The sequence below is a fragment of the Halapricum hydrolyticum genome, from assembly GCF_025517535.1.
Classification (GTDB): domain Archaea; phylum Halobacteriota; class Halobacteria; order Halobacteriales; family Haloarculaceae; genus Halapricum; species Halapricum hydrolyticum.
Map to the genome: position 1 here is coordinate 113,388 of NZ_JAOPKC010000002.1, position 57,671 is coordinate 171,058.

Sequence of the window (57,671 nt, forward strand, 5' to 3'; positions counted from 1 at the left end):
CAATCACAAATCTCCAGGACAGTGATACAAATGACGTGTCTGATCAATTTAGTATTGTTGACAGAGACCCTACTAATGCGAAACTCCGAAACGATGGTAGCGAGTCCATCACTTTGAGTGGTACCGCAAGCAATCTGCAGGTTGACACTGTCGACTCGCCAAGTACGGCCGAAACCGAAGACGCAATCGGTGTGTTGGAGATAACGGTGTCGAAAGCGCCGGGTGCGAGCAATATCGACCTGTCGGAAGCGACCATCCAGCAGACTGACGACACTGGCACTTTCGATCTCGTATACGAGGACGTCTTCACGGCCGGGGCACAGGACGGTGCCTTCGGTGTGGCGGCACTCAAAGACGAGGACGGCTCGCTGCCGGTGATCAATTCTGTCGACGACCGCCTGATCATCGAACTCGACATGGGGACTAACACGCTCGGAAGTCCGGCCAACGTCTACGGCGAGGAACTCTCGGAAGGCGCAAGCGCCCGGATTCAGATCAATACCCAGCAGGGTGCCTCGACCACCGAGCGCATCGTCGTCCCGCAGTCGCTGAGCGGCGAGGAAGCCGTCGCGCTGTAACGACTATCAACTAATCCAACAGCAATCAGAACAATGCTCAACACAAATAACAAGAAATCAGACCGCGACCGCGGGCAGGTCGGGATCGGGACGCTTATCGTGTTCATCGCGATGGTCCTGGTGGCGGCGATCGCCGCGGGCGTGCTCATCAACACGGCCGGGTTCCTGCAGAGTAGTGCTGAACAGACCGGCGAAGAGAGCCAACAACAGGTCACTGACCGCATGGAAGTGAGTGCTGTCGCTGGTGAGGTTATCGAACTCACCGCGGAAGAGAGGATCGTTGACGACAGCGCCAACCTCGCCAGTGGTCTGGGTACTTCCACTGAAGACTCAGTGTTTGACTCTACATTTGACCCCGGTGCAATTGATACGAGTGAATCGGCTACTGCAATAATTAAAGATAATGATGACGGTACAGAGTACACCGTCAAAAGTGAGGACGGAGATCTTAACGTCAAATCGGATGATATCACGCTTGCTTCCGGTGTCGATCCGGGAAGTACAAGCACATCGTACGATGTCGTTGAGGTCGAGTACGCAGTCGAGCTCGCCGAATCCGAGGACGCCATCGGTGCGCTAGAAATAACGGTGTCGAAAGCGCCGGGCGCGAGCAATATCGACCTCTCGCAAGCGACCATCCAGCAGACTGACGACACTGGTACCTTCGACCTCGTTTACCAGACCAAGTTTAGCGCCAATCAGCCCGGTCCGGATGGTGCCTTCCATGTAGCGGCGCTGAAAGACGAGGACGGATCGCTGCCGGTGATCAACTCTGTCGACGACCGAATGATCATCCAGCTTGATCTCGGTGATGGCACCGACGAACAACAGACGTTAGGGGTCAGCGAAGCCCAGCGGTTCAGTGAGCCGCTCGCAGAAGGTGCCAGCGCTCGGATCCAAATAAACACCCAGCAGGGTGCCTCGACGACTGAGCGCATCGTTGTCCCGCAGTCCCTAAGCGGCGAACAAGCCGTCTCGCTGTAACGACTATCAACTAATTCAATCCCACACCAATCAGAACAATGTTCAAGACAGATAATTCGAATCTAGACCGCGACCGCGGGCAGGTCGGGATCGGGACGCTCATCGTGTTCATCGCGATGGTGCTGGTGGCGGCGATCGCCGCTGGCGTCCTGATCAATACGGCCGGCTTCCTGCAGAGTAGCGCCGAACAGACTGGCGAAGAGAGTCAACAACAAGTCACTGACCGCATGGAAGTGAGTGCTGTCGCTGGTGAGGTTGTTGAAGTACCTGTTGACAGTGAGCCAACAACCACACAGACGGATAGTACTGGTTACACTCTTGCTCCGGGTGACACCCAAGACTTATCATTAGGTGGTAATGGCAATGAGATTGTTGAAATAAATAGTGTCACTACTAGCCCAAGCTCTTCTAGTACGGACCAATTCACAATAGTTGATAGAGAAGCACATACGATCAGGTACGATGGTGAAGAAGAAATCACACTTGACAGTATCGATGTTGCACAGTTGGATAATGCTGATCCTGAAACTGATGATGCCATCGGTGTGTTGGAGATAACGGTGTCGAAAGCGCCGGGTGCGAGCAATATCGACCTGTCGGAAGCGACCATCCAGCAGACTGACGACACTGGCACTTTCGATCTCGTATACGAGGACGTCTTCACGGCCGGGGCACAGGACGGTGCCTTCGGTGTGGCGGCACTCAAAGACGAGGACGGCTCGCTGCCGGTGATCAATTCTGTCGACGACCGCCTGATCATCGAGCTCGATATGGGGACCAACACGCTCGGGAGTCCGGCCAACGTCTACGGCGAGGAACTCACGGAAGGTTCCAGCGCCCGGATTCAGATTAACACTCAGCAGGGTGCCTCGACCACCGAGCGCATCGTCGTCCCGCAGTCGCTGAGCGGCGAACAAGCCGTCGCGCTGTAACGCTCAGTTTAGTTCTCTTATTTCGTTCTGTCCCGCAGAGCACGTGAATACTACGCTTTGATCTGATCGGTGAATTCACCGGATACGGACAAGTAGATTTTTCTTCCCCGTGTCTCACTACGACGTATGGACACGCGCAGGACACTTGTTTTGCTGTTGGCTCTCTCTGCAATCGGGCTGGTAGCACACGGCACTATCGCACAACCTGGCCAGGACTGCCAGCCGGTCGACGACCGACAGGTCTGTATTCAGGATGCCTCGGCACCTGACACGCTGATCATCAATGGGGACAATGAAGACCTCTCGATCACTATCGAGAATGTCGGATCGACGAACTCGACGGCGATCGTGATGCTGGATGTCGAACGCCCAGACAACTCGACCGCGCGGTACCAGCTCGAGGAGCCGACGCTCGCGCCCGGTGAGACTGCAACCGTCACGCAACCGCTGAACGCGACCACGGAGGGAACCCATCTGCTTCAGGTCGCTGTTGTCGACGACCAGTCCCTCCAGATATACGAGACAAAGACCCTCTCCGTTGAGGTCCGGACTGAACCTGCCCCGGGACTCGGTGGCCCGATCGACCGCGTCGAGATTGCACTCGCCGCGTTGATCGTCGCCCTCCTCGGTATCGCTGCACTCGCATACAGGACCGTTGACCGCTAGACGAGTTGACGGCACCGTAGTCAGCCGGTCGGCCCAGCCGACGGAATTATACTCAACCGTGATAGACACCTACGTATGGGACCCGGGGACGATCCCGACAACGAGGACGGTCGCGTGCTCGCCCCCGAAGAGCTGGACATCTCTGACGACGAGCACGTCGCCGAGATCGAGGACGGCCGATACGTCGTCTCCCCGAACGATCCGATCGAGGACGCGCCGAACGTCGCTTCGAGCCAGCCCGCACGGGAACGAGTCGACGCCGATGCGCAGACGGGGGACGCCGACGAGAACACGTCCCGTACAGAGCAACCGACCGCCGGACCGGATCGTCCGCCGGCGACTGACAGCCAGCCGACCGACGTCTCCGAGTTGACCGAACGCGACGTCTCTCGCTGGCTGGAGACGAGCTTCCAGGAGGCCGACTCCCGATACGGTTTCCACGTGACTGCGACGTTCGACGGACGGGTGTTCCAGCGCCGGATGATGTCCAACGACGTGGTGACGATCTTCGAAAGTCTCATCCTGTGGTACGCCCAGCACATCGACAGTGAGACGCCCGTTGAGGAGATCCTTGGGATCTTGCTGACCGAGTCGAACGTGCCGATAACCTATCCGACCGAGAGTCTCTCGACGGCGATCAAACGAGAGGGACTCGACCCGGACGATACGATCGCCGATCTGCTGGAAGCGCTCGGTGACGACGGATTCAAGCTCTAGTGCGGCCACGGAAACGGTATCAATGGCGATAATCTCTCGAAAGCATTTATTTAGGTGATTCCAGTACGTTCAGAGTGACTGATCATGCCAGAAGTACTGATCGCTGACGACTCCGAGTTCATGCGTAACCTCCTGCGAGAAATCCTCGAGGAAGACCACCAGATCGTCGGTGAAGTCGAGAACGGTGTCGAAGCCGTCGAGACATACAAAGAAGAGCGGCCGGATCTGGTCATGATGGACATCGTGATGCCGATCCGGGACGGCATCGAGGCGACTGACGAGATCAAAAGCCAGGATCCGGATGCGAACGTCATCATGTGTACGAGCGTCGGCCAGGAGGAGAAAATGAAAGAGGCAGTCAAGGCGGGGGCGGACGGGTACATCACCAAACCCTTCCAGAAGCCGAGCGTCATGGAAGCAATCGAAGACGTTGTTCCGTCATAGATGAAAGTCGACATCCAGTCGCTAGAGACGTTCAACCAGCTGGCTCGCGAGGGTGCCGAGCAGGCGACGACCTCGATGACTCAGATGACCGGCATCGAAGCCGACGTCGAGGTGACGAAGCTGTCGCTGGTCGATCGCCAGGACGTTGGCGAGGAACTCGGTGACCGTGAGTTCGTCGGCGTTCAGTTCGACTACGAAGGCGAACTCGCGGGCGAGACGGTGCTCGTGTTCAGCCGGGACTGTCGCACGTCGTTGATCGAAGCGCTCGTGGGAGGTGCCGACAGCAAAGCGATGGCCCGCAGCGGTGTTAAAGAGATCGGTAACATCATGATGAGCGGGTTCATCGACGGCTGGGCCGACTACCTGGGTGCTTCTATCGATCACTCGCCGCCTTCTTACATCGAAGGCAACGGCGCGGCGGTGCTCCCGGACGCGCCCGCTGGCGGCGACACGAACCACGTGTTCGTGTTCAAAAGCCGGATCGAGTGGGTCGACGAGTCGATCGAATTCTACATCTATATGCTTCCGGAATACGAACCGCTGACGACTGTGATGGCCGATCACGCCGACACCGGAGACGATGCGATCCCGGTCGACAAACTCGAAGTCTTCAACGAGATGACCCGGAGTGGGACCGAGAAGGCCGCCGAAAACGTCACGATGATGACGGGGATCGAGACGGTCGCTGAGGTCTCACAGATCAGTTTCGCACCGATTACCGACGTCCCGAAGCAAATTAGCAACGAGACCTACGTCGGGACTGTCATCGAGTTCACGGGAGTTCCGAGCGGCTATCTGATGGTGCTGTTCGATGAGGTGTCGGCCAAAAACGTTGCCGAGGCGATGATGCCGGTCGACATGGGGGACGACGAGCTGACCGACCAACATAAATCCGCGATCGAAGAACTGGGGAACATCATGACGAGCGGGTTCGTCGACGGGTGGGCGAACGTACTACAGACCTCGGTCGATCATACGCCACCGCGACTGGTCCACGACATGGGACAGGCGATCATCGATCCGCTCGCGGCACAGGTCGGTCGCCATCAGGAACACGCCTTCATCATTGACTCGACGATGCGCACTGACGATATCGAATTTGAGGCGGAGATCCATGCGCTACCGAACGAGCAGGAACTGCGACAGGCACTGGACGACTTGCTGGTCGAGCGTGCCGGGAAGACCGACGCAGATCCCGAACAGATATTCCAAGAATGAAAGTCTACGATGGACAGGGGGAGACGGAATCGGAAATCAAGTCCGAGCAGATCAAAGTCGGGATCGCGGAGTACGACGTGACGAAAAACGGCGCCGTGTTGACGACGAGCGGCCTCGGGTCCTGCATCGGCGTCGCGCTCTACGACGACACAGCTCCCGTCTCCGGACTTGTGCACGTGATGTTGCCGTCGGCCGATGACATGGAAGACGGAAATTCGGCGAAGTTCGCGGACACGGGCGTCGAAACGCTCATCGAGGAACTCGAAGCCACCGGCGGAGACAGAGAGAACATGGTCGCAAAAATCGCTGGCGGCAGCGATATGCTCGATTTCTCCGAGAGCGGATCCGGCATCGGGCAACGCAACGTCGAACAGGTCAAAGAAACACTCGAAGCATATGACATCCCGATCGTCGGTGAGGATGTCGGGGGGAACCACGGTCGTTCGATCAAACTCAAAAGTTCGACCGGCGATCTGGTCGTCAAAAGCGCAAACAAAGAGAGTACAGTTTTGTAATTACTGATATCTGTGGGATATAATTTCTGCGGACCAGTCGTCAGTCCCGACCTTCAAATCCTCTCCAGATTTTGATATTTAATCCGAAGCGTAGCTGATACGGCCCCACAAGCGACCAGCTAGAACGGGTCTGCAGTCCTGATCGACGCTTTCACTCCGATGTCAGACGATCGTTTCTATATAAAACTGTGTGAATACACTCGTCAATTATCAAATACGATACTCTAAACGGTACATTGAAGAGCCTAAGAGCGAATTTTCATAGTAATGAGTGATTTCGCCACCGTCGCCGCACTGTCGAGTCTGGTCGGGACGACGATGGCCTCAACCAGCGGCGTGTCTGGAATCGGTCAGGTGGCAATACCGGCCGATCCGGCGGTGTTGACGCTGTTTTCTGCAGGTGTCGTTGGGATGAGTATCAAGAACGTCTTCGATTCGATTCTCTCGGACGAGGAGGAAGATGACGGGAACGAGCAGATGAGCGACGGAGCCGGCCTGATGGACGAGGACGGCGGCGACGACCTGGGTGGGCTCGGCGGCTTCGAGGAGGGTGACGACGAGTTCGGCGAGTTCGGTGACGACGAGTTCGGCGACATGGACAGCGGCCCCGATACGGACGAGCTCGAACACCGGCTCGACGAACTCGAAACGGAGGTCGGGAGTCTCTCCTCGACTGTCAACACGGTTCGCAACGAGAACGAGCAGATAAGCGAGACCGTCGACGAGGTCGAGGAGAACGTCCGGAAGCTGCTCGACATCTACGAGATGGTCACGCGAGGCGTCAACCCGTTCGCCGACGACATCGAAGGCGGCGGCCTGGGCGGTGCGGGCGACGGCGACTCGTTTGGACTCTTCGATAACGGGCAACAGGACGACGGTGGTGACGACGAACTCGACGAGGATATCGCCAACGCGGACGCGGAGGGCTTCTTCGACGACGACCTCGTCGAGGACGACGAGGAAGGATTCGGCGAGTCTGTCGAGGACGTGATGGGTGAAGACGAACTCGAAGACAGCGGCGATCCCTTCGAGGAGGAGTTCGACGACGACGCGCTCGGAGAAGACGAGTTCGACGATGACTTCGACGACGGCGGGTTCGAGGACGACTTCGACGATGGCGGGTTCGAAGAAGATACGGCTGACGATGACGGCGGCAGTGGTGGCGGCAAATCGTTCCAGGAACTCAAAGACGAGTACGAGTCGGGCGAAGCAGACTGGGCAGACGAAGAGACGGGTACCGACGACGGAAGCGCCGACGAGACGCTCGAGGAGGACCTCGGCGGCGCTACAGCTGCCGGGGACGATGCGTTCGAAGACACCGGTGACGGCGCGCTCGATGACACCGAAGACATCGGAGTCGAAGACGGCGACGTGGCTGGCGATGGCCTCGAAGACGAGCTGGCCGACGACGAGCTGTTCGATACGGTGATCGAAGACGACGAGGGAACGGCGGCCGAAGCCGACACGGACGAAGCGACCGTTGAGGCCGACGACGCGGACACCGCCGAAGCGACTCCCTTCGAAGCGGGCGAACCGTCCGCGGACGACCACGACACAGCCGGCTCGACCGGAGGGGAGCCCACCGCCACCGACGAACCGGCAGAGACGGACGCACAGGCGAATAACGCTGCGACGACCGAGACGGAAGCCACTGCAAGCGGCGGAGAGCAGACGGAAGCCACTGCAAGCGGTGGAAAGCCGTACCTGGCGACGATGCCGGAGGGCTACGGTTCGGAACTCATCGTCATCGAGTGGCTCGAATATCTCGTCGGCCAAGTCGGGATCCGTTCGACTGCGGAGGCGATCGATTACTACGAGCGGATCGATTGGGTGAGCGAGTCAGTCGCCGACAGTCTGCAGGACTACCTCCGTGGCTTCGACGACGACGGTTCCGGCGGCGACCTGACTATCGACCACCACACGCGATCGCTGAAGTACATCGGCCAGCTCAACGGCACCCCACAGGTCGAGCGCATGGGGGTCTCCGGAGGTGGTTCCGATGGGCTTCAGCGTTAGCGGTTCGGCAGCGATCGTGTTCGTCGGGTTGTTCATCGCGTTCGGGACATTCTACACCGCCAGTACCAACACGGTGGAAGAAATGACCGACGCAAATGATGACTGGCAGGACCGCCAGCTCGCCCAGCAGAACACGGAGATCGAGATCGTTGCAGCCGTCTACGACAACGAGACCGAACGTCTCGTCGTTGAAGTCAACAACACGGGGGCGACGGTGCTATCTGTCAACGATACGGACCTGCTCGTCGACAACGAGTACCGGACAGCCTCTCGGGACGTCGACGGCGACGCTGGGACTGACATCTGGGCACCGGGCCAGCGACTCACGTACAGCGTGAGCGCAGCGAGTCAGCCAGACCGGGTCAAGGTGGCGACCGAGACTGGCGTGGCAGCGACGGAGGTGGTGACTCGTGGCTAGCGTTTCCGCGTCCCACCTGATCCTGTTCATTGCCAGTGTGCTCGTCGCTGCGAGCGTCGCAGGGACGATCACGAACACTGTCGGCCGCCTCAGCGATGGCGTCTCCGACCAGGGAGACGCGCTGAGCCAGGACGTCCGTACTGACGTCGAGATCATCAGTGACAGCGGCGCACAGATCTACAACCGCTCCGACAACCAGAACGTGACGCTGCTGATGAAAAATACCGGGTCGAGGGTACTGCCAGCGAACGGCGATCAGATGGTGATCCTTCTCGATGGCGTCTTGCAGTCGCCACTCGAAGTGACTGTCATCGAGGGACAGGACCCCGACAGCTGGCGGCCTGGAGATGTCGTCCGCGTCGAGTTTGGTGCCCCGGATCTCGACGCGGGCGACCATCGGATCAAAGTAACTGTCAACGGTGACGAGGAGGTGTTCAGGTTTAACGTATGAGCATTGCAACGACAGACCTGTTCTCGCTCGGGCTTGACGAACGGGACCGGCTGAACAAGGAACTCGGCGGTGGCATCCCTCCCGGGAGCATCGTCCTCATCGAGGGCGACTACGGGGCCGGCAAGTCGGCGATGAGCCAGCGGTTCACCTACGGCCTCTGCGAAGAGGAACATCAGGTAACGATGCTCTCAACGGAACTCACCGTCGGGAGCTTCCTGGACCAGATGCACAGCCTCGATTACGACATGGTCGAGCACATGCTCGAGGAGAATGTGCTGTTCTTGCACGCGGACATCGGCGATTCCAACACGTTCTCCGAGGACGACGAAGGTGACCGGAAAGACCTTCTCAAGCGGCTCATGGACGCCGAAGTCATGTGGGAGTCGGACGTGATCATCATCGACACGTTCGACGCGATCTTGCGAAACGATCCGAAGTTCGAAGCCCTCGTCCGGAAAAACGAGGAACGACAGGCGGCACTGGAGATCATTTCCTTCTTCCGCGACATCATCGCCGAGGGGAAGGTCATCGTTCTCACCGTCGACCCGTCGACGCTGGACGAGGACGCGATCGGTCCGTTTCGGTCGATCGCTGACGTGTTCCTCGAACTGGAGATGATCGAGGTCGGCAACGACGTGCGCCGACAGATTTCGGTCAAACGCTTCGCCGGCATGGGCGAACAGGTCGGCGATACCATCGGCTACTCGGTCCGTTCTGGGACCGGCATCGTGATCGAATCACGGAGCGTGGCATAATGGAGCTGAGAGCATGACAGAACAGGGGCGACCGAAACCGTCCGACGAACTCAGACAGTACGCGGCAAACCGGCCGCATCTCCGGGACCACCTCAAGAAATTCAAGCAGATCACTGGCGAGTTCCCGATGTTCGTCGAGGAGGCATCGGGCGACCTCGAAACCGATCGTCCCAACATACTCTATCCGGTCGGCGGCCCCATCTTTACGCATATCTACGGCGATATCGGGCAGGACATGAAGTACTACGCGATCGAGCCGGAGCTGTCCGACGAGGAGCAGGTCGTGTTCAACAAAGTTCGCAACCGCCTGCTTCAGCGCAGTGTCAACAAGCCCGCTCCGACCGACGAATCCGAGTACGACGACCGTATCGAGGAGCTCCTCCAGGAGACGACGAACGTCAAGACCCGCGAGAGCGGGTCGGGCGTTCTCTCGCGGCTCCGCAACCTCAGTTCGATCGGGAAAGTCGACGTCAAGCCCGAGACCTACGAGAACATCCGCTACCGGCTCAACCGGGATATCGTCGGCCTCGGACCGCTCGAGCCGGTCATGCGGGACCCGGCGAACGAGGACATCCACGTCATCGGGCCGACGGAGTGTTACGTCGACCACGGCGTCTTCGGCATGCTCGAGACGACCGTCGAGTGGAACAGCAACGAGGAGTTCGACCAGTGGCTGCGCAATATGGGCGAACGTATCGGCGATCCCGTCTCCGACAGCGATCCGATCGTCGACTCGACGCTGCCGGACGGATCGCGTCTGAACCTCATCTATTCCGACGACGTCTCGATCAAAGGCCCCAGTCTCACGATTCGACAGGGCGACGAAACGCCGCTCTCTATCTTCCAGATTACCAAGTGGGGGACGCTGAGCCCCCAACTGGCCGCGTATCTCTGGCTCGCCCTGGAGAACGAACAGACCGTCTTCGTCGTCGGCGAAACGGCGTCCGGGAAGACCACGACGCTGAACGCTGTCATGTCGTTTATCCCGCGTGACAGCAAGATCTACACCGCCGAGGACACCGCTGAAGTCCTCCCGCCACACGACACCTGGCAGCAACTTCTTACCCGCGAGGGCGACGAATCGAGCGGAACCGGAGTCGACATGTTCGATCTCGTCGCTGCTGCCCTGCGTTCCCGTCCTGACTACATCATCGTGGGCGAGGTCCGTGGCGAAGAGGGCCGCATGGCATTCCAGGCCGCCCAGACCGGTCACCCGGTCATGCTGACCTTCCACGCTTCCGACATCGTCTCGATGATCCAGCGGTTCACCGGCGATCCAATCAACGTCCCCGAGACGTTCATGGACAACGCCGACATCGCACTGTTCCAGAACCGCGTCAAGCAGGGCGACGACGTGCTCCGCCGCGTGACCAGCGTCCAGGAGATCGAGGGCTACTCCAAGGAGATGGAGGGTGTCATCACCCGGCAGGTCTTCTACTGGGACCCCGTCGAAGACGAGATCGTCTTCCAGGGGATGAACAACTCGTACGTCCTCGAAGAGCAGATCGCGACGCTGCTCGGGTACGAAGACACCCGGGACATCTACGACGACCTGCAGTTCCGGGCGGACCTGATCCAGCGCGCCATCCAGGAGAACATCCTCGGTTACCACGAGGTCAACGAGTTCATCGAGGACTTCCAGCGGGACGGACTGGAGGGCGTCCCATTCGACATCCACCGCCCTGACTGATGGCAGCGAAAGATTCCGCCACGATCGACCTGTCGCTGTCGAGCACCTTCGCGGGGCTGATGGACTCCTACAGGAAACTGGACATCCCGCTGCAGCGATATCTCCTGACGATCCTGTTGCCAGCGACCGTGTTTTTCCTCGTGACGATCGTTGCGACGCTCCTGCTCGACGCCCCGCTGTTTATTCGGGCTCCGATCCCGCTGCTCGGACTGCTGCTGTTCGGGACTGCGGTGTTCTTCCCCAAAGTCCAGCTCTCCCAGCGACGACGCCAGCTCAACAACCGGTTTCATCTGATGGTCACGCACATGACCGTCCTCTCGACGACTAAGATCGACCGGATGGAAGTCTTCCGGGCGCTCGCCGAGGAGGAAGAATACGGTGAACTCGCGACCGAGCTAGGACGGGTCGTCGAGCTGGTCGACACCTGGAACCAGAGCCTCGACGACGCCTGCCGACGACGAGCCAAGCAGGTCCCGAGCGAGACGCTTTCGGACTTTTTCGAGCGACTGGCGTACAACCTCGGTGCCGGGCAAGCGCTCGACGACTATCTCGTTAGCGAACAGGACATGATCATCGAGAACTACACGACGGTCTACGAGGGGACCCTCGGCAACCTCAACGTGATGAAAGATCTCTATCTGTCGATGATCCTCTCGATGACGTTCGCGCTCGTGTTCGCGGTCGTCTTGCCGGTGTTAACCGGAACCGACCCGACAGCGACGGTCGCTTCGGTCATTCTCATGTTCGTGTTCGTCCAGGCCGGGTTCTACCTCGCAATTCGATCGATCGCTCCGTACGATCCGATCTGGTTCCACCCCGAGAAGTATCCCTCTCCGGCCGACGAGCGTCTCAATCGGGCGTTCGCGATCGGTTTCGGTCTCACGGCCGTGCTCGTGTTCATCACGTTCGGTGGTCGGATCGGCGTGAGTCCGATCACACTGGACATGCTCGTCCCGTTCTGGTCGCCACCGCCGTTGACGCTGTATGCTGCCGTCCCCGTGACGCCACTTCTAATCCCCGGACTCGTCGCTCGGGCCGAAGAGCAGCGGATCCAGGGCCGTGACGAGGAGTTCCCCAGCTTTATCCGCGGGCTCGGGGCCACCGAGGGCGCAAAGCAGTCGACGACTTCGACGGTGCTGAAGTCGCTCCGCAAGAAGGACTTCGGTGCGCTGACGCCACAGATAGACAACCTGTACAAGCGATTGAACATGCGGATCGAGCCTGCCAGTGCCTGGCGTCACTTCACCGCCGAGTGTCGCTCGTATCTCATTCAAACGTTCTCCGAGATGTACCTCGTCGGCCGGGAGATGGGCGGCGATCCGAAGATGCTGGGAGAACTCATCGCCGAAAACATGAACCAGGTGTTGCAGTTACGCCAGCAGCGCCGCCAGGAGACGACCACGCTGATCGGGCTCCTGTACGGTATCACCGCAGCGTCGACGTTCGCGTTCTTCATCGGACTCCAGGTCGTCAACATCCTCACTGGACTCTCGCTCAATCTCGCCGATACACCGCAGTTCGACGTCGCCTCACTGATCAACACCAGCGTCTACAACATCCCGCTGATCGAGTTCCTGTTGATCGTCGTCATCGTATTCAACGCGATGCTGTCGGCACTGATGGTCCGCACGCTCGATGGCGGCCACAAGATGAACTCCTACATGCATTTCGTTTTTCTCACCTGGCTCGGGGCGCTTACGGCCATCCTGACGAAGTGGATGGTGACGCAGTTCCTGGCCATCTAGACCACTTTTTGCGGGCGGGGGCTTCCTCGCGCGCTTTTGTCGCGCTGCGGTGAGCCCCCACCCGCAATAACGCGGGGAAACACATCCTTCACGCTCCCTTCGGTCGGGTGAAGTGAAACGCCGGCCGTCGGCCGCCGTATGCTCGAAGCTCCGCATCGACACCGGACAGTGCCGAACTGCCACGCGCGTCCTCCGCATCGGGTCACTTTTCCACGCGGATCGCCTCCTGATAGGCATGAGCAAGCGATCCGAGTTCCTGGCCGGCGAGCGGCCAGACGACGTCGCCTTCTTCCTGCACGAGGACGCTGTCGAGAACCTCGACGCCCTGGACGACTACGCGGAAACTGTCGAGGACGGCGTCGTCCTCGTCCTTCCGGGAGAGAACGGCCGCAACGCCTTCCAGAAAGCCGCCGGGACCGACCCGATGGAACTGGCCCAGGCCGCCATGGGCACCGAGGGAACGATCGAACCGGACCTGACCGGTGGCACCTGTCCCGCTATCGAGGACGACCCCGAAGCGGATCACACCACACGCGTCGTGTTCGCGTTCGCCGAAGAACAGAACGACGAGGTCGGTGGGATCTACGCCGAGGGTGACGTCGTCCACGCCTATGCGGTCTGCAGTTGCGGGCAGCGATACAGCCAGAAGTGGGTCGTCGGCGAGCGGTGAGCCGCCTCACTCCGTTCGGCGTATGCTATGCCACCGGCGTCCGCTCGACAACCGTCCCGTCGACCGTCGGATACTGCTCGACGATCTCGCCGCGCTCGATATCTCCCTCGTCGACCATCTCCTCCAGTAGCCACCAGGCCACCTCAACGTGTTCGGACTTGACGGTGTAGTACTCCTCCGGGACGCCCAGCTCTTCGAACCGCTCGGGATCGATCGTCGTCTTCCCGTAGACGAGTGTGCCGTCGTCGGTGATCTCGTCGAATGGGCGGCGGACGTTGCGGGCCATCCGCTTGAGTCGACGACGGTGCTGGGCGGCGTCCTTGAACACCGAGGTACAGAAGTAAACCTTCTCGTGGCCGCCCATCTCGTCCAAGATCTCCCCGCGGCCGCTCTCGACGGCACTCATGTGCCCTTCGCGGAGCTCGTATCCTTCCTCTTGCATCCGACGGAAGTTCCCGTGTGACATCTCGAACTCGTTGATATTGCAGAACTCGGCGGCACCCTCGTCGAGAAAGTCCAGGAACTCCGTTTCGGGTCGGATCCCCGGGATCTCGAAGGCGGGTGTGATCCCCTCCTCACGAGCTATATAGAGGATTTCCTCCCACTCGGTCCCGTGGAGGTCGCCCCACTGTTCGAGTGGTGGATGGAAACGGATCTCGTCCAGTCCGGCTTCGGCCAGCCGGCGCATGTTCTCACGACCGCCGGTGATCCCCGTGTAGAGGTGGACGTGATGATCCTCGCCGAACTCGTCTTTGAGCAGCGAGATGTAGCGGGTCGTCCGGTCCATCACTTCCTGGGGTTCGCCGCCAGTGATCGACGATCCCATCGCGCTCATGCGCTTGGCCTCGCGGATGATGTCCTGATCTTCCTCGACCTTCCGCTCGTTGGCGTAGACGTCGGTGACGTTCTTGCGGTTCTCCCCAAGGGGACAGTAGAAACAATCGCGCTGATCACAGTAGCCGTAGACGAATATGACCATCTTCCCGCCTTTGGCACACTGCTCGCAACCCTTGGAGATCATCGTGTCGTAACCCCCTATAATTGGGGCATACTCAAAAGTCGTGCGAAAACACTCGGCGATCAGACGGCGAACCGCCGGTATGCAGCACCGACGAGACACACGGCCCCGAGGGCCATCGCTCCCAGTCGCGGGAGGTGCTGGGTCGCGAAATCCGCCTCGTAGGTGCGGTGTCTGACCTGCAGGAGATACCACTCGTTTTCGTAGCGAACGTTGTAGATACTGATACCGTCCGGGGAGGGGGTCAGCGATTCGGGAGCCTCATCGACTGAGAAGTTGACCGGCGTGCCGCTACTCGTGTTCTCGTTCGTCCGGCGCGCCTCCTCGAAGACCTCGCGTTCGGCCTCGGTGAGGTTCGCGTACACCAGGTTCGGCTGGTCTTCGTTGTCCATCCAGTCGCCTTCGACGTAGTACTCGACCCGGTCGTTCGGGACGTCCGGCGGCACGAGGACCGGGAGCGCTATCAGGACGACACCCACGACGAGGAGGATTCCAATCAGGGCTGTGTCTCCATTGAAGTCCATACCCCCGGTTCTCCCGGCCGAGGAAAGTATCGTCCGGTTGCGGAACGCCACTTAAACGGGTATTGTACATTCACGGGTCGCGCGACGGAGTCTGCTCCGGAAAAACGTTGCTGGAAAGCCGACGTGGGGACGTCAGACTCATACGGATTACTGTACGTCTGTTCCGCATCGACCGCCCGATATGGGGCGGTCAGAGCGGTACATCGGTACAATAATCCGTATCACTCGCTGTCGTCAGAGACTCCGAATCCGCCGGAATCACGTCCATGCAGGCTACGCTATCGTCGTCCTCGACGTCCAGTGACCACTTTTTCCGCTCGTTCCCGTTGGTCACTCGCGCAAAAACGTGGGGAAAAAGTCCCGAGAGTCGGCTTACTCGTCAGCGTCGGTTTCTTCTTTTCTCGTCCTTGCCGGAATCACGTCCATGCAGGCTACGCTATCGTCGTCCTCGACGTCCATGATCACGACACCCATCGTGTTCCGGCCGACCGTCGAGATATCGGCGACCGGACAGCGCATGATCTGGCCGGCTTCGCTCATGACGACGAGGTGGTCGTCCTCGGTGACGGCTTTCACGTCGACGACCGAGCCGTTGCGGTCGCCGGTCTTGATGTCGATCAGCCCCTTGCCGTAGCGGGACTGACGGCGATACTCGCTGAGCGGCGTGCGCTTGCCGTAGCCGCGTTTCGTGACGGTCAGCAGCGAACGGCCGTCATCGTCGTCTGTCGCCACGAGACCGGCGACGGCGTCTCCGTCCTGCAGGTCGATCCCGCGGACGCCGCGGGCGGACCGACCCATCTTCCGGACCTCGTTCTCGTCGAATCGGATCGTCATCCCGCCTTCTGTCGCGACGACCAGATCCTGCGTGCCGTCCGTCACCTCGACGTCGACGAGTTCGTCGCCGTCTTCCAGCTTCGCCGCCCTGATCCCCGTCGAGAGGATGTTCTCGAACTCCGAACACGCGGTGCGCTTGACGTACCCCTGGCGGGTCGCCATCGTGATACACTCGTCTGGGTCGATGTCGTCGGTCGGGACGACCGCTGTGATCTGCTCGCCGTCGCTCAGATCCAGCAGATTGACTGCGGATTTCCCGCGGGCAGTCCGGGACATCTCCGGAATCTCGTAGGTCTTCAGCCGGTAGACCTGGCCGTGGTTGGTAAAGCACAGCAGGTAGTCGTGGCTGTTGGCCCGGAAGATCGTCGTCACGCGATCGCCTTCTTTCGGATCGCCGCCGATGATCCCCTTGCCGCCCCGACGCTGGGGATCGAAGTTCTCGGCGGGCATCCGCTTGATGTAATCGTCGGCAGTCATGACGACGACCACGTCTTCCTCCGGAACGAGATCCTCGCGGGTGACCGTCCCGACGTCTTCGACGATCGCGGTTCGGCGGTCGTCGTCGTACTCGTCTTTGACCGCCCGCAGTTCGTCTTTGATCACCTCGTCCAGTTTCTCATCGCTGCCGAGGATCGCCTCCAGGCGCTCGATTTCGGCCTGCACCTCCTCGTATTCGGCTTCAATCTCTCCGGCTTCGGCGGAGGTCAGCGACCCGATCTGCATCCGGACGACGTGCTCGGCCTGCTCCTCGGAGAAGTCGTACCGCTCCACAAGCGCTTCCTTGGCGGCCGAACGATCCTCGGCCTCCTGGACGAGTTCGACGATGTCTTCGGCGTTGCGAACGGCCGTCAGCCGCCCTTCGAGAATGTGAGCGCGATCCTGCGCTTCCTGGAGGTCGAACTCCGAGCGGCGGCGAACGACCTCTCGACGGTGCTGGATGTAGTGTTGTAGGGTCTCTTTCAGCGTCAGGACCTTGGGTTGGCCGTCGACCAGCGCGAGGTTGATCACGCCGAAGGTCGATTCGAGATGGTGCTCCAGCAGCTGGTTTTTGACGACCTCGGCGTTCGCACCGCGCTTGCACTCGATGACGACGCGGACGCCGTCGCGATCGGACTCGTCGCGGAGATCGGCGACGCCTTCGATCTTCCCTTCGTTGACGTCGTCGGCGATCCGCTCGACGATCCGCGCCTTGTTCGCCTGGTAGGGGAGTTCGGTGACGACGATCCGATCCCGTCCAGTGTCGGTCTCCTCGACCTCGAACTCCGCACGGACGGTCAATCGCCCTCGTCCAGTGGCGTACGCCGAGTAGATGGCGTCCTTGCCGACGATGTTCGCCCCCGTCGGGAAGTCGGGACCTTTGACGTACTCCATCAGCTCCGCGACGTCGGCGTCGGGGTTGTCGATGAGGTGAACGGTCGTGTCGATCACCTCGCCGAGGTTGTGTGGCGGGATGTTGGTGCTCATTCCGACGGCGATCCCCGACGAGCCGTTGACCAGCAGGTTCGGGAACGCCGCAGGCAAGACCTCCGGCTCTTCGAGGCGGTCGTCGTAGTTCGCCTGGAAGCCGACAGTGTCTTTCTCCAGGTCGGCCAGCAACTCCTCGGCCATCGGGGCCATTCGCGCCTCAGTATAGCGCATCGCGGCCGCCGGATCGCCGTCCATCGATCCGAAGTTCCCCTGCCCGTCGACCAGAGGATAGCGCATCGAGAAGTCCTGTGCCATCCGCACGAGCGTGTCGTAGATCGCACTGTCGCCGTGTGGGTGGTAATCACCCATCGTCTCGCCGACGATCGAGGAAGACTTTCGGTGAGACGACCCCGAGGAGACCCCAAGCTCCGACATCGCATAGAGGATGCGCCGATGGACGGGCTTGAGGCCGTCTCGAACGTCCGGCAGCGCCCGGCCGGCGATGACGCTCATCGCGTAGTCGATGTAACTCTGCTCCATCTCGTCTTCGATCCGGACGCGCTCGAGCCGCGCGGCGCCAGCGCTCACGTCCGGTCCATCTGGGATATCTGAGCTCATATGTCGACCCACTCCGCTTCGGGCGAATGTTCCTTGATGAATTGCTTGCGCGGTTCGACGGCATCACCCATCAGCACCGAGAACATCTTGTCCGCGGTCGCGGCGTCCTCGATCGTGATCTGCTTGAGGAACCGATTCTCGGGGTTCATCGTCGTCTCCCAGAGCTGCTGGGGGTTCATCTCGCCCAGCCCCTTGAACCGCTGGACTTGCGAGGGGTTGCCGTCGCACTTCTGTTCGATGATCTCGTCGCGCTCCGCGTCTGTCATCGCGTCGTAGGTCTCGCCGCGATACCGGATCCTGTACAGCGGTGGTCGGGCGGCATAGACGTGCCCGCCTTCCAGAAGCGGTCGCATGTGCCGATAGAAGAGCGTCAACAGGAGCGTCCTGATGTGGGCTCCGTCGACGTCGGCGTCAGTGGCGAAGATGATCTTCCCGTAACGCAGCTCGTCGATGTCGAACTCGTCACCGATGCCGGTCCCCAGGGCGGTGATGATGTTCCGGATCTGCTCGTTTTCGAGGATCCGGTCGAGACGGTGCTTCTCGACGTTGAGGATCTTTCCGCGGATCGGCAACACGGCCTGGAACTCGGGATCACGCGCCTGCTTCGCGCTGCCACCGGCGCTGTCCCCCTCCGCGATGAACAGCTCGGCCTCGTCCGGATCTTTCGTCTGACAGTCGGCCAGCTTTCCGGGCAACGCCGTCGAATCGAGCGCGCTCTTGCGACGGGTCAACTCCTCTGCCTTTTTCGCTGCCTTGCGAGCCTTCGCTGCCTCGACGGCCTTCCCGACGATCGCCTCTGCAGTATCCGGGTTCTCCTCGAAGTAGGTGCCCAGATGCTCGTGGACGGCCGACTCGACGATCCCTCGAACTTCGCTGTTGCCCAGTTTCGTCTTCGTCTGTCCCTCGAATTGCGGGTCCGGGTGTTTGACTGAAATGACCGCGGTCAGTCCCTCGCGGATGTCTTCGCCCTTGAGCGTATCGTCGAGGTCTTTGAGCAGGTCGTTGCTGGTCGCGTAGTCGTTGACGACCCGCGTCAGTGCGGTCTTGAACCCGGTGAGGTGCGTCCCGCCCTCGCGGGTGTTGATGTTGTTCGCGAAGGCGTGGATCGATCCCTGGAGTTCGTCTGTCGCCTGCATCGCGACTTCGACGTGAATACTCGATTCGATGTCTTCGAAGTAGATGACGTCGGCGTGGAGCGGCTCCTTCGTCTCGTTGAGATACTCGACGAACTCCCGGATGCCGCCCTCGTAATAGAAACGCTCGCTCGTCCCGTCGCGCTCGTCCGTCAGCGTGATCTCGACCCCGGAGTTCAGGAAGGCGAGCTCTCGAAGCCGACTCGAGAGCGTCGAGAACTCGAACGCCGTGGTTTCGAAGATCTCCTCGTCGGGCCAGAAGCGGATTTCCGTCCCTGTCTCTTCGTCCGAGTCGGAATCGCGCACCCGTTCGAGTCCCTGCGGGACCCCTCGTTCGAAGCGTTCGCGGTAGACGCCGCCGTTTCGGGTGACATCGACGACGAGTTCGGACGACAATGCGTTCACGACCGAGACGCCGACACCGTGGAGTCCGCCGGAGACCTGATAGGATTTATTGTCGAACTTGCCGCCGGCGTGAAGGACCGTCATCACGACTTCCAGCGCCGGGCGGTCGTATTCCTGGTGGGTATCGACCGGAATCCCCCGTCCGTCGTCGCGGACCGATACTGACCCGTTTTCGTGGATCGTGACGTCGATCGACTCGCAGTGGCCCGCTAGGGCCTCGTCGATCGAATTGTCGACGACCTCGTAGACGAGGTGGTGCAATCCGCGCAACCCGGTCGAACCGATGTACATCGCCGGGCGCTTGCGGACTGCCTCCAGCCCTTCGAGGGCCTGGATCGAGTCCGCCCCGTACTCGCTGTCCTGACTCATAAAGTAACTCCACGTACGCCGGCCAGTCCCTTAAGTCCCACGTGCGCGCGCGAGACTATTCGAAATATTCGGAGTAATTTCGGCGTTCGAAAAAAGCGTCGAGAATAGAGGTGGCGCTATCCTTCCATACCGCCGAAGGAGAGGCCGGCCTCGATGTACCGCTGCATGAAGAAGTACACCAGCATGAGCGGCGTCGCGAACGACAGCGCGAACGCGGCGAACTTCGGCCAGTCGACGCTGTACTCCCCGATCAGGGCGTAGAGACCGACCGGGAGCGTGTAATCGGCCGCGTCGAGCAGCGTCTGGGCGACAATGTACTCGGTCCAGCCAGCCAGGAAGACGAACACGAACACGGTCGCCAGTCCGGCCTTCGAGAGCGGGATGATGACTTCATAGACGAGTCGCCACGACGGTGCTCCGTCGACGATAGCGGCCTCCTCGTAGGAGACTGGGATCCCGTCCATGTAGGTCTTCAGTAGCCAGGTGTTGAACGGCACGGCACCGCCGGCGTAGTAGACCGCTAGCCAGAACCGGGTGTTTGCGCCGGGATCGAGCCATCCCATCATATTGAAGATGGTATACAGCGCGATCAGCAGCGCAATGCCGAGACCGCCAGCGACCTGCGTCAGCAGGACGTAGACGTACAGCAGTCGCTTCCGGCCGACGAAGTCACGCCGGGACATCCCGTACGCGCCGGGGATGATAACGGACATCCCGATGAGGGCAGTCCAGAAGGCGACGTACATGCTGTTTTTGGCGTACGCGATGAACCGACCGGACTGTCGGGACTCCTCGACGCCGAAGGCCCCGGGATTGATGATGTACCGGTTGCCGATCGCGTCGGGGACCGGGATACTGAACAACTCTCCAACGAACGGCAGGCTGACATTGATCGCCTCGGGCGTGGTTATCGGCCCGATGACCCAAATGAAGTTCTTGATCGACACTGAGTCGGGAATGATCTCCACCCCGCCGGCCGTGTAAATGGACGACGCGGACGGATCGAGCGCCGTGATCAGGATCCAGTAGATCGGGAACATCAACAGCGCCGCGATCAGCATCGCCGCCGTCGTCGAAACGATCGTCCACGCGACGAACTTCGGCGGTATCTTCCCTTCTCGAAGCCCGTTGATCGTATACTGAATCTCTCGAACGGCTTTGTACGGGGCAACGACGATGCGTCGAATATCGCTGTAGATTCGCTGTGCGACTTGTCCTGCACTCATGATTCACCAGCCTCCTCTGCGAGGTTGCCGCGCTTGACGGCGACGTACATGAACGCCCCGATGAAGATCAGCGCGGTGATGCTGATCGCGCCACCGAGGGCGTAGTCGGACGGGTTCCGGAACGCCTCCCGGTAGGCGTAGACGAGGATCAGCGCGTTCTGTCCGGGATCGGTCCCCGGTCCGCCCTCGTTGAAGATCCACGGCACCAGGAACTGCTGGAACGACGCGGCCGAGGTCAGGATCGTCCCGAACATGACCGGTCGCTTGATCGACGGCAAGATCACGTGCCAGAATCGGTGGAACCAGTTTGCCCCGTCGACTTTTGCTGCGTCCAGGAGGTCCCCGTTGACGTTCTGCAACGCGCTGACAGTGATCAGCATCATGAACGGATACGCCAGCCACATCTCGGTGACGACGTAGCTCCCGAACGCGAGCCATCGCTCCTGCAGCCACGGGATCGCCTCGTTGATCAGGCCGGCCCGAAGCAAGATGTCGTTCAACATCCCGAACCGGGCGTCACTGAACACGAATCGCCAGACTGTAATCGAGAAGATCACCGGGATCCCCATCGGCATAATCAGGATCCCACGGAGGAAGCGCTTGCCACGGACTCGGTTCCCGGTCAGAACCATCGAGAGGCCGACACCGAGCAAGACCTTCCCCGCGACGCTGACGATCACGAACAACCAGGTCACCAGCATCGAGTTCCAGAAGGCGTACTCGAATATTCCTACCGGATTGCTCATGAACGCGTCCAGCAATCCCTGATTCAATGCTTCTGTGGTGAACAGCAGGTCTGCGTAGTTCTCCAGTCCCACGAAGTTCGCCTCGCCGATCGGGAGAATCCCGAGTAGCATCCCGTCGCCCCTGAACAGGTTCGACTGGTCAGCGTTGGTGAGCGAGAGAGCGGCGAGGTAGAACATCGGCAGCACCATGAACGCTGCCCAGAGCAGAAAACCCGGAAGCACCAGCGCGGCCGACTTGTTCTCACTCAACGTGTCGGCGACGGAACTGACGGTGGCGTTCTCCTTTAATCGCTGTTCGACATCGGAAGTACTCATTTGTATGTACAGTGTTTGCCGAAAGTTGGTAATTAAGCGTTGCGAGCGACGGCAGCGTTATTCGTTCCAGGCCTGGCGGATGTCTTGGGCGGCGCTCTCCAGCTCACTCTCCAGGTCGACGCTGTCGAGACCCTGGCTGAACGCCGTCGAGACGACGTCTTCGAACGGACCCCAGACTTCGGCCAGGTCCGGGTTCTTCGGCATCAGGACGGCCTCTTCGGTCTGGTTGGTGAACCCTCGGACCAGCGGCGGGAGCTGGTCACTGCCGGAGAGGTTGCTCTTCGTCGGCAGGTAGCCAGCGTTGTTCGCCAGGTTGAGCTGGCGTTCGTCGCTGGTGGCGTACCACTCGGCGAACTCGCGGGTGGCCTGTGCGGTGTCGCTGCCCTCCTCGGCCATGTTGCTCAGGAACAGCACCTGGATTCCCATGTAGGGGCGCGCGGTACCGTCGCCTTTGTCCGGAATCGTCGTCACGCCGACGTTGAAGTCGGCACCTTCGATGATACCCGTGATCTCCCAGGGGCCGGTAAGCATGAACGGCGCGACGCCGTCGGCGAAGATCGCCGTCTGTGCCTCGTAGGCACCGTCTGCGGGCATGTACGGTTTCAGTTCTTCGAACAGAACGCGAAGCCCCTCCGCGAATTCGGGGTCCTCGAGACCGAGTTCTTCCCCGTCGTACAGCACCGAGCCGAACATGTGGGCAGCCCACGTGACGTGATACGAGTCGATCGGCTGCCCGAATCCGTACTGTCCGTCGTAGTCGTCCATGATGGACTTCATGTCCTCGATGGTTTCGGGCGGCTCCGCGCCCAGATCGTCGAGGATGTCCTGGTTGTAGATCAGCGCAGGCGTTTCGGCGGCGAACGGGAGCCCGTAGACGCCGCCGTCCCAGTTGACTGCTTCCCACGCACGGTCGGTGAACATGCATTCGTCGACGCGGAGATCGTCGGAGACGTCCCGGAGCATCTCGTTGCCGACGAACTCGCCGATGATGTCGTGTGCCCACTGGAACGCGTCGGGACCCTGGTTCGCGTTGAGGTCGTTCCGGAGCTTGTCCACGTAGTTCGACGGGATCTCCGTGACTTCGACCTGCGGCCCACCACGTGCGTTGAACCGGTTTTTCGTCGTGTCGAGGAGGTCCGCCGCGGCCGGGGAGCGGTTGTGCCAGAGCTCGAACGTGCCCGAGGTCGCCTCGGGCTCGACGATCGAACAGTCGCACCCCTCTGGACAGTTCGTGTCTTGGATCGTGGTAACGGTGTTGTTGCCGTTACCGTTGCCGTTACCGTTGCCGTTACCGTTTCCGTCCGCTTGTTCGCCACACCCGGCGAGAAGGCCAGCGGTCGACGCGCCAGCCATGTACTTGAGTAGTGTTCGACGGTCGTAGGACATTGTGTGAACAAGTGAGGAATTACGTCTTCACCTATTTATGTATTACGAACATTCGTTCACAACACAATACGGGACCGGCATTTCGCACGTCTGTAAGCCGTATTTCCGCGTAGAACAGGGGAGAACGATTGTTCATAGAGAATGAGAGATTGGCGAACAAAAATGGATGCGAAACGTTTGTTGAAATATTTTATCCAGGATCGGGCTGAGAGGGCAAGAATTATATCATTGACTATACTGGGTTTACCCAATGGCAAGCGTCGAACTGCGCAACCTCCGAAAGGAGTACGATCGAGGCACCATCGTCGCGGTCGACGATCTGGACATCGAGATCGAAGACGGAGAGTTCATCACTGTCGTTGGCCCGTCGGGCTGTGGGAAGACGACGACGCTCCGGATGGTCGCCGGGCTGGAGCGGCCGACCAGCGGTTCAGTCATCATCGGCAGCGAGGACGTGACCGATCTGCACGCGAAAAACCGGGACATCGCGATGGTGTTCCAGAACTACGCGCTGTACCCGCACAAGACCGTCCAGGCGAACATGGAGTTCGGGCTCCGGATGAGTACCGATCTCAGCAAGGAAGAGCGCCGAGAGAAAGTCCAGTGGGCTGCGGAAATGATGGGGATCGAAAACCTCCTGGAAGACAAGCCGGACGAGCTTTCCGGGGGACAGAAACAGCGTGTCGCACTCGGACGCGCGATCGTGCGCGAGCCCGAAGTGTTCCTGTTCGACGAGCCGCTGAGCAACCTCGACGCCAAGCTCCGCAAGACCATGCGGACGGAGGTCCAGCGCCTGCAGGACGAACTCGGCATCACGTCGATCTACGTGACTCACGACCAGGAAGAGGCGATGACCATGGGCGACCGGATCCTGATTCTCCGCGACGGGATCAAACAGCAGGTCGGCGCGCCGAAGGAAGTGTACAACAACCCTAAAAACGAATTCGTCGGCGGGTTCATCGGTTCGCCGAGCATGAACTTCGTGGACGTGGTCGTCGAGCAAAGCGACGGCGGACTGGTCCTCGCCGGCATCGACGAAGACTTCCGGTACCACCTCACGCCCGATGTCGTCGACAAGTTCGGTGTCCTCGAAAGCGGTGGCGAGTACATCCTTGGAATTCGGCCGGAAGACGTCTTCCCGGCTGATGGGTCCGAACGGGATACGGTTTCGGCGGTCGTCGAAGTCGTCGAGCCGATCGGATCGGACAACTACGTCTATCTCGATCTCAGTGGCGAGCTCGACACGGGCCTCGATGGTAAAGACGAGATCGAGTTCATCGCCCGTACGGATTCGGCGTTCGAGCCGGAGACCGGCGAGCAGGTCGAGGTGACGTTCTCGGACGAGGACATCCACCTGTTCGATCCGGCGACCGGCGAGTCCGTGCTGTACGAACAGGGTCAGATGGCCGGCGTCGCGAAGGCCGAAAGCGGAGCCGACGAGGGTACGGTCGCGAACGACTGATCGGGCAGGCCCGGACCGATAACACGCGAGCAGACGCGTTTTCCGAGACACAGTTCGTCTCGAAGCCGGACGATCACCGATGTGAGCCAACAGCTGTTTTGGCCTCGACCGCTCTTTCCTCGGGTACAGCCTGTCGGCCAACTCTCAAAAACCGGCGTATAGCGGACGCGAACGACTACTGGTCGAGTTGATCGGCCGTCGCAAGCTGAGCGACAGTCGCGAGCCGGATCGCGTGTGGCCATCCCAGCGGCGTCGCACAGTCCGGCGTTCCATCGTCGAACAGCTGTTCCGGGAGATACCCGTTGTCCATCACGAGCGAGCCATCGGCGTCGATTTCCTCGAAGAGCCGCCGGGCTTCGGTGTAGAACGTCTCCGCTCGGGCGTCACCGCGATCGGCCAGCAGCGACGCCAACTGCGTGCACGCGTTCGCGCCCCAGGCCGTCGATACCGTCCAGATCTTTTCGTCGTCCTGTATGCGCCGCCGCCACTCGTCGCCTTCGAACCGATACAGCCCGGCGATCGCGTCGGTTTCGCGCCACAGCCCTTCGAGTGTGTGCTCGAAGTGGGCTGCCAGCTGGTTGATCCGCCGATCGCTGATGGATGCGACGGCGGCGTACTCGCGATGTGCCTCGGCGAGCGCGAGCGACCCCGTATCGAGTCGGGGATCGAGATCACCGTCGGGATCGATCCGGAGCGCGAATATCTCCTCGTCTTCGACCCACAGTTCGTCGAGGCCTTCGTAGACTGTCTTTGCACCCTCGAGAGCGCGTTCGCGAATCGATTCCTCGACGGGCGCACGCGCGATTGCCGCATATCCCTGGAGGAACGTCGCGGCCGTGTGGACGAACCGACCGGTCATGTTCTCCCAGGCGTTCTGACACTCGATCGGGAGCCCGTCGGCTTCGAGCGTCGAATCGAGCCCATCGAGCGCCAGTTCGAGTGTCGATTCGATAGCGTCCGGATCCGACGGGGTACCGAGCCGGAGATACGCCGAAAGGAACGACGCGACGCTGCCGGTCTGGTCCGCCTGATAGTCGATGTCGTCGCCGGATTCGAGCCGCGCGTGTGCCCAACCGGGCGCGATCGTACCGTCGTGGGCCCACACGCGATGGGGCCAGGATCCGTCATCGAGTTGCGTGTCCATGTAGAAGGCGGCACTGTCGGCGAACCACTCTTCGAGCCCGGTGTCGAGGCGCTCGTCAGTTTCGAGGAGGTATCGGGCGATCTCGGAGTCGTCCCGGAACCACGTGTAGCCGTAGCCGCCGGTATACGCGTAGAACGGATCGGGATCGGGGCCGGCGATGTGTGCGCCGGTCTCGGCAGCGAGCAGCGACAGCACGCGCAGATCGTCGACGGCGAGCTCGCGCCGGGGCGTGTCCTCCGGGACCGCGACTGGCACTTGCGCTTCGGCGGCGTCCCGGAGTGTGGCGACCGTGTCGTGTTCGCTTGCGGTGTCCGTGACCTCGGCAACCGCCTCTTTCCGACCAGTGTCGTCGAGATCCGCAAGGAGCGACGCGACGGTCGTCGTCGCGACGGACTCTGCGCCGGAACGGTCCACCTCGAAGGGGACCTCGATGACGACTGTCCCGTTCAGGAGCGCGTCTTCGTACTTCTGCACACCGGTCTTTTCACGCGGGAACGACACGGTTTCGGTATCGGTCAGCAGTTCGTCGAACTGTTCGGGCAACTGCCCGTAGATCTCGTCGACCTCCGTCGTTGCGGTGACGAGATTGGCCTGACGATGGTGGTGGACCTCGAGCGTGTCCTCGTGTTCGAGTTTGCCGAGCCGCGTTTCCTGGTGTTCGGGCGTCAGATCGAAAAACGCCTGGAGCGTCGGATCGGTCGGCAACTCCCCCTTGAGTTCGAACCGGGTGAGATGCACCGCGCCGAGGGTCAGATCGTGCTGGGTGACGGTATAGTCGCCAGCGTCGTGGACGGTACGAACAAGGGCGGTATCGCCGACGTAGCCCTGCTCGACTGTTTCGAGATCGCCGAGCCAGCTCGTTCCGTCGAGCAGTTCGATCCCGAACCGCGAGCGATTCACGCCCGACAGCCCGGAGACTGGATAGGTGTGATCGCGATGCCAGCCGTCTCGATCGACGTAGACGAGCCGCTCGTCGAGTCCAGAGAACGTGCCGGTCGTCGTTCGACGTTCGCCCGGAAACACGCGGGCGTCGTTGCGAGTGCGCTTGTAATCGTCGAGTGCACTACGGAGCGTCATAGATCGTGTTTCCCCCAGGACACATTAATCCTGACCATTGCGACCGGCGACGAGCGGTTCCCGGCTGCGAGCGCGTTCACTGGTTGTAGCCGTCGATGTCCTCGGCGGGGTCGGGAACGTTGCGGGGTTCAGTCGGGTAGGGGCTGCCCTCGATGGGTGCGGCCCACTCGGCGGCGTTTCGCAGGACGGTCTGGATCTCCTCCTGGTGGTAGACGGGATAGGTCTCGTGGCCGGGCCGGAAGTAGAAGATCCGGCCTTTGCCGCGGCGGTAGCAGCAGCCCGAGCGGAAGACCTCGCCGCCCTCAAACCAGGAGACGAACACCAGCCGGTCGGGCTCGGGGACGGTGAACGGTTCGCCGTACATTTCGGCCTCGGGCACGACGAAGCTCTCGGGCAGGCCGCTGGCGATGGGGTGGCCGGGGTCGATCACGTGCAGGCGCTCGCGTTCCTCGGCCTCGCGCCAGGTCAGGTCGGCGTCCATCCCCAGCAGTCGCCGGAAGGGTTTGGCGTGGTGGCCCGAGTGCAGGACGACCAGCCCCATCCCCTCGCGGACGTGCCGGGCGACGCGGTCGGCAACTTGGTCGTCGACCTCGTCGTGGGCGACGTGGCCCCACCAGTAGAGGACGTCAGTGTCTTCGAGAACTGCTTCGGTGAGGCCGTGTTCTGGTTCCTGCAGGGTGGCAGTGTGGGTGTCGTGGCCGGCCTCGGCGAGGATATCGGCGATGTAGGTGTGGATGCCGTCGGGGTAGAGTTCGGCGGCGCGATCGTCTTCCTTCTCGTGGATGTACTCGTTCCAGACTGTGATCGAGGGCATGGTTCGGCGTTCGATTTGGGGATAGCTAAACCCCCCGATCAAGCAACATTGATGTGTGGTCCTCGCCCACCACCGAACGTGGTACTACTACGTCCGGTCTCGGCGATGGATCTCGTCTTTCTCGCTAGCGTGGGGGCGCTGTCGTTGTCGTCACTGGCCCGGCGGCATGAACATTCCACCCTTGCGTGGACGAGCGGTGTCGTCGGCTGGACGGTCTTCTCGGCTTTTTGGGCAACCACAGCGGTCGAGTACCTCGGTGACAGTCGCTACTTTCTCGGGTCGGTTAGTCTCGTCACTGCGGGACTCTCCGGGTACGGGGTCCGACTCTCGGCCAGCCGTATCCAGCCACACGCCAGACTGACGATCGTCTTCGCGGTCATGGGGCTATTGTTCGTCCCCTACCAGTTTCTCGATCCCGTCTTCATGCTTGTCGTCCAGACGGTCACGATCCATACGGCGACCCTGCTTTCGGGACTGGGATTCGAACCGACGATCGTCGACGGATCGGCCGGTCCCGCGACCGCTATCGTCTTCGAGACCCATCCATGGATCGTCTACAACATCGTCTCGGCGTGTACGGGCTTCGGCGCGATCGCACTGTTTGCCGGCCTGCTCGCAGTCGCTGGCGGCTCGGTCCGAAGGCGGATCGTGGGTGCGCTCGGACTCGGAACATTGATCTACGCATTGAACCTCCTCCGGACGGTCATCGTCGGTGGATCAATCCCGAGCGAAATCTTCGCCGGAACGGGAGTGCTGGTCACGCCTCTGTTCGGCGTCGATCAGCCGGCACTGGTCTCGTTTTATTTCGCCGAGTACGTCCTCGCACAGACGCTGGTGGTTGTCGTCCTACTGCTCGTCTACCTTCGAGTGGTACGGCTGTTCCCTGGGATACAGACCTACGTCGACGCGCTTCTCTCCACGATCCGGGCGGATTCCGAGCGTCTTCTCAGTCGCGTCGCCGACGCGTGATCCAGCCTCCGACCAGCACGGCCACGACTAGCGCTGCCGCCCCAAAGCCGGGACTCTGGACTTCGACCTGATATGGGGTCGTTTGTGTAGCCGTGTCAGACTGACCTTCATCGTCCACCGCTTCGAGATAAATTGTCGACGATCCGCTCTCGCTGACGATGGCGAGTCTCGTCACTTGATCTGTTGTCTCTTCGACTAGTACCGGGCGGAACATGCCGTCGACGTACCAGCGATAGGTCAGCCCTCCACCGTCCGGATCGTACGACTCGCTGGCGTTGACGATCACCTGATCGCCGTCCCGGGTCGTGGTGAATGTCGCTACCGGCGGTCCGTAGACCGTCACGGTCTGGCTCGTCGCGTTCATCACGCCGTTGTCGTCGGTGACTAGCGTGGCCGTGTATTCACCGGCATCACTGTAGGTGTAGGTAATAGTCTCGCCCGTAGCGTCGTATGTGCCGTCACCGTCGAAGTCCCACTCGTAGCTACTGATGTTCCCGTCGATATCGGACGAGTCGCTGGCGTTGAACGTGACCGACTCGTCGGTCCCTGGGGCTTCGGGACTGTACTCGAAGACAGCAACCGGCTCGTGGTTCGGGGCGGTCGGAATGACGATCTGCTCGTCGTGAACGATCGCGTTCGACGGTTCGTGGACGACGAGCATGCGCGCTAAGCCGGTCGTAAGAGTGTGATTGCTCATTTCCCAGCGTTCGCCGGGCGAGAATCTATCGCCATTCCGGCCGCGCGTCTCGTTGAACGAGGTGAGGTCGTGTCGACGTTCGACATCGCCCTGTCGAAGAATGGCCGTCACGTCTCCGGCGTTGAGGTCGTCACCGCCCTCGTGGATTAGCACGAAATCGTCGGCGGTCGCGGTGGCGTTGAACTCCGTGAGTGGTTCCTCGCTGGCCTGATCCGAGACGTTTCCGATTACGACGGCGCTGACAAGAAGTGCGAGCAGGGTGAACACGGCGACGAGTAAGGTGACGCCGACGACTTCTGATTGGGCGCGATTAGTCTGCCATAGAGGCAGGTCTACGGCAGTCATTGCTGTTCAAAATAGAATACTTGCTCAGTGCCGTCGCTCAGTACGAATGTGACGATCACGTCGGCGGCGGTTTCAGAAGGCGTAAATTGCAAACTTCCACCGCCGTCAAGGGGCTGATCGAACGTCTCCATCACGATAGTCGGTCGGTCGCCGGCGTTAAGAATCGCGTATTGGCCGTCGTTTCCTTTGTTGCTATCCGCAACCAAATCGTAGGCGGTTCCATCAGCTTCGAAGGAACTTGGGTTTTCGTTCTTCCCTCGATTCGCTTCACCGTCCTGTTGACCGCCGCGGATCTCTACCTCGAGAGCGTTGTCGTTGTCGAAGAAATTCCCAGTGGTAATAGCACTCGTGTCAACTGAAAACTGTTCGATGGTTACTTGCTGAGATCCTGTATTTTCGATAGTGAAGTTAAGCGTTGTATCGCTTCGCTGGACTGTATCAGGTTGCAACTGTTGTTTTGCAGTCTCCGTCGCGTTTTCGACGACTAACCCGATTCGGTCACCGCTCCCACCGCTAGCGACGAACACCGCCACAGGGCCGTTGTTGTTGGGATCGAAAGTCGTCGTCGCCTGGCCAGTGTCGTTCGTCCGCGAGTCTCTTCCCGTGAGTGTCCCGACACTGGAGTCGTTCAGTGAGAAGTCCACCGAGGCGTTCTGTGCAGTCGGTGTCGTCTCCGCAGTGAGATCAACGGTGTCCGTCCGACTCGCGTCAACGACGTAAACACCGTTTGTCTCGGTAAAGCCATCTTGACTGGTATCCGGTGTCCAGTCAATACTGTAGGCGCTGTCACTACCGTCAGCGAGCCCACTCCCGTCGCTGTTGTCCACCCGAACTGGCACGGAGACGTTCACGGGCGTCGACCCATTGAACCCCGACTCGTTTACCACACTCGAAAGCGACGTATCCAGACTCAGCTGTACGTGATCGGTCCGCTGGCTCGCCCCCGAGACGTTCGGGGCCTCGTAGGTCACCGTCACCTGTCCGTCGCCGTCACTGTCAGTGCTGTTCGGCGAGACTGACGAGTCTCTTCGGTTGGTCCCGGCGATCACTTCCACGTCCCGCTTTGGATTATCGAACCGGTCCCGGACCTCGACGGTGACCTCCACTTTGCCACCCTCGGGCACGGTCGGCGTGTTCTTGGAAACACGAGTCAGGTATGCCGGCTCCGGCTTGACGACGCCGGTCCCAAGCCCCACCCGGGACAACTGCAGGTCGTAGGTCACGCCCTGCTCAAGGACGACGTGCACCAGTTCATAGTCCGCACCTGTGACGGACGACGTCCGCACGTCCACGACGTGGCGCTCCCCGTCGAGCAACTCTTCCCAGTTCTCTTCGTCCAGCCGCGTCGGCAGCGTGATCGTGACGTTCGAGTCGGCGGTCGCGTTGGTCACGGAGACCGTCTGACTTGACACACTCGCCCCACGCATGTCCAGCGAGACGCTGCCCGTTCGGCTCGCCTGATAGGTGCCGTTGAGTGTCACCAGCGAGATCGTCGTGCCGTCGACCAGCTGCTGACCGGTCGTCGTCAGGTTCGCATCCCGGAACTGATCGAACAGCACCGAGTGCTCGTACCACGTCGTCGGCGCGTTGTCGTACTCGTTGTATCCCGGCCGATAGACCAGCGCACCCGTGTTGTACGACCGGTTCGCCCCCGTCCAGAAGTCGCCTGTCTCACCGGTCGCGTTTGCGTTGGCGATCGTCGCGGTGATCGAGCCGTTGGTCGTCCCGACAGTCGAGAGGGTTCCGGACGGCGGGCCGGGATTCATTGCGACGATCCGCGACGGATACTGCGTGCCAAGCGTCACCGCCACCGACTGCCCACTACCTGTCGAGCCCGTCGAAACGATGGCATTGCGGGCGTCCTGAAGCTGGTCACCGACGGTCTGGCTGTGCTGGAACTCGATCTCGCGGTTCTGTTCGGGGACGACCGTCGACTGGTAAATCGCGAACGAAAGAACAATGGCGCCGAGCAGCAGCACGGCTCCGATCTGAATCGCCTGGCCACGGCAGTCGCCCCGGAACTGCATTGCCCGTATGTCACTACCCGAGACGCAAAAAGGTGACCACCCGCTTCTCAGAATTCGAAGTGGGAACGCTCGTACCGCCGACTATCGGATCGAAAAGCTGTTCGACACTCAGGAGTGGCGACTCTCTATGGCCGGAGTGTCACTCCTCGTCTTCTTCGACGACTTCCGGATCGCTCATCGCGGTCTGGAGACTGTCGAGACCGTTGACCCACTCGGCAACGAGCCCGAACTCCAGATCCTCGGCGACCTCTCGATCCAGCTCGGCGCCGTCGATGATCAGCGTCCCTGCCTGGGCGCAATAGCCCAGCGCCGCGTCGAGGTCCTCCTCGCTTTCGGCCTCGTTCGCGGCCTCGATGTAGTCGGTGACGGTCCCCTCTGCGGCCGGACCGCCCGCGACGTACTCTTCGGCTGCGTAGAACACGCAGACGAGCGACGTCTGGACGCCGTCAACCAGCATCAGCTTCTCCTCGTCGTCGATGTCGACTTCCGAGAGGACGACCTCGCGGATGTCCGCCAACTCCTCGAGCGCAACGTCTTCATCGAGCTCGTCGTCCTGGTAATCGGTGATAATCTTCGCGACGGCGATGGCAGTATCGTCCTGCAAATTCAACAGCAGGCGCGCCGAATCCTCGTCTTCGGGATCGATCTCTTCTTGGGCGATTCGGTCTAACCAGTTCTGCCACCGTTCTTCGGTGTAGTATTCCCCCGGTGGTGTGCTCATGTCAACTCTGTTCGTGCGTCGGGGGATATGGTTTTCGTTGCCAGCGCCGTCTGTGGTGGCCCCGCATACGGATACTGCCGACGGGATCGATCACCGATCGAGCGTGGCCTCGGTGTCGATCCCGTACACTCGCGCGGGCGTCTCGACGTGTGCTCGCCGCACGGCGTCCTCCCAGCCTTGGTCGAGCATCCACCGCACCCGCCGTGGGACGGTCTTCGGACCGAGCACCGCGCCCGGTCGGTCGGGATCATCGATGAAGTCCGTCTCCATGAGGAACGGCTCGTCTGACTCGACGGCCACTTCGAGTTCGTCCTTGTCGGCGATGACGCTCTTTATCGGACCGCGCAGCCGCCCGCCCGAGTAGTGTTTGACGACCTGCTCGGGAGGCAGCCCTTCGTCCTGTGCCCACTCGGTGATCTCCGTGAGGTCCTCGCTCCCTTCGGTGTGGAGCTGGACGGCACAGCCGACTTCGCTGGCCAGGTCGAACGCGTGGCACATTACGGCGTTCGAGGCCTCCCAGACGTCCTCCTCGACGTCGTAGTGGGGTCGCCCGGACTTGATCGCCAGTGCCGGCCCGTCAGCGACGTACCCGGCGGCGACGTCGAGCCCAGTCTGCATGATGTCGCGTGCCTCTGCCGGCGTGTATCCGTCGTCGATCAGCCGCGAGATCAGGCCCGGATGAACGCCCAGCACGGGCCAGGCACGGCCGGGCAACACCTCGCGCGCATCGGCGGCCGCGTCGATCGTCAACTCGAATACGTCCTCGAAGGTCGCCTCGTCAGTGGCGGCCTCGCGGAGGTGCCACGAGGGCTTGTTGAGAACGAGCAAGTGGGTCCCGCCGGCGGAAACGAAGTCCTCGACTGCGTCGATGTTCCGCCCCTCGGTCGGGTCGAGGTGCATGTGATTGTCCAGTACCGGCGTGTCGTCGACGTCCATACTCGAAGATGTGCACGGCAATCGCAAAAGGAGTTCGTCTCCGGAAGTACTCAGTGCACACGGCGTACCAGAGACGGCTTTCGGCAATATTATGCGTACTCGGGCGCCCGTACGAAACAATGGTTTCGTCTGGGCAAGCAGCCTTTCTGGCCATTGCGATCGCAACCCATGGAGCGGTCGGCTACACGCTGGGAAAAGCACTTTTCGATCGCCCGATCGCTGGTCTCCTCGCTGGCGTGGCCCCCGACGTCGATTTCTTGTTTCCGAACGCGCTCGGGTGGCCGTTCGTCCATCGCGGGGTCACCCACACGCTCCTCGTCGGCGGACTCGTCGTCGGGTTCGTGGCCTACCGAAATCGGCGAACTGCCACTGCAGTCGCGGTCGCGTACGGCTCGCACCTGCTGATCGACACGACCACGCCGAAGGGTGTCCCGCACCTCTACCCGCTCGTCGAGACGAACTACCACCTCGGTCTGGGGACGACCGGTCACTCCCCCGTACCGACTGCCGTCACCTGGGTGTGCTGTCTGATTGCACTCTGGCTGGTCCGTGATGAACGCCTCGACGTGACGCGATTCTGACCGGCACGCCCGTCACGGGCCTGGCAGGGGGCGATCGGGTCAATACAATATAAGGACTATCGGACACCATAATCGCATCTGCACAAAAGCCTTATACGTTACTCGTTCGTGCGACTAATTGCCGATGAAAACACAAGGACGTGGCATTTCACCCGCTTACGTCGACAAAGTGGTAAGGAAATCAAAAAATAACAGGAAAAACGCCCAGACGGCAGATTGAACGTATCGCTCGCAAACCGATCTCACGTGCCCGTATGAGCGTGCAGCCAGTGTTCGACACCCGCGGCGGGATCGAGTGTGCTCCGATCCCGCCGACCCGTATCGGGCCGGTGTCCCTGACCGCCGGTCCGTACCGTTGCCGTGGGCCCATCCGCCCGGGGGGCGGCGGCCGCCACGGCGGACTACCGTTCTCGAAAACAGCAGACGTGTATCTGGCCCTGGGGGCCGAGTTCAACCCTGGAGTCGCCGGAACGTGTCCGAGAGCGACTCGCCTTCTTTGCGTTCGCGCCCGAGTTGATCGTAGACAGTCCACATGTTCGTCCCGCCGTGGACGTCGCCTGAATCGACTCCGGAGTCGTCCAGCTGCGCTCGCTCGGTATCGATCTTGAGCACGCGCGCCAGCAGGTCGTCGATCGACTCGCCCGGTTCGGTTTCCTTCTCGAGTACTTCGTAGACATCGTCGCTGACTTCGATCGTGGCCATTGTTCTCATATGGCCCTTGGCTAGACACGTCTATCAATAACGATCGTTATTATCCGGGGTCTATAAATCACCGTCCAGAATTCGGCAACGGGACGGCGCCCTCCCTCTAGAGAACGTCCATTGCCTCGAGACGCTCGGGCAGGTACGTCTCCGTGACGAAATCCAGCCCGTGGGAGGCCAGCGCCTGCTGTTCGGACTTCTTCTCGATGTCCAGTTGCAGTTCGATCTGCTCTCGCCAGTAATCGGTCTGGAATCGCGGATCTTCCAGTTCGGATTCGAGCGCGTTGATGTCCGAATCGCTCAGCGGATCGGTCGGCAGGTCGTATTCGACGATGTCTTCCGGCTGGACGCCGACGAACTGCGCCTGGGGTGTGGCCAGATACTCCGAGAGGTGTGCGGATTTGATCGAGCCGTACGCGACCGAGCCGTAGATCCGGTACGACCAGGGATCCCCGTCAGTGAACACCGTCACCGGCAGGTCGAGTTCGTCGTGCAGGCGTTTGGTGATCCGCCGTGTCGCGCGGGCGGGCTGCCCCTTCAGATGAACGATCAGGGCGTTGTGCTCCTCGTCGAAGCCGTTTTCGACGAGCCGATCGCGCATCCCACCGGTCTCGACCGCCAGCACGAAGTCGGCGTCGTTTTCAAGGAATTCGATCTGATCGGGGTTGTTCGGGATCTGATAGCCGCCTTCACCGACGTCCTCCTGACAGTGGATCTCCCGCTCGCCCCGGCGAGTTTGCTCGCGGATCAGCAGCGGCCCCATCAGCGTCGCGCCCGATTCCTCCGGACGCATGTGGAAGTCCTCACGCGTGACCCCGGAGACGATCTCCAGGTCCTCGATCAGCTGGTTCGATTCGTCCTGGCTGTTGAACTGTGCCTCGGCGAGATCCCAGGACTCGCTGAGGTAGTACAGCTCACGCAGGGTCGACGAACGGTCCTCGCCGAGTTGCTGGGCGAGGAAGTCGATCGTGTAGACAGCCTTCAGTAGCTTCTGTGCCCCCGAGACGGTCTTCGCGCTCCGGGTCGATGTCCGGTCACCGTACACCCAGACGCCGCTGTCCTCGTCGTACTCGATGTTGGTCTTCGTCCGGGTCGGGACCTGCAACCGGGGTACGTCGCCGTCCTCGAACTGCTCGTAGAACTGTTCGGCCAGATCGAGAAGTCGCTGGCGCGCGTCGCCCTCGCCGTAGTTAGTGTGGTCGTCTGCGCTCATTGTTGGATCGTGAGTTTCTCGTCGTCGATTCCCTCGACGGCGATCTCGCTGTCGGCGTCGTCGTCGATGCTGTACTCCAGCCGTGCTGTCTCGCCGCTACTCACCGTCGGGGACCACTTGAGATAGTACTCGCCGTCCATCTCGACGACGTTCGCCCCGTTCGCGTTCTGTGGCTCGGCGCCGAGGATCTCCGTCAACGCGACGTCAGCGTTGCGATCGGAGTTGTTCTCGATGCTGATGGTCGCCGTGCCGTCCTCGACCACCCGCTCGACCAGCACGTTGTTCATGATGCGGGCCAGCGCCTCGTCGATGTCTGGCTCTTCGCGGCCCGTCACTGACGCGAGTTTCTCGGCCATCTCCGGCAGAATCGTCGCCAGCTTGTCCTGTTTCTCGCGGCGCTTGCGCATCGATCGACGCTTTTTGAGGTAGCTTTTGAGATCACGGGCCGCTTCCCGGACGGCGAGTTCGATCTCGCTTTCGATCTCGGGCACGTTCGCGACCGCGTCTTTGGACTCGCTGGTGAAGGGGACGTTCGTCGACGCGACGTGGATCATTACGACCGCAGGACCGTTCGGGATGCCGCTCCCGCCGGGTTGATCGAGCCCGTAGTTGCGCCAGTTGATCTCCTTGACGACGTCGGTCGTCGCACACGCCCCGCGCTGGTAGACGAGCGGCACGCGGTTGGCAAAGCGCATCACGTCGACGCTACTACTGTCCTCTAGTTCGCCGCCGTAGGCGATCCCCGCTTCGACGATGAACGGATCGCCACCGTGGACTGCGGCGTCACGGGTCGCCGCGGCGTAGAAGTCCGCGTCGAATTCCTTTTTCAGCCCGGACAGCACCAGCTCTTCGGTGATCGGAGCGAGACAGCCCGTCGGCGGCGACATGATGTCGGTCGCCCGCATCGCCTCGAGCAACTCGGAGGCGGCGTCGCGGTCGTCGGCGATGGCCGATACCGTCGGCGGATCGTCCGGTACCGTCACCATCACCGCCCAGACCTCCTCGATCACGTTCTCGCGGGCGGTTTCGCCAAACGTGGCGTCGTCGTACTCTTCGGTCGCGTCGGCGGCCCGGTCGACGTACTCAGTCAGGTCGTCGCGCGTCAGTCGATGCCGGCGATCCTCGCTGCCGACGAACTTCGCGGCGAGTCGCTCGGCCAGCCCCTGGATCGTGGCGTCGTCCTTGCGCGTGCTGGTCGCCGCGTCCACGAGTTTATAGAGGTCGGCGGTGATCGCGTCCGTCCGAGATTCTTTCTCGTCCCCGCCCAGTATCTGTGTCCAGGCGGCCTCGGTGGCCTTCTCTCGAACCGTCGAACCGAAGGTCGTCCCGAAATCGTTCGCGACGGTCTCGGCCTTGCTGTCGACGATCTCCCGGAGCTGGTGGTAGGCCACTCGATCCCGGTCGGCGATCGTCCCGGCGACCGCCTCCGCGAAGGTCTTCGTCGCGTCTTTACCCTTGTTGGCGACCGCCCCGCGGACGGCCGCCTGAACGTCCGCGTCTTCGTGAACCTGTGGTGGCCGCCAGGCCATCTCGCGGCCGAAGTGGCGATCGCGGAACCGATCGACGACGCTGTCTGCGGTCTTCTGGCCGACGCGGGTGAACTCCTCCTGCAAGAACCCGGAGACCGAATAGGAGTCGGTCGCCTCCAGCATCTTCAAAAGCGTCCCGAGTTCGACGCCGTGAGGATGGGGGCGGATCTCCTCGGTCTCGGCCGGGAGTTCGGCCCCGTCCGCGCGTTCGAACTTCAGCGGTTCCTCGAGACTCGGCTCGGCGAACTCGATGCGGGCGTGGGGGTTGACGACCGCTGTCTGCTCGACGTACTCGTGGAGGCTCTGTCGAGCGCGCATGTTCGCCTCCAGTTCCAGTTCGATCCGCGTGCCGTGCGGGCGATCCCACGACGCCGTCTCTTCGACGCTGATCTCGGGCTCGTTAGTGTCGGTGTCGATGATCAACTCGAAGTACTGTGCCTCGCTGGATCCTTTTGTCCGGGAAGTAATCTTTGCCGGCTTGCCGCTGGTGAGCTGTGCGTAGAGCACAGCTGCCGAGATTCCGATACCCTGCTGACCTCTATTTTGTTCACGCTTATGAAACCTTGAACCATAGAGAAGCTTCCCGAATACTTTCGGGATCTGATCTTTCGTGATCCCGGGGCCGTTATCTTCGATGACCAACCGGTAGTAGTCGCCGAGATCCTCGATCTCGACGTAGATGTCGGGGAAGATATCGGCTTCCTCACAGGCGTCGAGACTGTTGTCGACGCCCTCTTTGACGGCCGTGACGAGTGCCCGGGCACCCGAGTCGAACCCGAGCATGTGCTTGTTCTTCTCGAAGAACTCGGCGATCGAGATCTGTCGCTGGCTCTCGGCCAGCTCCTCGGCGATCCCTGAATCGCCCAGCGTCGACTGCATCGATGGCATTCGTTAGGCAAAAGCAGTTCTGCCCGCCTTAAAGACTTCTCGGTGCCGCAGTGAAAGTGAAGACGGAGGCGACTGTGGGCGTCGGGGGACACACCGTAGCGACAGCGCGGGAGCAGTCCCGGCTACCGGCATGTGGTGGATGTCACGGCCGTTCGAGGGTGACCTTGCGCGCCTCGTAATCTTCGAGGAACGAGTCGGGGCCACCGATCGAAACCTTCCTCTCGTCGGTTTCGATAATGATCGTGTGTTCGATCGGGATCGTGTTCGTCCGCGGTTCGACCATTCCCTGGCGGGTCTCGACGACAGTTCCCTGCAGCGTGGTGAACGGCTCGTCAGTGTCGACGGGCTGGGCGGTCGCCCGGGCGTAGACCGTCGCCTCGGCCTGGTTGTGCAGCGTCGCCTGCAGCGTCGCATGGCGGAAACTTCGGTACGTCTGAGGGAGTTCGACCGGATCGACCACGAAGTGTTGCTGGGCGAACGGCCAGTAGTTCGCGAGAAACGATCCGGCGATGATCGGCACGATCTGCCCCTGGACGATGGCGATCGCGCGATCGTCACTGTTGGCACGGGAGACCATTTCCGCTGGCGAGGCGATTCCGAGCTGTTCGTCGGCCGCCAGCAGGACCGGCATGCCGAGTTCCCAGACGCGAACGACGCTTCCGACGGGGCCGTCGACGTCATCGAGGACGTGCTCGGGATCGTCGACGTCGCTGATCAACAGCAACACCAGGACGCCGCGGTTGATCGCTGCCGAGAGTTCCTCGGCCACTTCGGGAAGATAGCCTTCGGGAACGGCGAGTACTAGCTCCCGTTCGGCACTCTCGATGTATTCCCGCAGACGCTTGATGACCGTTACACGCGATTTAATGACGTCGAACCGCTGCGGTCGTGAGGAAGTCTCGGAGTAGCGCTGTTTCAGTGCGGGCTCGATCTCCTCGAGCCGTCCGGCGAGCAGCCCGATCACGTCTTCGGGTGGCTTTGCCCGGATCTTCGTCGGAACGACGTGGTCGTCGACGTCGACGAAGCCTCGCTCTTCGAGCTTCTCACAGATGCTGTACACGTAGCGTTTGGAAACGCCAGTGTCGTCTGCAATCGTGCTCGCCTTCGCTTCACCGTGTTCGAGAATCGTGAGATACGTCTGGATCTCCTTTTCGGAGAGCCCGAATTGCTTGAGCTGGCTTTCGAGTGCCGCCGAATTCATGCTCTGGCACCCCCCGTGACCCTGACCGCGCTGTCGTCGATCCGATCTAACGTCGGTCTGTGTATCCTCATCTTGATTGTACTCAAACACTCAGCACACATATATTGTTTGTAATCTTTCTTCATACGTGTGCCCGTTGAAACTGGCCGTTGGTCCGTCGGGACGAATCTGCCACTTTCAAGTCTTCGGGCGAATAACTAAAACGATACGAATGGACTTCGATAGACAGAGCGGACTGTTCTTGCACATCGCTTCGCTACCGGGACCGGACGGCATCGGAACGCTCGGTGAGCCGGCGGAAACCTTCGTCGACTTTCTCGCCGACTCCGGGCAATCGCTATGGCAGTTCTGCCCGCTCGGCCCGACGATCCCGATCCACGACAACTCTCCGTATCAGTCGTATTCGGCGTTCGCCGGCAATCCTCTCTTTATCGACCTGGAGGACCTGGTCGAGCGTGGCTGGCTGGCCGAACTCGACCGTCCGGACTTCGACGATGGTCACGTGGAATACGGACCGGTCAGAGAGTACAAGGAAGCGCGCCTCGAGGACGCCTTCGAGACGTTCCAGGCCGAGGCGAGCGACGACGAACGGGCGGCTTTCGAACAGTTCAAAGACGACGCCGGCGAGTGGCTCGACGAATACGCGCTGTATCGGGCTCTCAGGACGCATTTCGACGGCGTCTCCTGGCTCGACTGGCCCGAAGACGCGAAGATGCGCGATCCGGACGCGCTCGAGGAGTATCGAGAGCAACTGTCCGAGACGATCGAGTTCCGGGAGTTCCTCCAGTGGCTGTTCGACCAGCAGTGGTCGGAACTGAAAGACTACGCCAACGAGCGCGGCGTCGGCCTCGTCGGCGACATGCCGATCTACGTCGACCTCGACAGTGCCGACGTCTGGGCCAACCCCGAGATCTTCAAGCTCGACGAGGAGCGCGAACCGCAGTACGTCTCCGGCGTCCCGCCGGACGAGTTCTCAGACGACGGCCAGATGTGGGGAACGCCCGTCTACGACTGGGAGACGCTGGCCGAGCGGGACTACGGCTGGTGGGTCAAACGTTTCGAACGCCTGCTCCAGCGGGTCGACATCTTCCGCATCGATCACTTCAAAGGGTTCGAGAGCTACTGGGAGATCCCTGCCGACGCCGACACCGCCCGCGAGGGCGAGTGGGTCGACGGCCCACACGAAGCGGTCTTCCACGCCGTCCGCGACGAACTTGGTGATCTACCGATCGTCGTCGAAGACCTCGGTGAGATCACCGACGAAATGGACCGCATCCGCGACGAACTTGACTATCCGGGGATGAACGTCGCGGCCTTCGCCGACTGGTGTGACGGCGACAGTCGCTATCACCCCGTCACCTACGACGAGAATTCCGTCTCCTACACCTCGACGCACGACACCGACACCCTCGTCGGCTGGTACGAAGACCTCGACGACCGCCAGCGGGACTGTCTCCATTACGCCGTCGACTACGAGGGCGGGGACGTCCACTGGGACATTCTCGATACCGTCTGGGGATCGGACTCGGTCATCACGCTCGCACAGGTCCAGGACCCGCTCGGATACGGCTCGGAAGCGCGGTTCAACGTGCCCGGCACGGAAGAAGGCAACTGGTCCTGGCGGGTCAGCGAGGACGCCCTGTCCGGCGACGTGGCACAGCGACTGTACGATATCACCGAGGCGACCGGACGGCTGACCGACTAGAGCCTCGACGCTTTCTCTAATACTGCCGGCTGTAACTTTTCGAAAGGATTCGACACACCGGGGTGTCGAACATCTTCACGAACTTACAGCCGGCAGTATAAGCGCCGCCTTCATTTCTTTCCCGACGAACGTTCGGACAGTGACCTCTCCAGAGCGACGTGGCATCGACATGACGACGGGCGCGATATCGCCGAAACTGCTCCATCTAGCCTGGCCGCTCGTGCTGGGGAACCTCCTCCAGACAGTGTACAACCTCGCCGATATGTTCTGGGTCGGCCGGGTGGGTCGCGAATCCGTCGCCGCGGTCGCACTGATGTTTCCGCTGTCGTGGATGTTCGTCTCGACGTCGATCGGGATCACCGCCGCGACGATTGCGCTGGTCTCACAGCACGTCGGGGCCGGCGACGAGCGCCGGGCCGATCGGGTCGTCGCCCAGACGGTGCTGCTGACGCTCGTGGTCGGGCTTGTCCTGGCCGCACTCGGGTGGACGTTCCGAGTAGACTTGCTTTCGCTGATGGGTGCCGACGGACGAGTGTTCATCGAAGCCCTGGCTTACATCGAGATCATCTTCCTCGCGCTGCCACTGACGTTCCTGTTTTTCGCCTTCCGTGCGTCCCTGCAGGGCGCGGGCGACACCAGGACCGCGATGTGGCTGGTTCTGCTGTCGGCGGGCGTGAACGTCGTCCTCGATCCCTTTCTGATCCTCGGGTGGGGACCGTTCCCGGCGATGGGGACGCGGGGTGCCGGCTGGGCGACGTTCGTCTCCCGCGGGCTCGCGACCGCCGCCGGCATCGGGATCCTCCTGCGCGGTGGGTTCGGCGTCAAACTCCACGCCGGCGACCTCCGTCCGGATCCCCGCATCCTCCGAAAGCTGATCGATATCGGCTACCCGGGGACGCTGGACGGCTGGGCCCGGAGTTTCGCCGCGGTCGTGATGGCAGCGTTCGTGACGCCCTTCGGCGACGCCGCCATCGCCGCCTACGGCGTCGGCGTCCGCCTGATGTCGGTGACGTGGTCGGTCGCGGGTGCGGTCGGGCAGGCCACCGCGACCGGCGTCGGCCAGAACCTCGGCGCGGAGACGCCCGACCGGGCCGGACGCGTAACCTGGGTCGCTACCGGCAGCACGATGGCGCTTCTGGGCGTCGCAGCGGGGATCTGTCTGCTCGTCCCCGAGTTGCTGATCCGGGTGTTCCTCGACGACCCTGCGACCGTCAGCGAAGGCGTGACCTTCCTGTATATCATCGCCCCGTTCTGGGCGTTTTTCGGCGGGACGATGGTCATCCAGGGCGCGTTCCGCGGAGCCGGCCAGACGAAAGTCGCGATGGCGCTCTCGCTGCTCTCCCGGTGGGTGTTCCGGGTGCCCGTGGCGATCGTCCTGGCGTTCTCGCTCGCGATCGCGTTCCCGACCGGTCACACCTTCGAGACGCTCGGGATCGGTGTCGAGGGGATCTGGATCGCCTTCTCGGTCGGCGGGTTCCTGTCGTTTCTGGTGGCGGTGGCCTGGTTCCGGCTGGGTCGCTGGCAGGAGGGCGTCATCGAGGACGACGAGGGACGTGCGTCATTAGCCGAGGAGACGGCCGTCGAAGACTCAGGGCTTGACGTTGACGATTGAGGGCCCACGGCGAGTGGACTTATACGAGGTGGGCGATTGTTCGGGGTTGTGAGGGGCATGTGCTGCTGAATACAGCGCGCATATTCAGCACAAATAGGCTGCCGTAAGCTGCCAATCGTCTTTTCAGACAAAAGCCATTGTGACCGTCTGGAATTGCATCGCAAGAGGAGACACAAAAGTAATATTAACTTATTAATGCCTTGTGAACTACCCCGACCTACCGCGCTCGGGCCTACTCGGCCCTCGCTTGTTGAGGTCGGGGCTTCCTGTTTCTGTGTCGGAGCTTGCATCCGACGTGGACACAGCGTTGACGAGAGCACGGCTCTCGTTCGCACACCAGAAATCTCTGATTTCTGGGGACGGCTCTAGACTCCGCAGGCGGTTTCCCTTGACAGGCGGTTCGGAGTGTCCCACTCCTACCGGTTCGACACTCAGCCGCAACCGCCGCTGCACGCTTCTTGTCGCGTTTGAACAACGTCGGAAGCACGGCGAGCATCTTACTCCCCCCTTCGACCGCCGGGGTAGTAAGGCCATGCCGTACAGTGGAAGTGAAACCGATGACGGGCGCTGTATTCCCTCCCTGCTCGCGCCTTCGGCGCTCGCTGAGGAAGGGGGCTTAGCGCCCTGCACTGCAGATGCTAAAACCTCGATCCCTGGTATCATCTCTATAACAAATACGCTTGAGCCGGGTAGTATACTACCCGGCAAAAGACATGACATCGAACGATGAGACACCGAATCACGACACGGGGAATCGAAAACGACTGAGCCGACGATCGGTGTTGAAGACGGGCACAGCGCTCGGGGCTGCGTCGGTACTCCCACTTTCCGCGAGCCCGGTCGCCGCGCAGGTGACGCCGTCGGACCATCACAGCCTCAGCGAGCTCGGCTGGCAGATGCTTCCGATCGGCGATGCCAAGCCGGCGGTGATGGAGACCGCCGGCCGTCGGCAGGGTCGACCCTACTACTACATCGAAATGGCCCAGGGGAGTCATACGCACCATCCTAATATGGACCCCACGACGGTCTGGGGATACAAGGGCCCGAACGATTCGGAGGGTCAATTCCCCGGGAAGACCATCGAGGCGGACAAAAACCAGAAGCTCAAAGTCGAGTTCTCGAATGAACTCCCCTCTTCACATCTCTTTGACGTGGATACACGAGTTCACGGGACGAAGCCCGGGGACTACGCGGAAAGCTATCCAGACTGGGTCACACAGTTTGATGGGTACGGCGGAACGAAAGACTTCCCGGAGGTACGGGCGGTTACCCATACCCACGGACTACACGTCGAATCAGCGAGCGACGGGCTGCCCGAGCAGTGGAAGTCACCGGACGGTATCGAGGGGCCACAGTTCGAGAAGGACGTCTACGATTACCCCAACCGGCAGGCACCGGCGACGCTCTGGTACCACGACCACGCCCTCGGCAGCACCCGGCTCAACGTCTACGCCGGCCTCGCCGGCTTCTACCTGATCCGGGGAGGAGCGGAGCGCCGGCTCGGGCTGCCGAGCGGCGATCAGGAGGTTCCCCTCCTCTTCCAGGATCGGTCCTTCGACGGGGGTGACGAATACAAGTACCCGGACGAGTTCGCCCCCGAGTTCGCCGGTGACGTTTCGGTGGTGAACGGCCTTGCCTGGCCCAGTTTCGAGGTACAGCCCCAGCAGTACCGATTCAGACTGCTCAACGGGTCGAACAACCGCTTCTTCGACATTAGGCTGGAGAACGACGACAGTGGTGGGGTCCCGACCATATACCAGATCGGGACCGACCTCGGCTTCCTCCAGGACGTCGTGCCGATCGGACCGAATCAGGACACCACGTCACTGCTCCTCGGACCGGCCGAGCGCGCGGACGTCATCGTCGACTTCTCGGAATTCGCCGGAGACACGTTCACCGTGAAGAGCGACGCTGGCTTCCCGTTCGTCAGTCCCGATGCGGAGAACGATGGCGGCGGCCTCCCCGAGTTAGCCCAGTTCAGAGTGGCGGACTCGATGCCGCAGGAGCCGGTCGTGGACCCGACGACGCTCAAGCTACCGGGCCCGGAAACGTTCCGCGAAGAGGCGGTGGGGACGACCCGGCGGATGAGTTTGGAGACGACGACGCTCAACGGGCTGGACACCCACCTCCTCGGCGAGGAGGGAGGTCGTGATGGTGGCGAACATTGGAACGATCCCGTGTTGACCAAGCCGCAGGTGGGGACGATGGAGGTCTGGGAGATCAAGAACAACACGCCGGATTCTCACCCCATCCACCTCCACCTGGTCGACTTCCAGGTGATCGGCCGCGGTCCCAACGGCACCCAACCGCCGGAGCCGACCGAGCGTGGCAACAAGGACACAGTCAAGGTCTATGACGGGGAGACTGTCCGAATCATCAGTCGGTTCGGCGAGTTCACCGGGCGGTACGTCTGGCACTGTCACATCCTCGAACACGAGGACCAGGAGATGATGCGGCCGTACGAAGTGGTCAAGGGGGACTCCTCGTAGAACCCGGGATTCCTCACCCGGGTTGCTGTGCAACCGAATCGACTCCGATTATTCTGCTGACTTCATCCTCTGCATCCAGCACGACCGCCGGAAAATATCACTGAATGAGGGTTTCAACAGAGCCGAGTCAGTCCTCTTTCACCGGCAGCAGCGGACACCGGAAGTAGTCCGGCGGTCCACCGTCCGGTGGTCCCTCACTGATTGCGATGTGACCGAGATTGTAGTGGAAGAGGATCGACTCGGGATCGTCAGCCGGACCATAGCGGGTCAGGAGTGGTGGTGGGCTACCGTGGACGTCCAAGCCTACCTCAGTCCACTCGGCCACGTGGGTCCACCAGCGCCCCCCGTTGTAGTCGGGGTTCTCCGGTGCCGCCTCGGAAACGGGTAGCGTGCCCTCGGGGAGTTCCCCGGTGACGGGGTTCGTGATCACGAAGAACTTGTCGAGTGAGTTTTCGTTTGGATTCTTGATTTCACCAGTAACTTTCGTTCCCCACTGCTCACCGTCACCCCAGATTCGGGGACTGAAGTCAGGCTTTCCTTTCGCGGCGGTCGCGCTACCGGTCGCCGTGATACCGAGAAGCGCAGTACCCGAAACGACGGCTCCCGTGCGCAATACTCGTCGTCGCGAGATTTTCGATTGTAGCGTTGGTTCTGTTTCCATGGTCTCTCCCCAGCCATGCCGGGGTGAGAATATGACGCTCGCATACCTAATTGTTAATGAGCACTATTGTGAACTGAGTCTGGGGGAGGGCTACGCCAACCGGCGACGTATTGGCGGTTCGGACGCCCCCAGCCAGCATCAGGGGCGACTACGCTGCCGGGAGGACGACGGCGTCCTCGACGGTGACGCCTTCCTCGGCGGCGACGTTCTCGCCGGTGATCTGGTCGATAGCTTCGACTTTTTCGTCGAGTCCGACGACTTCGGACTCCTCGGAGAAGTTCAGCACGACGATGTACCGACCGTCCTCGCCATCGCGGGCGTAGGCGGTGACAGCGTCGTTGTCGCTCTCGTAGTCAACGGCCTCGAAGTCGGCGTCGACTTTGAGCGCGTCGATCTCTTCCCAGGTGCCGGCCAACTCGCGGTGGAACTCGCGGAGTTCTTCGTTGGTGTACTCCCAGTGGATGTGTCCACGACGCTGGCGTTCGCCGATCTCCTGGCCAGCGTAGACCATCGGAATTCCGGGAACGGTGAACGCGGCCGTCGCGGCCGCCCGGACGGCGTGCTCGCCGGCCTGCTCGATGTAGCGGCTCTCGTCGTGGTTCTCGATGTAGGTCAGGAAGCCGGCGTGGTCCGGGAAGCCGACCTTGTAGCGGTTGTCCAGCGAGTCGAAGATCTGGTCGGCGGGTTCGTTACCCTGGCCGATCTGGAGTAGGTCGAAGTACAGCCCGGCGTCGAAGTGGACGTCGAAACAGAGGTTGTGGAAGTCCGCGACGTAGGGGATCGTCTCGTCCATCAGCAGGAACTCGCTATCCGTGGACTTGGTGAGGTCGTGGATTTCCTGCCAGAAGGGACGCGGGACCGCCCACGCCATGTCACACCGGAACCCGTCGACGTATCCGGCCCACTTCTCGACGGCGTCAAGCAGGTGCCGGCGGACCTCGAGATTGTCGTAGTTGAAGTTCGCGATGTACGGCCAGTCGAAGTACGTGTCCGGCACGTTGTTTTCCTCGTCCTGCCAGTCGTACCAGTCGCGGTACTCCGGATCGCCTTCGACGGCGCGCTGGTAGAACTCGTGATCGCGCGCGGAGTGGTTGAGCACGAGGTCGAACAGGACCTTCATGTCCCGCTCGTGGGCTTCCTCGATGAGTTTCTCGAAGTCTTCCTCGCCGCCGAGATCGTCGGCGATGGAGTAGAAGTCCGTGATGTTGTAGCCGTGATCGAAGTCGTCGTTCTGCAGGACGGGCGTGAACCACAGCGTGTTCAGGCCGAGGCCCTTGATGTAATCCAGCCGGTCGGTGATCGCCTCGAGAATCGACTGGTCGTCCTCGGGCTCGACGAACCCGCGGACGTACAGTTCGTAGACGGACATCCCGTCGGTCCACTCCGGCGGCTCGTTGAGCCGGTCGACCCCGCCGTCAGGGTGGACGCTGACGGTGTCTGGGACGCTGTACTGGTGGCCGATCGCCACGCCGTGGACCCGGACGGGCTCTTCGACGGCTTCGACCGGGACGCGGAACTCGTAGCCGTCGATCTCGTACTCGTCGAGGTCGTCGCGATCGTCGACGAAGAACTCGACGTCGAGGTCTTCCTCGGGGGCGCCCGGCGCGGTCTTGGGGTGAGCCGTGATGACGACTTCGTCGCCGACCTGCTCGCCCGTGAGCGTGACCCGGGGGCGACCGCGCTCGCCGATGTCGCGGGAGATTCCGGAACCGGCACCGCTACCGCTCGCGCCCCGCCCGGAGATACCGGACATTCCGGAGACGCCCGAGATGCCGCTCGCTCCGCTGTAGCCGCTCCGACCTGGCTGGTGGGTGACCGACTTGTCGCTGGGGTAGACGCGCACGGTCAGTTTGTGAGTGCCGTCCGGGGCGTCCAGCTGGACAGTGTAAATGCCCGGCTCGTCCGGCGTGATGTACTCGATCGAATCGTCGCCGAGCACGACCGAACTGTCTTCAGGTGCGTCTGCGACCGACCACGTGTAGACCTCGTCGGGCACGGGATCTCGCGGGGCTAATTCTTGGGTCTCTCCGACTGCCATGAACCGAGGTGGGCCTGGATGGTGCATGTATCTGTATCAGCGGCGGCACCTTCAATCAATCTTCCGACATCGGCCCACAACGTGGGCGATATACAACAAATACAATATAAATATGAAGCGTATAAAATATTTAAAAGGATATTTATTCATACCGAAAAAGCAGCGATAAATCTTATTATCAATCGTTTAGTTCCCGTTTTTTTGCGTTTCAGGGCCTGATACTGCCGTGGTATCGTTGTTGAAATAAAACAACAACAGTTTTACGCGGAGATCCGCAATTTCACGAGAGAGGTAGTGCATATGGTGTCGGAAAACCTGGACGGACGGATCGCGTATTACACGATGGAGATCGGTATCGAAAACGACGTCAAGACGTACAGCGGCGGGCTGGGCGTTCTGGCGGGCGATACGATCCGATCTTTCGCGGACATGGGCGTACCAGCAGTCTGTGTCGCTCAGCTCAACGAGCGCGGGTACTGCAAGCAGACACTCGAGGAAGACGGGACACAGATCAGCGAGGAGGACCCCTGGCCGGTCGAGGAGTACTGTGAGGAACTCGACGTCGAGGTGACGGTCCCGATCTACGGTCGGGACGTGACGGTGACGGCCTGGAAGTACGACGTCGTCTCCGAACGCAGCGGCCACACGGTTCCGATCATCTATCTCGACACGAACGTCGAGAGCAACGATCCGGAAGCCCGGGAGTACACCCAGCGGCTGTACAGTCCCGGCTACGGCGAGGACGTCCAGTTGGCCCAGGAGATCGTCCTCGGGATCGGTGGGACCCGGATCCTCGACGAACTCGGCTACGAGGTCGACACGTACCACATGAACGAGGGCCACGCCGCCCTCCTGACGCTGGAGCTGCTGAAAGAAAACGACATGGACCCCGAGCCGGTCCGCGAGCAGACGGTCTTCACGACCCACACGCCGGTCGAGGCCGGTCACGACCAGTTCGACTGGGGGCTCGTCAACGAGGTCCTCGGGGAGTTCGTTCCCCAGGACGTCCTCAAGAAATACAGCCGCGACCAGGATCTGCACATGACCCTGCTCGCGCTGAACCTCTCGCGATACGCCAACTCCGTGGCCAAGAAGCACCAGGAAGTCTCCCAGAACATGTTCCCCGGGTACGAGATCGACGCCATCACGAACGGCGTTCACGTGCCCTTCTGGGTCGGCGACTCCTTCAAGGAGCTATACGACGAGTACGTCGAAGGCTGGCGCGAGAACCCCTACAAACTCAAGCACGCGTCGGTCATCCCGGACGACGACCTCTGGGAGGCCCACATGGAGGAGAAACGGGACACGATCGAGTTCATCAACGAGCGCGAGGACTCGGATCTCGATCCCGAGAAGCTCACGATCGGGTTCGCCCGGCGTGCGACCGCCTACAAGCGCGCTGACCTGATCTTCTATGATCACGAGCGACTGCGCCACATCGCCGAGAACGTCGGCGAGTTCCAGCTCGTGTTCGCTGGTAAAGCGTTCCCCGGCGACCAGGACGGGATCGGGAACATCCAGGGGATCTTCCACGACGCCTGGCAGCTCAACGACGCTATTAACGTCGAGTACGTCGAAGGCTACGACATGGAAGTCGGCGCGAAACTCACCTCCGGCGTCGACGTCTGGCTCAACAACCCCCGACGGCCGCTGGAGGCCTGTGGCACGTCCGGGATGAAAGCCGCGTACAACGGCATTCCCCAGCTCGGCACGCTCGACGGCTGGTGGGTCGAGGGCCATATCGAAAACGAGACTGGCTGGAAGATCGGTCCCGAACCCGAGGAGAGCGAGCCCGACGAGACCGCGGCCGAAGACGAGGACCGACAGGACGCGATGGACATGTACGACCAGCTAGAGAACACGGTCGTCCCGATGTACTACGAGGACCGCGAGAAGTGGACCGACATCATGCGCAACACGATGTCCTTCAACGGCCCGTACTACCACACCCAGCGCATGGTCCGTGAGTACCTCGACGACGCCTACTCCCAGTAGCACCGCTCTGGACCCTCCGTTCTCGTTTTCGCGTCGTATCGCGACGAGAGACTCGCTTTCGCGTGTAGCAGAACTGCCGCTGTGTGTTGGCCGGCCGCTTTTCGGTCGCCGTTCGCCCGTACAGAACCAACTGCAGGGTGCACAGGGGAACAACAGTCAGGACCTCCGACTTTACTGACAGCACGGAAGCAAAAATAAATATACTTATTGTACAGGAGGATGCACGTGTTATTCACATCGAGTACATGAACACGTCAGTCACCAGTCTCCTCCTCGGCGTCACCGGCGACGGACAGTCAGGAGACGAGGACGGAGACGACCCATCGACGGCGCCGCCAGCAGAGCACGCAGAGTCGGTGGAGGGGGGGACTGAGCCGGACTGTGATCCGGAGGAACTCGCTCGTCTTCGCGAGGAGGCGGCCGAGCTTCGGGACGAGCGAGACGCGCTCCGGGAGGAGCGCAATCGGGCACGGGAGCGAGCCGACCGTCTGGAGGCGTCGATCACTGCGACGGCAGAGACGATGGAGCGGGCGATCGACGGCGATCTGACCGTCCGGGCCGAGATAGGCGCGGAAGATCCGGCGGCACAGGATCTCGAAGCCGTCTGCAACGAACTGATCGGAGAGTGGGCCGAGTCGATCCGCCGCGTTCGTGAGTTCAGCCAGCAGGTCAGCGGCGCCACGGAACAGGTCGCCTCGACGGCCGAGACCGTCCGCGAAAAGAGCCGGGCGGTCAACGAGTCGATCCGCGAGATTTCGGCCGACGCCGACCGTCAGCACGACCACATCGAGGAAGTCGCTAGCGAGGTCGAAGACCTCTCTGCGACCGTCGAAGAGGTCGCATCGTCCGCCGAAGAGGTCGCCAGCGCGGCAGAGGTCTCCGCGGATCGCGCCCAGTCCGGCGGCGAAGCTGCGACGGCGGCCCTGGATGACCTCGAAGCGATCGAGTCGACGACCGAAACGACCCTCGAGAGCGTCGAGAGCCTGGCCGAGTCGGTCGGTGACATCGAGTCGATCGTCGAGGTGATCGACGACATCGCCGAGCAGACGAACATCCTGGCGCTGAACGCCTCGATCGAGGCCGCCCGCGCGGGCGAGGAGGGCGCCGGCTTTGCGGTCGTCGCCGACGAGGTCAAGAGCCTCGCCGGGGAGACCCAGTCCGCGCTCGAGGACATCGAAGGGGCGATCGACGCGGTGCGCGAGGAGGCCGACGAGGCCGCCGCCGACATGCGGGAGACCCGCGACCGGGTCGGGGCCGGCCGGGAGACGATCGACGAGGCGCTCACTGCGCTCGAGGACATCGTCGACGACGTCGAGGAGGTCTCCGGGCGGGTCGGAGAGATCAGCAACGCGACGGAATCGCAGGCCGAATCCACCCAGCAGGTGGCCGTCATGGCCGAAGACGTCGGCGAGATCAGCGAAGAGACGGCAGAGACCGCCGACGAGGTCGCTGCGGCCGCCCGCGATCAGACCAGCGTCCTCACCGAGGTCCAGACGGCGACGAACACGCTCGCCGAACGGACTGAGACGCTGATCGACTCTCTGGACGACTTCGAGACGGCCCGCAGCGCGGCCGACGCCGACAGCGCCACCATCGAGATGTGGCACGCGATGAGCGGCCAGAAAGGTGTCTTGCTCGAGTCGCTGGCCCGCGAATTCGAGTCACAGTACGACGGCGAGGTCTCGATCGAGCTGACCGCGAAAGGGAGCTACCGCGGAACGCTCAATGCGACTCTGAACGCCGTCGAAAACGGCCGGCCACCGGCGATCGCCCAGATCTTCGAGATCGGAACCAAGCGGGCGATGGACAGCGGCGGGTTCGTCCCGGTCGAGGATGTGCTGCCCGCTGACTTCGGCGCGACCGATCTGCTCGATCCCGTCCGCTCGTATTATACGACCGACCGACAGCTGTACTCGCTGCCTTTCAATTCCTCGACGCCAGTGCTCTGTTACAACCGAACGGCGTTCGAACGCGCGGGGATCGATCCCGACAGACCCCCGGAGACGTTCGACGCCGTCCGGACGGCCGCGAGTGATCTCGTCGACGCGGGCGTCGCCGATCACGGGATCTCCTTCGCCAACTACGCCTGGTACGTCGAGCAGTGGTTCGCCCAGGCCGGCCAGCCTCTCGTGGACAAGCGCAACGGTCGGGACGGCGACGCGACAGAGGCGCACTTCGACAGCGAAGCGGGACGCGTGCTCTTCGAGTGGTGGCGCGAACTCGAAACCGACGGGCTCTATCACAACCCCGGGATCGAAGCGCGCGGAGAGGCCAAATCCGCCTTCCTCGATGGAACGGCAGCAATGCTCGTCGCGTCGAGTTCGTCACTGGCAGGAATCGAAGAGGGCGCGCGCGAGGCCGGATTCGAGCTCGGAACGGCCCCGATTCCGGTCGCCGACGAGCGAAACGGGCTCGTCGTCGGCGGGGCCTCGCTGTGGGTCCCCGCCGCGATCCCGCGCGAGCAACAGCAGCTCGCCGGCGAGTTCCTCGCGTGGCTCGCCGAGCCCGCTCAGCAGGCTCGCTGGCACCGCGAAACCGGCTACTTCCCCATCAACCATCGGGCGGTTGACGCGTTGCGCTCGGACGGCTGGTTCCGGGAGAACCCGCATTTCGAGACCGCCCTCGAAGAGCTGCTCGCGAGTTCCGACATCCCGGCGACCAACGGTGCCCGGATCGGCCCCTTCGATACGGTCCGGACCCTCGTCGAAGAGGCCTACCTCGACGCTCGCGATCACGGGATCGAGACGGCACTCTCCGACCTCGACGCGCAGGTCGAGCGACTGCTGGAGAACTACCGGAGTCGGTGACCGAACCCCGGAGTGATCGAGAACGCAAGCAGTTTGGCGCTCGCTGGTGAACCACTGATCGTGTCCGAGCACTACCAGACGGTCGCCGGGCGAGGACGCGCGCGCTTCGAGATCAGGGGCTCGGAGTTCATCGGCCACGTCGCGCCCGCGACGACCGTCGACGCGGCCGAGGCGTTCGTCGAGTCGATCCGCGAGGAGTACGACGACGCGACCCACAACGTTCCGGCCTACCGCGTTCGGGCGGATCCGCTTCGCGAGTACCAGAACGACGACGCCGAGCCTTCCGGCAGCGCCGGCAAGCCCGCCTTGAACGTCCTCGTCCAGCGCGAGATCGAGAACGTCGTCGCCGTCGTGACGCGCTATTACGGCGGGACGGAACTCGGCGTCGGCGGACTGGCCCGGGCGTACTCCCGGGCCGTCAAGGAGGGCGTCGACGACGCCGGCGTCGTCACCGAGCGCCCACACGAGCGCTTCGAGATCACCGTCGAGTACGACGACAGCGGAACGGTGCGGGGCATTCTCGAAAGCGAGGGCGTCGAGTTCGAGGCCGAGTACGGCGAGGTCGTCGCCTTCGCAGTGCGAGTGCCCGAATCCGACGCGGCCACGCTCCGCGACCGGATTCGAAGCGCTACCAGCGGCCGCGCCGAGATCGCCTCATAGAGACGGGTCGCGAGCGCTCGGTGGTAAGACGAGCCGAGATCTTCCGATAGCGAGACGCATCGGGATTATCCGACTGCGGGCGGACCGCTTGACCGGGAACCGCCGGCGTCGACCGAAGTCCGATAAAGGTAGGTGGGAGGACAGCGACAGTCCGAGTATGCGAGTAGATATCGGAAACGCACTGGACCGAGTTGCGACGCCGGGTGTCCCGGAGGACGCGCTGGACCGTCTCGACGACCGTGTCGCCGACGCCCACGCCCGTATCGAGGAGGGACGTGCGAAAAACGAGCACGGCTACGAGGCGCTGAACTTGCCCGAGACGGTCGACACCGACGAGATTCGGGCGGCTGTCGAGCCGTTCGAGGACAGCGAGTACCTCCTCAACGTCGGTATCGGCGGCTCCGCGCTGGGTGCGGCCACGCTTTCGGCCGCGCTCGACAGCGACGTCGAGGCGTACTATCTGGACAACGTCGACCCCGAGTGGGTCGAGTCGATCCTCGGCGACGTCGACCTCTCGAAGACGGCCGTCAACGTCGTCTCCCGGTCGGGGACGACCGCCGAGACGCTCTCGAACTTCCTGGTCGTCCGGGACGCGATGGAGTCCGCGGGCGTCGACTGGACCGAACGCACCTGGGTCACCACCGGCGAGGAGGGCAACCTCCGGGACCTGGCGAACAAGCACGACCTGCCGTCGCTGAAGGTGCCGGACGGCGTCCCCGGCCGGTTCTCGGTGCTCTCGACGGTCGGGCTGGCCGCCGCCGCGCTGCAGGGTCACGACATCGACGCAATCGTCGAGGGCGCTGCGGCCGCCGAGGCCGATCTCGCGCCGTCGCTGTACGAGTCGCCGGCCTACGCGTACGGGGCAGTCGCATACGCGCTGGACGTCCGCGGCGCGGGGATCAACGCGATGATGCCCTACGAGGAGTCCCTGGAGACCTTCGCCGAGTGGTACGCCCAGCTGTGGGCCGAGAGTCTCGGCAAGGACGGACTGGGACAGACGCCCGTCCGCGCACTGGGCGCGACCGACCAGCACTCCCAGCTGCAACTGTACCGGGCCGGCCCGAACGACAAGATGGTCACGTTCGTCCGCGCGGCCGACCGCGAGGACACCCCCATCCCCGAGACCGACCTCGAAGGGCTCTCGTATCTCGGCGGGTCGTCGCTGGGCGAGTTGCTCGACGCGGAGTTCGAGGCGACCGAGGCCAGTCTCGCCGCCGCGGACCTGCCGAACGTCCGGATCGAGATCGACAGCGTCGACGAGTACGGCCTGGGTGAGTTGCTCTACAGCATGGAAGCCGCGACCGTTCTGGCGGGCGAACTCTACGACGTCGACACGTTCATCCAGCCGGCCGTCGAGTGGGGCAAGAAGGCTGCCCGCGGACTGCTCGGTGGCGGGGACTTCGAGGAAGCCGACGCCGTCGCGGACAAGACCACGCTGACAATCGAATAGCCACGCGAGACACTTCGACGGCATTTTTATATCAGTCGTCCGAAACAGCGCTCGATGGGAACGCCTTCGCCCGCGATTTCGACACGTGCGCTGACCAAACAGTACGGCTCGACGACCGCCGTCGACGGGCTGTCGCTTTCCGTTCCCGAGGGGGTGACCTACGGGTTTCTGGGTCCGAACGGGGCCGGGAAGACGACGACGATGCGGATGTTGACCGGGCTGGTCGAACCGACTGATGGCGACGGGTTCGTCGCCGGCACCCACTGCAGCGAGCGTCGGCAACTCGTCGAGAAGATCGGACTGTTGCCGGAGGAGCCGCCGCTGTACAGCGAACTCACCGGTCGCGAGCAACTCCAGTTCGCGGCCGATCTTCGGGGCGTTCCCTGGGAGCGTGTCTCCGATCGCGCGCTCGGCCTTGCCCGAGAGCTCGATCTCGACGGTGATCTCGACCGGCGGATCGACGGCTACTCCAAGGGGATGCGCCAGAAAACGGCGTTCGTTCAGGCAGTCCAGCACGATCCCGATGTGGTCTTTCTGGACGAGCCGACCTCCGGTCTCGATCCGCGTGCGGCTCGAACCCTCAGGGAGCTGATCGTCGAGCTGACCGACGACGGGACGACGGTGTTTCTCTCGACGCACATCCTGTCGGTCGTCGAGGAAATCGCCGATCGAGTGGGAGTACTCTACGACGGGCAGCTGGTCTCCGAGGGGTCGCCCGCCGAACTCACCGACGACGTGGACAGCGACGGCGACGCTGACCTGGAAGAGGCGTTCCTCGAGCTGACCGACGAGCCGGCGGCTGCCTGGTGACATGCGGGGGGAAACTATGGCGCACGTCAGAGACGATCTGCGACACGGCTGGACGCTCGCACGGACAGAGTTGCGTACCCAGCTCCGGCGACTCCGATCGGACAGACGACGCTTGTTCGCGGCGGTCGCCGGTGTGCTCGGGTTCAGTCTGTTTCTTGCGGTGAGCTTCGTACCCGGCGCGATCACGTTCGGAAGCGAGTTCAGGAGCACGGTCCCGCTCGGGACGGCCGGCGTAGCGCTGTGGGCCGTGACAATGGTCGTCGCGTACTTCGGAGCGGCGAACGGGTTTAACCAGTCCCAGATCGGCACGGTCGAGCCGCTGGCACGGACGTCGATCCCGCCGCGAGCGGTCTCGCTCGGACGGATCCTCACACAGACGGTTCAGTCTGCCTGGATCATCGTGCCCATCGGGGCCCTGTTGCTGGCGGGGGTCGCGATCGGCGGCGGCCCAGCTGTCGCCGCGGTTGTGTTGGTCGCCGTCCTGCCGCTGCTGGCGATCGGGCTGGTCGTCGGACGAGCGATCGGCACGCTCGCCCGGTACGCCAACGAGCGTCTACAGGTGTCGCTGTGGGTGAAAGCGATCCTCCTGCTCGGGTTGCTGGGCGCGATCTTCCTGGGCACCCAGGTGCTGCTCAATTCGCGGTACGAGAGTGACGTCCAGTTCGCTGTCGGACCGATCGTCCCCGGGACGCCGCTGCAGTCCTACGCAGCCGTCATCTTCTCGCCGTTCGGAACGACGCCGGGGCCGCTCGGCGTCGCCGTCACGGGGGTGGTCTTCGTGGCGATCCCCGTCGGGGTACTCGGGGCGCTCAGACTCGAAACGCACGTGCTCGTTGCCGATCTCGGTCGCGACGCGGCGACGGCCGGCCGCGTCGAGGAGAGTTACGGCGTCCCGCGTCTGTTCGAGATAGCGCCCTCCGCCCGCGTCGCCTGGCGGTATCTCGTCCGGACGCGACGTGATCCCCGGATGCTCGCGCACCTCACGCCGCTGCTGTTCGGTGCGTTCGGGCTGGCCGGGTCGGCGTTCCAGGATCCTGGCGTGTTGCTCACGGTCGGTCCCGGTGCGGCAGTCGTCACCGGGGCGGTCCTCGCCGGCAGCGCCTACTGTTTGAATCCGCTCGGCGACGACCGCGAGCAGCTTCCGTTACTGCTAACCAGCGCGCGTTCTGTCGACGTCATGCTTCGCGGTCGGATGCTGGCCGGCGTCGCCCTCGGTCTGGTCGTCGCGATCGGTCTCGGGGCACCGCTCGCGCTGGTCGAATACGGTCCGGGATACGTCTTCGGACAGTCGCTGCTCGCGGTCGTGTTGACTGCAGCGAGCGTCGGGATCGCCGTCGGGCTCGGCGCGGTCGCCCCGA

The 57,671-nt window shown here is 62.0% G+C and carries 46 protein-coding genes (2 of these 46 cut by a window edge); 27 read left to right on the forward strand and 19 right to left on the reverse strand.

What is annotated here, in order from left to right; all coding sequences use genetic code 11:
• The 15 genes from OB916_RS16985 to OB916_RS03625 all read left to right on the forward strand — a co-directional run.
• A protein-coding gene (locus OB916_RS16985) for an archaellin/type IV pilin N-terminal domain-containing protein (protein WP_390884012.1) crosses the window boundary here: on the forward strand, positions 1-578 show its 3' portion. 340 nt of this gene lie to the left of the window's left edge; only the last 578 of its 918 coding nucleotides appear in the window; its start codon lies beyond the left edge, outside the window; it ends in the stop codon at positions 576-578.
• Between the two features lie 33 nt (positions 579-611).
• Entirely contained in the window at positions 612-1,562 is a 951-nt protein-coding gene (locus OB916_RS03555) for an archaellin/type IV pilin N-terminal domain-containing protein (RefSeq protein WP_449267320.1), read from the forward strand.
• A gap of 38 nt (positions 1,563-1,600) precedes the next feature.
• On the forward strand, positions 1,601-2,494 hold the full coding sequence (locus OB916_RS16990) for an archaellin/type IV pilin N-terminal domain-containing protein (RefSeq protein WP_390884015.1): 894 nt from the start codon (positions 1,601-1,603) through the stop codon (positions 2,492-2,494).
• 126 nt (positions 2,495-2,620) lie between these two features.
• Positions 2,621-3,160, forward strand: coding sequence for a hypothetical protein (locus OB916_RS03570; RefSeq protein WP_315907909.1), 540 nt, complete (start codon positions 2,621-2,623; stop codon positions 3,158-3,160).
• A gap of 75 nt (positions 3,161-3,235) precedes the next feature.
• Positions 3,236-3,877, forward strand: a complete 642-nt coding sequence (locus tag OB916_RS03575; RefSeq protein ID WP_315907910.1) for a DUF7500 family protein — start codon at positions 3,236-3,238, stop codon at positions 3,875-3,877.
• Between the two features lie 84 nt (positions 3,878-3,961).
• Positions 3,962-4,321, forward strand: coding sequence for a chemotaxis protein CheY (gene cheY, locus OB916_RS03580; RefSeq protein ID WP_390884016.1), 360 nt, complete (start codon positions 3,962-3,964; stop codon positions 4,319-4,321).
• The gene (locus tag OB916_RS03585; RefSeq protein WP_315907911.1) at positions 4,322-5,539 is read left to right on the forward strand and encodes a chemotaxis protein CheC; all 1,218 of its coding nucleotides are present in this window, start codon (positions 4,322-4,324) and stop codon (positions 5,537-5,539) included.
• Positions 5,536-6,054 (forward strand): chemotaxis protein CheD, encoded by a 519-nt coding sequence (locus OB916_RS03590; RefSeq protein WP_315907912.1) that lies wholly within the window; start codon positions 5,536-5,538, stop codon positions 6,052-6,054. Before OB916_RS03585 ends, OB916_RS03590 begins: the two co-directional genes overlap by 4 nt.
• Before the next feature lie 318 nt (positions 6,055-6,372).
• On the forward strand, positions 6,373-8,070 hold the full coding sequence (locus tag OB916_RS03595) for a FlaD/FlaE family flagellar protein (protein ID WP_449267321.1): 1,698 nt from the start codon (positions 6,373-6,375) through the stop codon (positions 8,068-8,070).
• Positions 8,054-8,488, forward strand: coding sequence for a flagellin (locus OB916_RS03600; RefSeq protein ID WP_315907914.1), 435 nt, complete (start codon positions 8,054-8,056; stop codon positions 8,486-8,488). Before OB916_RS03595 ends, OB916_RS03600 begins: the two co-directional genes overlap by 17 nt.
• A complete protein-coding gene (locus OB916_RS03605; RefSeq protein ID WP_315907915.1) occupies positions 8,481-8,939 on the forward strand; it encodes a flagellar protein G in 459 nt (152 codons plus the stop codon). The genes OB916_RS03600 and OB916_RS03605 overlap by 8 nt, the downstream gene beginning before the upstream one ends.
• On the forward strand, positions 8,936-9,694 hold the full coding sequence (locus tag OB916_RS03610; RefSeq protein ID WP_315907916.1) for an ATPase domain-containing protein: 759 nt from the start codon (positions 8,936-8,938) through the stop codon (positions 9,692-9,694). The genes OB916_RS03605 and OB916_RS03610 overlap by 4 nt, the downstream gene beginning before the upstream one ends.
• 13 nt (positions 9,695-9,707) lie before the next feature.
• Positions 9,708-11,384 carry a type II/IV secretion system ATPase subunit gene (locus tag OB916_RS03615; protein ID WP_315907917.1) on the forward strand — a complete coding sequence of 559 codons (1,677 nt, stop codon included), beginning with the start codon at positions 9,708-9,710 and terminating at the stop codon, positions 11,382-11,384.
• On the forward strand, positions 11,384-13,129 hold the full coding sequence (flaJ, locus tag OB916_RS03620) for an archaellar assembly protein FlaJ (RefSeq protein ID WP_315907918.1): 1,746 nt from the start codon (positions 11,384-11,386) through the stop codon (positions 13,127-13,129). The genes OB916_RS03615 and flaJ overlap by 1 nt, the downstream gene beginning before the upstream one ends.
• Before the next feature lie 235 nt (positions 13,130-13,364).
• The gene (locus OB916_RS03625) at positions 13,365-13,799 is read left to right on the forward strand and encodes a DUF5807 family protein (RefSeq protein WP_315907919.1); all 435 of its coding nucleotides are present in this window, start codon (positions 13,365-13,367) and stop codon (positions 13,797-13,799) included.
• A gap of 25 nt (positions 13,800-13,824) precedes the next feature.
• Here OB916_RS03625 and OB916_RS03630 read toward each other — a convergent pair whose 3' ends face one another.
• The 7 genes from OB916_RS03630 to OB916_RS03660 form a co-directional block, all read right to left on the reverse strand.
• The gene (locus OB916_RS03630) at positions 13,825-14,820 is read right to left on the reverse strand and encodes a radical SAM protein (RefSeq protein WP_315907920.1); all 996 of its coding nucleotides are present in this window, start codon (positions 14,818-14,820) and stop codon (positions 13,825-13,827) included.
• A gap of 59 nt (positions 14,821-14,879) precedes the next feature.
• Positions 14,880-15,341 carry a hypothetical protein gene (locus OB916_RS03635; protein WP_315907921.1) on the reverse strand — a complete coding sequence of 154 codons (462 nt, stop codon included), beginning with the start codon at positions 15,339-15,341 and terminating at the stop codon, positions 14,880-14,882.
• Between the two features lie 372 nt (positions 15,342-15,713).
• Positions 15,714-18,200 carry a DNA gyrase subunit A gene (gene gyrA / locus OB916_RS03640; RefSeq protein WP_315907922.1) on the reverse strand — a complete coding sequence of 829 codons (2,487 nt, stop codon included), beginning with the start codon at positions 18,198-18,200 and terminating at the stop codon, positions 15,714-15,716.
• Positions 18,197-20,107, reverse strand: a complete 1,911-nt coding sequence (gyrB, locus tag OB916_RS03645; RefSeq protein WP_315907923.1) for a DNA topoisomerase (ATP-hydrolyzing) subunit B — start codon at positions 20,105-20,107, stop codon at positions 18,197-18,199. Before gyrB ends, gyrA begins: the two co-directional genes overlap by 4 nt.
• Positions 20,108-20,223: 116 nt before the next feature.
• Positions 20,224-21,333: a sugar ABC transporter permease gene (locus OB916_RS03650; RefSeq protein WP_315907924.1), complete on the reverse strand. Its 1,110-nt coding sequence runs from the start codon at positions 21,331-21,333 to the stop codon at positions 20,224-20,226.
• Positions 21,330-22,394, reverse strand: coding sequence for a carbohydrate ABC transporter permease (locus OB916_RS03655; protein ID WP_315907925.1), 1,065 nt, complete (start codon positions 22,392-22,394; stop codon positions 21,330-21,332). Before OB916_RS03655 ends, OB916_RS03650 begins: the two co-directional genes overlap by 4 nt.
• Positions 22,395-22,451: 57 nt before the next feature.
• A complete protein-coding gene (locus OB916_RS03660; RefSeq protein WP_315907926.1) occupies positions 22,452-23,747 on the reverse strand; it encodes an extracellular solute-binding protein in 1,296 nt (431 codons plus the stop codon).
• 283 nt (positions 23,748-24,030) lie between these two features.
• On the opposite strand from OB916_RS03660, the gene OB916_RS03665 reads away from it, so the two are divergent.
• Positions 24,031-25,242, forward strand: a complete 1,212-nt coding sequence (locus OB916_RS03665; protein WP_315907927.1) for an ABC transporter ATP-binding protein — start codon at positions 24,031-24,033, stop codon at positions 25,240-25,242.
• A 175-nt stretch (positions 25,243-25,417) separates the two neighbouring features.
• On the opposite strand, the gene OB916_RS03670 is transcribed toward OB916_RS03665, so the two are convergent.
• Positions 25,418-27,463 (reverse strand): glycoside hydrolase family 15 protein, encoded by a 2,046-nt coding sequence (locus tag OB916_RS03670; protein WP_315907928.1) that lies wholly within the window; start codon positions 27,461-27,463, stop codon positions 25,418-25,420.
• A gap of 76 nt (positions 27,464-27,539) precedes the next feature.
• Positions 27,540-28,277: a ThuA domain-containing protein gene (locus OB916_RS03675; RefSeq protein WP_315907929.1), complete on the reverse strand. Its 738-nt coding sequence runs from the start codon at positions 28,275-28,277 to the stop codon at positions 27,540-27,542.
• Positions 28,278-28,355: 78 nt separating this feature from the next.
• On the opposite strand from OB916_RS03675, the gene artA reads away from it, so the two are divergent.
• Entirely contained in the window at positions 28,356-29,246 is an 891-nt protein-coding gene (gene artA, locus OB916_RS03680) for an archaeosortase A (RefSeq protein WP_315907930.1), read from the forward strand.
• On the opposite strand, the gene OB916_RS03685 is transcribed toward artA, so the two are convergent.
• The 4 genes from OB916_RS03685 to OB916_RS03700 all read right to left on the reverse strand — a co-directional run bounded on the left by OB916_RS03685 (position 29,224) and on the right by OB916_RS03700 (position 33,972).
• On the reverse strand, positions 29,224-30,288 hold the full coding sequence (locus OB916_RS03685; RefSeq protein ID WP_315907931.1) for a PKD domain-containing protein: 1,065 nt from the start codon (positions 30,286-30,288) through the stop codon (positions 29,224-29,226). The two genes, artA and OB916_RS03685, sit on opposite strands and share 23 nt — an antisense overlap.
• Positions 30,285-32,315: a hypothetical protein gene (locus tag OB916_RS03690; RefSeq protein ID WP_315907932.1), complete on the reverse strand. Its 2,031-nt coding sequence runs from the start codon at positions 32,313-32,315 to the stop codon at positions 30,285-30,287. Before OB916_RS03690 ends, OB916_RS03685 begins: the two co-directional genes overlap by 4 nt.
• Before the next feature lie 139 nt (positions 32,316-32,454).
• Positions 32,455-33,036, reverse strand: a complete 582-nt coding sequence (locus OB916_RS03695; protein ID WP_315907933.1) for a DUF2150 family protein — start codon at positions 33,034-33,036, stop codon at positions 32,455-32,457.
• Positions 33,037-33,126: 90 nt separating this feature from the next.
• The gene (locus OB916_RS03700) at positions 33,127-33,972 is read right to left on the reverse strand and encodes a TatD family hydrolase (protein WP_315907934.1); all 846 of its coding nucleotides are present in this window, start codon (positions 33,970-33,972) and stop codon (positions 33,127-33,129) included.
• 119 nt (positions 33,973-34,091) lie between these two features.
• Here OB916_RS03700 and OB916_RS03705 point away from each other — a divergent pair, with 119 nt between their 5' ends.
• Positions 34,092-34,553 carry a metal-dependent hydrolase gene (locus tag OB916_RS03705; protein ID WP_315907935.1) on the forward strand — a complete coding sequence of 154 codons (462 nt, stop codon included), beginning with the start codon at positions 34,092-34,094 and terminating at the stop codon, positions 34,551-34,553.
• A gap of 450 nt (positions 34,554-35,003) precedes the next feature.
• On the opposite strand, the gene OB916_RS03710 is transcribed toward OB916_RS03705, so the two are convergent.
• The 4 genes from OB916_RS03710 to OB916_RS03725 all read right to left on the reverse strand — a co-directional run bounded on the left by OB916_RS03710 (position 35,004) and on the right by OB916_RS03725 (position 40,086).
• Positions 35,004-35,255: a DUF7557 family protein gene (locus OB916_RS03710; protein WP_315907936.1), complete on the reverse strand. Its 252-nt coding sequence runs from the start codon at positions 35,253-35,255 to the stop codon at positions 35,004-35,006.
• A gap of 106 nt (positions 35,256-35,361) precedes the next feature.
• Entirely contained in the window at positions 35,362-36,468 is a 1,107-nt protein-coding gene (locus OB916_RS03715; RefSeq protein WP_315907937.1) for a DNA topoisomerase IV subunit A, read from the reverse strand.
• Positions 36,465-38,885, reverse strand: coding sequence for a DNA topoisomerase VI subunit B (locus OB916_RS03720; RefSeq protein WP_315907938.1), 2,421 nt, complete (start codon positions 38,883-38,885; stop codon positions 36,465-36,467). The genes OB916_RS03715 and OB916_RS03720 overlap by 4 nt, the downstream gene beginning before the upstream one ends.
• Positions 38,886-39,027: 142 nt before the next feature.
• A complete protein-coding gene (locus tag OB916_RS03725; RefSeq protein WP_315907939.1) occupies positions 39,028-40,086 on the reverse strand; it encodes a TrmB family transcriptional regulator in 1,059 nt (352 codons plus the stop codon).
• Between the two features lie 211 nt (positions 40,087-40,297).
• On the opposite strand from OB916_RS03725, the gene malQ reads away from it, so the two are divergent.
• The 3 genes from malQ (at position 40,298) to OB916_RS03740 (ending at position 45,892) form a co-directional block, all read left to right on the forward strand.
• Entirely contained in the window at positions 40,298-41,791 is a 1,494-nt protein-coding gene (malQ, locus tag OB916_RS03730) for a 4-alpha-glucanotransferase (RefSeq protein ID WP_315907940.1), read from the forward strand.
• Positions 41,792-41,960: 169 nt separating this feature from the next.
• The gene (locus OB916_RS03735; protein ID WP_390884026.1) at positions 41,961-43,403 is read left to right on the forward strand and encodes an MATE family efflux transporter; all 1,443 of its coding nucleotides are present in this window, start codon (positions 41,961-41,963) and stop codon (positions 43,401-43,403) included.
• Positions 43,404-44,116: 713 nt separating this feature from the next.
• Positions 44,117-45,892, forward strand: coding sequence for a multicopper oxidase domain-containing protein (locus OB916_RS03740; protein ID WP_315907942.1), 1,776 nt, complete (start codon positions 44,117-44,119; stop codon positions 45,890-45,892).
• A 127-nt stretch (positions 45,893-46,019) separates the two neighbouring features.
• Here the strand turns inward: OB916_RS03740 and OB916_RS03745 are convergent, their stop codons facing one another.
• Both OB916_RS03745 and malA read right to left on the reverse strand, forming a co-directional pair.
• Positions 46,020-46,553, reverse strand: a complete 534-nt coding sequence (locus OB916_RS03745; RefSeq protein ID WP_315907943.1) for a hypothetical protein — start codon at positions 46,551-46,553, stop codon at positions 46,020-46,022.
• A 148-nt stretch (positions 46,554-46,701) separates the two neighbouring features.
• Positions 46,702-48,618 carry an alpha-amylase MalA gene (gene malA, locus OB916_RS03750; RefSeq protein WP_315907944.1) on the reverse strand — a complete coding sequence of 639 codons (1,917 nt, stop codon included), beginning with the start codon at positions 48,616-48,618 and terminating at the stop codon, positions 46,702-46,704.
• A gap of 273 nt (positions 48,619-48,891) precedes the next feature.
• Between malA and glgP the strand changes: the two genes are divergently transcribed.
• From glgP to OB916_RS03780, 6 genes are all read left to right on the forward strand, one after another.
• Entirely contained in the window at positions 48,892-50,586 is a 1,695-nt protein-coding gene (glgP, locus tag OB916_RS03755; protein ID WP_315907945.1) for an alpha-glucan family phosphorylase, read from the forward strand.
• Between the two features lie 245 nt (positions 50,587-50,831).
• A complete protein-coding gene (locus OB916_RS03760) occupies positions 50,832-53,393 on the forward strand; it encodes an extracellular solute-binding protein (RefSeq protein WP_315907946.1) in 2,562 nt (853 codons plus the stop codon).
• A gap of 60 nt (positions 53,394-53,453) precedes the next feature.
• Complete coding sequence (locus OB916_RS03765) at positions 53,454-54,053, forward strand: IMPACT family protein (RefSeq protein ID WP_315907947.1); 600 nt, start codon at positions 53,454-53,456, stop codon at positions 54,051-54,053.
• Positions 54,054-54,210: 157 nt separating this feature from the next.
• Positions 54,211-55,503, forward strand: coding sequence for a glucose-6-phosphate isomerase (locus OB916_RS03770; protein ID WP_315907948.1), 1,293 nt, complete (start codon positions 54,211-54,213; stop codon positions 55,501-55,503).
• Positions 55,504-55,557: 54 nt separating this feature from the next.
• Positions 55,558-56,313 carry an ABC transporter ATP-binding protein gene (locus OB916_RS03775; protein ID WP_315907949.1) on the forward strand — a complete coding sequence of 252 codons (756 nt, stop codon included), beginning with the start codon at positions 55,558-55,560 and terminating at the stop codon, positions 56,311-56,313.
• Between the two features lie 16 nt (positions 56,314-56,329).
• On the forward strand, positions 56,330-57,671 hold the 5' portion of the coding sequence (locus tag OB916_RS03780) for a hypothetical protein (protein ID WP_315907950.1). 254 nt of this gene lie beyond the right edge of the window; 1,342 of the gene's 1,596 nt are visible here — the first part of the coding sequence; its start codon is at positions 56,330-56,332; the stop codon falls past the right edge of the window.

Excerpts from the sequence above, each read along its gene's own strand:
- OB916_RS03590 (WP_315907912.1), top strand. The coding sequence starts at position 5,536 with ATGAAAGTCTACGATGGACAGGGGGAGACGGAATCGGAAATCAAGTCC.
- OB916_RS16990 (WP_390884015.1), top strand. The coding sequence starts at position 1,601 with ATGTTCAAGACAGATAATTCGAATCTAGACCGCGACCGCGGGCAGGTC.
- glgP (WP_315907945.1), top strand. The coding sequence starts at position 48,892 with ATGGTGTCGGAAAACCTGGACGGACGGATCGCGTATTACACGATGGAG.
- OB916_RS03675 (WP_315907929.1), bottom strand. The coding sequence starts at position 28,277 with ATGCCCTCGATCACAGTCTGGAACGAGTACATCCACGAGAAGGAAGAC.
- OB916_RS03760 (WP_315907946.1), top strand. The coding sequence starts at position 50,832 with ATGAACACGTCAGTCACCAGTCTCCTCCTCGGCGTCACCGGCGACGGA.
- OB916_RS03715 (WP_315907937.1), bottom strand. The coding sequence starts at position 36,468 with ATGAGCGCAGACGACCACACTAACTACGGCGAGGGCGACGCGCGCCAG.
- malQ (WP_315907940.1), top strand. The coding sequence starts at position 40,298 with ATGGACTTCGATAGACAGAGCGGACTGTTCTTGCACATCGCTTCGCTA.
- OB916_RS03740 (WP_315907942.1), top strand. The coding sequence starts at position 44,117 with ATGACATCGAACGATGAGACACCGAATCACGACACGGGGAATCGAAAA.
- OB916_RS03665 (WP_315907927.1), top strand. The coding sequence starts at position 24,031 with ATGGCAAGCGTCGAACTGCGCAACCTCCGAAAGGAGTACGATCGAGGC.
- OB916_RS03770 (WP_315907948.1), top strand. The coding sequence starts at position 54,211 with ATGCGAGTAGATATCGGAAACGCACTGGACCGAGTTGCGACGCCGGGT.
- flaJ (WP_315907918.1), top strand. The coding sequence starts at position 11,384 with ATGGCAGCGAAAGATTCCGCCACGATCGACCTGTCGCTGTCGAGCACC.
- OB916_RS03660 (WP_315907926.1), bottom strand. The coding sequence starts at position 23,747 with ATGGCTGGCGCGTCGACCGCTGGCCTTCTCGCCGGGTGTGGCGAACAA.
- OB916_RS03575 (WP_315907910.1), top strand. The coding sequence starts at position 3,236 with ATGGGACCCGGGGACGATCCCGACAACGAGGACGGTCGCGTGCTCGCC.
- OB916_RS03695 (WP_315907933.1), bottom strand. The coding sequence starts at position 33,036 with ATGAGCACACCACCGGGGGAATACTACACCGAAGAACGGTGGCAGAAC.
- OB916_RS03600 (WP_315907914.1), top strand. The coding sequence starts at position 8,054 with ATGGGCTTCAGCGTTAGCGGTTCGGCAGCGATCGTGTTCGTCGGGTTG.
- OB916_RS03720 (WP_315907938.1), bottom strand. The coding sequence starts at position 38,885 with ATGCCATCGATGCAGTCGACGCTGGGCGATTCAGGGATCGCCGAGGAG.
- OB916_RS03775 (WP_315907949.1), top strand. The coding sequence starts at position 55,558 with ATGGGAACGCCTTCGCCCGCGATTTCGACACGTGCGCTGACCAAACAG.
- OB916_RS03700 (WP_315907934.1), bottom strand. The coding sequence starts at position 33,972 with ATGGACGTCGACGACACGCCGGTACTGGACAATCACATGCACCTCGAC.
- OB916_RS03650 (WP_315907924.1), bottom strand. The coding sequence starts at position 21,333 with ATGAGTGCAGGACAAGTCGCACAGCGAATCTACAGCGATATTCGACGC.
- OB916_RS03745 (WP_315907943.1), bottom strand. The coding sequence starts at position 46,553 with ATGGAAACAGAACCAACGCTACAATCGAAAATCTCGCGACGACGAGTA.
- OB916_RS03595 (WP_449267321.1), top strand. The coding sequence starts at position 6,373 with ATGGCCTCAACCAGCGGCGTGTCTGGAATCGGTCAGGTGGCAATACCG.
- OB916_RS03710 (WP_315907936.1), bottom strand. The coding sequence starts at position 35,255 with ATGGCCACGATCGAAGTCAGCGACGATGTCTACGAAGTACTCGAGAAG.
- OB916_RS03705 (WP_315907935.1), top strand. The coding sequence starts at position 34,092 with ATGGTTTCGTCTGGGCAAGCAGCCTTTCTGGCCATTGCGATCGCAACC.
- cheY (WP_390884016.1), top strand. The coding sequence starts at position 3,962 with ATGCCAGAAGTACTGATCGCTGACGACTCCGAGTTCATGCGTAACCTC.
- OB916_RS03685 (WP_315907931.1), bottom strand. The coding sequence starts at position 30,288 with ATGACTGCCGTAGACCTGCCTCTATGGCAGACTAATCGCGCCCAATCA.
- OB916_RS03655 (WP_315907925.1), bottom strand. The coding sequence starts at position 22,394 with ATGAGTACTTCCGATGTCGAACAGCGATTAAAGGAGAACGCCACCGTC.
- OB916_RS03585 (WP_315907911.1), top strand. The coding sequence starts at position 4,322 with ATGAAAGTCGACATCCAGTCGCTAGAGACGTTCAACCAGCTGGCTCGC.
- OB916_RS03570 (WP_315907909.1), top strand. The coding sequence starts at position 2,621 with ATGGACACGCGCAGGACACTTGTTTTGCTGTTGGCTCTCTCTGCAATC.
- OB916_RS03630 (WP_315907920.1), bottom strand. The coding sequence starts at position 14,820 with ATGATCTCCAAGGGTTGCGAGCAGTGTGCCAAAGGCGGGAAGATGGTC.
- OB916_RS03555 (WP_449267320.1), top strand. The coding sequence starts at position 612 with ATGCTCAACACAAATAACAAGAAATCAGACCGCGACCGCGGGCAGGTC.
- OB916_RS03670 (WP_315907928.1), bottom strand. The coding sequence starts at position 27,463 with ATGACGCTCCGTAGTGCACTCGACGATTACAAGCGCACTCGCAACGAC.
- gyrA (WP_315907922.1), bottom strand. The coding sequence starts at position 18,200 with ATGAGCTCAGATATCCCAGATGGACCGGACGTGAGCGCTGGCGCCGCG.
- gyrB (WP_315907923.1), bottom strand. The coding sequence starts at position 20,107 with ATGAGTCAGGACAGCGAGTACGGGGCGGACTCGATCCAGGCCCTCGAA.
- OB916_RS03735 (WP_390884026.1), top strand. The coding sequence starts at position 41,961 with ATGACGACGGGCGCGATATCGCCGAAACTGCTCCATCTAGCCTGGCCG.
- OB916_RS03635 (WP_315907921.1), bottom strand. The coding sequence starts at position 15,341 with ATGGACTTCAATGGAGACACAGCCCTGATTGGAATCCTCCTCGTCGTG.
- malA (WP_315907944.1), bottom strand. The coding sequence starts at position 48,618 with ATGCACCATCCAGGCCCACCTCGGTTCATGGCAGTCGGAGAGACCCAA.
- OB916_RS03610 (WP_315907916.1), top strand. The coding sequence starts at position 8,936 with ATGAGCATTGCAACGACAGACCTGTTCTCGCTCGGGCTTGACGAACGG.
- OB916_RS03690 (WP_315907932.1), bottom strand. The coding sequence starts at position 32,315 with ATGCAGTTCCGGGGCGACTGCCGTGGCCAGGCGATTCAGATCGGAGCC.
- OB916_RS03615 (WP_315907917.1), top strand. The coding sequence starts at position 9,708 with ATGACAGAACAGGGGCGACCGAAACCGTCCGACGAACTCAGACAGTAC.
- OB916_RS03725 (WP_315907939.1), bottom strand. The coding sequence starts at position 40,086 with ATGAATTCGGCGGCACTCGAAAGCCAGCTCAAGCAATTCGGGCTCTCC.
- OB916_RS03625 (WP_315907919.1), top strand. The coding sequence starts at position 13,365 with ATGAGCAAGCGATCCGAGTTCCTGGCCGGCGAGCGGCCAGACGACGTC.